We start from the raw sequence: 55974 nt of genomic DNA on the forward strand, positions 1-55974 counted from the left end.
GGCGACGAATTCGTTATCCTTCTCACCAATACCACCGACGAGGAGGCAGACCACTTCGTCCGGAGGCTGCAGAGCAGGGTCTTTGCCGATCTGACCCTCTCCCTGCAGGACGGCAGCTCCTTTCCGGTGACGGTGAGCCTCGGCAAGGCTGGCACGGACAAATGTCCTCCTGAGGCGCTGCTCAAGGAGGCGGATCGGGAAATGTACGCGGCAAAACAGAAATTTTACCAATCTGCCCCGCGGTACCGGTAGTTTTTCCGCTGCACGGCACGGAGCGGGAAACAGGAGAGAATCGCTCTTGCTTTATGGTGGGCCTCTCAGTACAATGACCGCAATATTGTGTTGCGTATCTTGTATCTTGTTGATATTAATATATTTTTTAGGCGCATATCTTCCCATGACCAAAAACAGCAACCCCCATTTTGAAAAAAGCATCGCCTCCCTGGTGGACATCACCGATGCCCTGTTGCGCGGGGAATTCAAGAAAGAACTGCCTGATTTTGACGCGGAAGGATTGATCTCCATCCTGGCCAAGAAGATCAATGCCATGCTGGTCAACATGAAGACCGTGCAGGTGCCTTTGGCCAGTGCCGGTGAGCAGACGCCCTTTGTGGTGAGTCGGGCCCAGGACGTGGTGGAACTCATGGATCATTCCACCAGCACGGTCCTGGACAAATCCGACAAGGTGATCATGCATGCCGAGGAGCTGGAAACCCTGCTCAGGCAGGCCGGTGGCAACCCCGCCCTGCAGAATGCCGTCACGGAAATGAAGGCGGCCATGTACGATATCATCGCCTCCCAGTCCTATCAGGATGTCGCCCGGCAGAAGATGGAAAAGATCATTGTTGATCTCAACCAGATCCGGGATTGGCTCATCGAGGTGCTGGTGATCCTCAACATCAAGAAGGATGGCTCCGTCGAAAACCTGGAAAAGAAAAAAGAGCTGCTCCGCGGCGTGCATGCGCCCAGCGCGCCCTCTTCCCTGAAACAGGATCTGGTCGACGATCTCCTGGCTGAATTCGGCTTCTGAATCCCCTTCCTCATTTTCCCCGTTTCATCGCTCCGCATCGTTCCGGTTTGTTTTTCCCCGCCTTTTTCCGCCGATACCCGCCCTGTTTCGAGCCGGTTCGGCCACGGTGCTTTGTCGCGCCCATTCCGCGAGAACAGCTTGACAGCCAGAGGGGGTTGGGATATTCTCCATGAAGAAAGTAATTGATTACTATCTTTATGGAGGATATCCATGGCATCCCATCCCAAGCATCTTCCCGCCGAGGAACGCCGCGCCGTTACGGTGAAGGCCGTGGTTGAACTTGCTGCCGAGCGCGACCCCGGCGAGATCACCACCGCGGCCATTGCCAAGCATATGAACCTGACCCAGGGCGCTCTGTTCCGGCATTTTCAGAGCAAGGATTCCCTCTTGCAGGCCGTGATGGAATGGGTGGCCGAGCAGTTGCTTTTCCGTGTCGACAAGGCGGCCGCGGCCGCCTTGTCGCCCCTTGCGGGTCTGGAGGCGGTCTTCATGGCGCATATCGATTTCGTGGCCCAGCATCCCGGGGTTCCGCGGATTCTGTTCGGTCAGCTGCCGCTCCAGCGTTCCGAGGAGACAATCTCCAAACGCATGGTGGCAACCCTCATCCGCCGTTACGGTGAGCGGCTCAAAGATCTGATCAGGCAGGGGAAGGAGTGCGGCGAGCTGGATCCCCTGCTTGACGCGGATGCGGCGGTCATCATGTTCATCGGCACCGTGCAGGGATTGGTGCTCCAGTCCCTGCTGGCCGGCGACGTGGGGCAGATCCGTCGGAACGCGCCTCGGATCTTCGCCATCTATCGGCGCGGGATCAGGAGAACGCCATGAAAAATCCGCCCATTCAGAAACGGACCCTGGCGCTGGCGGCCGTGCTCATTCCCCTTGTGGCGCTGTTTTTTTATGTCGCCGTCCGTTCCGGCCCCCTTGCCCCGGTGCCGGTGACCGTGGCGACGGTTGAAAACAAAAGCCTGTCGCCGGCACTGTTCGGCATTGGCGCCGTTGAAGCCCGCTACACCTATAAAATCGGGCCAACCTTTGCCGGCCGGGTTAAACGGCTTGATGTGCAGGTGGGGGACCGGGTCAGGGCGGGGCAAGTGCTCGGCGAAATGGCCCCGGTGGATCTTGATGAGCGGATTCGGGCCCAGGATGCCGCCCTGGGCCGGGCTCGCGCGCAACTGGTCGAGGCCGAGGTCCGGGAAAGCCATGCCCGGCTGGAGGCCCGTCGCTACGAACTGTTGCGGCGGGAACATTCCACCAGCGAGGAGATTGCCGCCGCCAGGCAACAGGAACTGCGGCTGGCCCAGGCCGGCCTGGAGGCGGCCCGGCAGGAGTTCAGGCGGGCCGGCGCCGAACGGGAGGCCATGGCGGCGCAGCGTGCTGATCTGCGATTGCTTTCCCCGGTCGATGGCCTGGTGGTGAAGCGGGATGCCGAACCGGGCAGCACGGTGGTGGCTGGGCAGACCGTGGTGGAATGCATCGATCCTGCCAGCCTCTGGCTCAATGTCCGTTTTGACCAGATCCGTGCCCAAGGGTTGGCCGCCGACTTGCCGGCCCGGATCGTGCTGCGTTCCCAGGCAGGAGAAGCAAGGAGCGGACGGGTGTTGCGGGTGGAACCATTGGCCGATCAGGTGACCGAGGAAACCATGGCCAAGGTGGTGTTCGATGTCCTGCCGTCGCCGCTGCCGCCGGTGGGCGAGCTGGCCGAGGTCACCGTCCTCTTGCCGGCCATGCCGGCAGGACCGGTTATCGCCAATGCCGCCGTGCATCGCAGGGGGGGCGGGCTCGGGGTCTGGAAGATCGTTGCCGGCGAGGCGCGCTTCAGCCCGGTCACACTCGGAATCGCCGACCTCGACGGCCAGGTGCGGGTGCTTGCCGGCCTTGTCCGCGGCGAGCAAGTGGTGGTGTACAGCGAAAAGGCGTTGAATGCACGTCTCCGCATCCGGATCGTTGACAACATTGCCGGAGGAGCCCGATGATCAGCCTGGCCGGCCGCGACATCCTGCATGCCTGGGGCAAGTTCGTCTTCACCGGCGTCGGCCTGGGACTGTTGATCGGTGTTACCCTTACCATGGCCGGAGTGTACCGGGGCATGGTGGAGGATGGCAGGGTGCTGCTCGACAACAGCGGTACCGATTTGTGGGTGGTGCAGAAGGATACCCTGGGCCCCTACGCGGAGTCGTCCAGCATCAACGCAGACCTGTATCGCGGCATCCGCGCCATGCCCGGCATTGAAGAGGCCGCCAACGTCACCTATCTCACCATGCAGGTGCGCAATGGCGATCGCGACGTGCGCGCCATGGTGGTGGGCATCGCGCCCGGGGCCGCCGGTACGCCCGGCTGGCCGCCGTATCTGGTGGCAGGGCGGCAGATCACCCGCAGCCATTACGAGGCAGTGGCTGATATCGCCACCGGCTTTACCCTGGGTGATCGCCTCGCCATCCGTCGCAACCACTATACCGTCGTGGGGCTGACCCGGCGCATGGTGTCGTCCAACGGCGATCCCATGGTGTTTATTCCGCTCAAGGATGGCCAGGAGGCGCAGTTTCTCAAGGATAACGACGCCATCCATCAGAACCGCCGGCGCACCGAGGCCAACCCGGCCTTCAACCGTCCCGGCGTCCCGGGCCTGCCCGCCGCCGTCAATGCCGCGCAGGAAGCAAGCCAATCCGTCAATGCCGTGCTGGTGCGGTTGCAACCCGGTCGGGCCCCGGAAGAGACGGCGGCAGCCATCGCCCGCTGGAAGCGGTTGACCGCCTATACCCGGGCGCAGATGGAAGGCATTCTCATCGGCAAGCTGATTGCGACCTCGGCCAAACAGATCGGCATGTTTCTGGTGATTCTGGCCGTTGTCAGCGCGGCCATCGTCGCTTTCATCATCTATACCCTGACCATGGACAAGATCCGCGAAATCGCGGTGCTGAAGCTGATCGGCACCAGGAATCGCACCATCGCCGCGATGATCATGCAGCAGTCCGTGGTCCTGGGCCTGATCGGCTTTGTGGTGGGCAAGATCAGCGCCACCTTTGCCGCCCCTTTTTTTCCCAAGTATGTGCTGCTTATGCCCCTTGATTCCGTGGCCGGTTTTTTCGCCGTGCTCCTGATTTGCGTGCTGGCCAGCCTCATCGCCATTCGCATGGCGCTCAAGGTCGATCCGGCCGAAGCCATAGGAGGTTGAGATGGACGGCCATGGCATTCGCATCGAGGGCATGAAAAAACGTTTCGGCAAGGGCGATACGGCCGTGGACGCCTTGAAAGAGGTGGACATGGTCGTATCGCCCGGTGAGGTGGTCGGCTTGATCGGCCCTTCCGGTTCCGGCAAGAGCACCCTGCTCAAATGTCTGGGCGCCGTCATCGACCCGAGCGCCGGGCGCATGAGTCTGGGCGGCGAGGTGATCTTCGCCGACGGCTGGCAGGTCCGTGATCTGCGCGCGCTGCGGCGCGACAAAATCGGTTTCGTATTCCAGGCCCCGTACCTGATTCCCTTTCTCGATGTCACCGATAACGTCGCCCTGCTGCCCATGCTGGCGGGTGTGCCCAATGGCGAGGCCCGCCGGCGGGCCCTGGAGCTGCTCAGCGCCCTCGACGTGCAGCACCGCGCCCGCGCCATGCCCTCGCAGCTTTCGGGCGGCGAACAGCAGCGGGTGGCCATTGCCCGCGGTCTGGTCAACCGGCCGCCGGTGATCCTGGCCGACGAGCCGACGGCACCCCTCGATTCCGTGCGGGCCATGGCCGTCATCCGCATCTTGAACGACATGGCGCGCAGGTTCGAGACCGCGATCATCGTCGTCACCCACGATGAAAAAATCATCCCCACCTTCAAGCGGATCTATCATATCCGCGACGGCGTGACCCATGAAGAAGCGGGGGAGGGACGCGGTTTCTCCTGAATCTGCACGGAGTGGCAAATGCGCCCGCCGTGTCCTGGAAAATCGTCTGGCGGCGGCAATCCCGCAAAGTACGGGCCTGGCCCGCCATCCGCGTTTCAGAAAGCCCTTGACGGAGAATATTTATGGGCAACAATACAAGCAGAACTCATCTGCTGGTCGCGGTTTTCCCGGTGATCCTGCTGACCGGCTGCGCGGTGGGGCCTGATTTCCGGCCTCCGGCGCCCCCTGAGGTGAGCGGGTATATTGCCGGGTCAACCTCCGCTGCATCCGCTGACTCGCAACGCATCGTCACCGGCCAGGAGAGCAACTGGGATTGGTGGCATGCCCTGGGCTCCGCCCAACTGAACGCCCTGATCGGCGAGGCCCTGGCCGGCCATCCCACCCTGGTCGAGGCGGAGGCGACCCTGCGCCGGGCGGAGGAGCTTTCCGCGGCAAGGGCAGGCTCGACGCGTTACCCGCGGGTTGAGGGCAGTATGGCCGGCCAGCGGCAACGCTTCAATCCTGCCGCCTCGGGCCTTGCCGGCGAGGCGCGGGAATTCAGTCTGTACAACGCCGAAGTGGGGGGCCGCTACGTCTTCGATCTTTTCGGCGGCAACCGGCGCGCCCTGGAGGCCCTGGCCGCCCGCGGCGACTATCAGCGGTGCCGGTTGGCGGGAGCGCGTCTGACCCTGGCGGCCAATATCGCCGCAACGGCCATTACCGAGGCCAGGCTTGCCGGGCAGATTGCCGCCATGGAGAACATCCTGCGCAGCCGGGAGGAGCAGCTGGAGTTGAGCCGGAAGCGGCTCCGGCTCGGGCAGGCGGCCCCGGATGAAGTGCTGGCCCTGCAAACGGTGCTGGAGCAGACGCGCGCCGGCATCCCCCCGCTGCGCGACCAGCATCAGCAGAACCGCCACCTTCTTGCCGTGCTGGTCGGGCGGGCGCCGGGCGCGAACGGGTTGCCCTCTTTTACTCTGGCGGATTTCAGCCTGCCGCCCGCGCTGCCGTTGCTGGTCCCTTCGGAGCTGGTGCGGGTCCGGCCCGACATCCGGGCGGCGGAAGCGCTGCTGCATGCCGCCAATGCGGAATATGGGGCAGCGGTGGCGAAACTGTATCCGCAACTTGATCTCAGCGCCGGCCTCGGCTCGCAGACCCTCTCAACCGGTGCCCTGTTCGGGGCCGGCTCCGCGGTCTGGAATCTGATGGCCCAGTTGAGCCAACCTCTGTTCAATCCCGGGCTGGCCGCGGAAAAACGGGCGGCCCTGGCGGCATTTGACGCGGCGTTGGCAAGCTATCAGGCCGTGGTGCTGGAAGCGTTGCGCACGGTCGCCGATGTCCTGCGGGCCCTGGAAAACGATTCGGAAAGGTTGGCGGCACTCGCGGCCGCCGAAAAGGCAGCCGGGCAATTCCTGGCTTCGGCGCAGCGCCGGTACGCACTGGGCGCGACCGGCTATTACGATCTGCTCACCGCCCAGCAGCAGGCAGAGCAGACACGTCTCGACGTGCTGGAGGGGCGGGCCAGGCGTCTGCTCAACAGTGTCGCCTTCTATCAGGCCATGGGTGGCGGTCGGCCGGCCGAGGGAACGGAAGGCGCGGGAATCACGGCCTCGCTTCCGCCCTGAAGGGGGGCCAGCCCAGACCAGGCGTTTTTTTTCATGAACCGCGGGGCGGAAGAGCGGAAGTCCGTGAGCCCCTGTTGTCGAGGAGCAAGCAGCCATGCGTGAAACAGCTTTGTCAGGAAGGATTGTGACGGTGCGGACCGTCATGCAATGGTGTTTTCTGATGTTCATTCTTGCCATGGGCATCCGTTTCGCCATGTTTGTCCGCTATATCGAAGGCGACGCCGCTGTCATGCCTCTGGCCTTCCGATCGCCGGGGCTTGAGGGGTTTTTGCCCATCGGCGCCCTGACCAGTCTCAAGTACTGGCTGGTCAGCGGCCAGATCCATCCGGTGCATCCCGCTGCGCCGGTCATCTTTCTCTCCATCTGCCTCATGAGCCTGCTGGCCAAGAAATCCTTCTGTTCCTGGCTTTGTCCGGTGGGGACCCTGTCCGAAGGAGGGCATAAACTGGGTCGGCGCCTCCTGGGCCGGAATTTCCGCATCTGGCCTTGGCTGGATGTGGGGCTGCGCGGCGGCAAATATCTGTTGCTGCTTTTTTTTGTCAAGATCATCTTGCTTGACATGCCCTACGAGGCCTTGGCCGGATTCCTCAATTCCCCCTACTGGGCGGTGAGCGACATCAAGATGCTCTATTTTTTCACCAGAATGTCGGCAACCACCATGGTGGTGTTGGGGGTATTGACCGTTCTCTCCCATTTGTACGCGAATTTCTGGTGTCGCTACCTCTGTCCCTATGGCGCGCTGCTGGGGCTGGCGAGCATGTTCAGTCCGTTTAAGATCCGGAGGGATACGGCAGGCTGCACCGGCTGCCGGCGTTGCAGCGCCGTCTGCCCTTCGCGGCTGCCGGTGCATGCCAGCAAAGTGGTCCATTCGCCCGAATGCACGGGTTGCCTTACCTGTGTGGCCGCTTGCCCTGAGAAGGATGTTCTCCAGATGGGGCTGCCTTTCCGGCGCAGACCGCTTCCTCTCGCGGTCTATCCGGCAGTCGCTCTTCTACTCTATGCGGCGGGGGTCGGCATGGGAATGGTCACCGGCCACTGGCATACCTCCCTGGAGATAGCAGATTACCGGAAACTCGTGCCGCTGATCATGTCCCTGGCACACTGAGCCGGCCGCGGTGGCGCGCCCGCTTTTCATGCCTGGGGATTGGTTTTTCTGCCCAGTTGCAGTTCCGCATCCGAGGCACGGACATAGATGGGAACACTGGCGACGGGATCGGAGAGGATTCCGGCTGCGAGGCGGCGCTGGGCGGCAAAGCCGATGGCCGCCGCCCTGGCGAAGCAGATTTCCGGCGGGGCCAGCAGGGCATGCGCCTGCAGCCTGGCCCGGAACAGTTCGCCGTAAAGGGGAACCGCATCGCCGACGAAGATGGTTGGGGTATGGATCTTTTCGACCAGCCGTTCCGGGCTCAGCACCAGGAAGTCGCCGGTCTGTTCCAGCGCCCCGGTCTGATTGCAGCGATAGAATCCGGCATATACCTCGTTTTTACGGGCATCGACCACCGGACAGATGGGCAGGCCGGCAAAGGGGAGCTGGCAGGCAAGGCCTTCCAGGGTAGGCACGCCGATGAGGGGTTTGCCGGTGGCGAAGCAGAGGCCCTTGGCGGTGGCGAGGCCGATGCGCAATCCGGTAAAACTGCCCGGCCCCAGGCTCACCGCGATGGCGGTGAGATCTCGCCAGCCAAGCTGCGTCTCCTGTAGAAGCCGATCAATCCCGGCAAGCAGTCGGCGGGAATGGCTGGGCCTGGTGGCGAGTGAAAATTCGGCCAGGCAGCGGCCGTCGTCGATCAGGGCGACGCTGCCGCAGGTGGTGGCGGTTTCCAGGGCAAGGAGCAGGGGAGGACCGGCGGAGTCTGCGTTCGGCATGCTCACCCTCAGCCGCTGTTCCTGATAAAGATCACGTCGTTATAGAAGACGAAGAGCATCAGGGAGACGAGGAGGATCAGGCCCAGGATCTGCAGCCGTTCCCGCGTTTCCATGCTCAAGGGCTTTCTGCGGATGGCCTCGACGGCGAAAAAGACCAGATGGCCGCCATCGAGAATGGGAATGGGGAAGAGGTTGAGGATGCCGAGGCTCACGCTGAGCAGGCCGGCGAAATGCACGAGATTCACCCAGCCCGCCTGCATCTGCTCGCCGGCGATCTGGGCTATGCGGATGGGACCGCCCAGTTCGCTGGCAGGCACCACTTTTTGGATGATCTTCACCACGCCCAGCAGGGTGACCTTGATCAGGCTCCAGGTGTGCAGGAAGCCGGTCTCGACCGCTTCCGCCAGCGAGATGTCGACGATCTCGTCGGCAACCCGGATGCCCAGCATGTAGCGGGTGTCGATGACCTCGCCGAAGATATTCTTGTCTTCCTCAAGGGTCGGCTGGCCGGAGAAGGTGAGGGTTTCCTCGCCCCGCTTGACCGTCAGCGTGATCTGCTTGCCTTCGCTGCGCCGGATGAGCCTGGAGATATCCTCCCAGGCCTGAACCGGATTGCCGTCGATGCCGAGGATGAGATCGTCGGCCTTGAGTCCTGCTTTTTCCGCCGGCGAACCGCTGGTCACATAGCCGATGCGCGCCTCCTGCACGGGCCGGGGAACCCCCATCACGGCGAAGATCAGGCAGAAGAGCAGCACCGCGAAGAGCAGATTGAAGAAAGGTCCGGCAAACACCACGATGAAACGCTGCCAGATCGGCTTGTGGGAAAAGGAATAGGCTTCCTCCTCCCTGGCCACCTCTTCGGTGGGGCTTTCGCCGTACATCTTCACGTAACCGCCGAGGGGGAAGGCGCTCAACAGGTATTCGGTCTCGCCGAGGGTGCGGCCGAAGACCTTGGGGCCGAAGCCCAGGGAAAACTTGAGAACCCGGATGCCGAAGAGCTTGGCAAAGAGGAAATGGCCGAATTCATGGATGAAGATGAGAGGGCCGAGGACGATGATGAAGGCGAGCACGGAGTTCATGGTGGTCTCAGATCGTTAAGTTTTTCTGGCCGGGCGGCAGGTCCGGGATCCGGGCCTCTTCGCCGAGCCGTTGTTTTGTCTTGATGTTCAAGGCTTCGATGATTGATTGCGCCTGCATGCGGGCGGCGAGGTCGGCGTCGAGGATGGCGGTGACGCTGGTCGCCTCCTCCCGGGGCAGGCGGTCGACGGTTTCCGCGACGACCATGGCGATTTCCGGAAAGCGGATTTCCTTGTTGAGAAAGGCTTCCACCGCAACCTCGTTGGCCGCGTTGAGCACGGCCGGCAGGGTGCCGCCCCGCTTGCACACCTGATAGGCGAGTTTCAGGGCGGGGAATTTATCAAAATCCGGGCGGGAAAAGCTGAGGTCGCTGGCCGTGGCCAGGTTCAGCCTGGGCAGATTGAGGCGAAGGCGTTCAGGGTAGGAGAGGGCATAGGCGATGGGGAGCCGCATGTCCGGAATACCCATCTGGGCGATCACCGAGCCGTCGATGAATTCCACCATGGAGTGCACGATGCTCTGCGGATGGATCAGCACTTCGATCTCTTCCACCTCAAGATCAAAGAGCCAGCGCGCCTCGATCACCTCCAGCCCCTTGTTCATCAGGGTGGCGGAATCGATGGAAATCTTCCGGCCCATGCTCCAGTTGGGATGGGCCAGAGCCTGTTCGCTGGTCACGTTCCACAGCTCGCGCACCGCCTTTTCCCGGAAAGGGCCGCCCGAGGCGGTGAGAATCAGCTTGCTGACATCGCGCCGTCTTCCGGCCTCCAATGCCTGGGCAATGGCGTTGTGTTCGCTGTCAATGGGCAGGAGCGCGACCTTGCGGCGTTTGACCGCGGCCATGACCAGATCGCCGGCCATGACCAGGGTTTCCTTGTTGGCGAGGGCGATGTTCTTCCCCGCTTCGATGGCGGCCAGGGTCGGGGTGAGTCCGGCGGCGCCGACTATGGAGGAGACCACCGTGTCGGCGGAAGCCAGGGTGGCGATCGCCACATTGCCCTCCTTGCCGACCAGGATCTTTTCCGACCAGCCGGTGGGCAGACTCTGGGCCAGATCCCGGGCAAGTTTGGCGTCGGCAATGGCCACCTTTTCCGGGTTGAAGGCCTCGATCTGCTCGCGCAGCAGTTTGCCGTTGCTGCCCGCTGCAAGGCCGACCACCCGGTAGCGGCCGGGAAACTGGCGCACCACTTCGAGGACATTGCGGCCGATGGAGCCTGTTGAGCCGAGCAGAGAGATGTTTTTCATGGGCGTTTTCTTCCCTGGCACGTTCTGGTTCAGGCCGAAGTTTCAGAGCCTGACAGGAGGTTATCAACTTAATACGAATTTGCCGGCTCTTTCAGGACCGACAAATTCCGGCGGCACATCCCCGTGCCGCCAACAGCCTGTTTTTCAACGGGCTAAGGAATCCGGGCATAAAAATGAAGCAGGTAATAGAGGGCCGGCGCCGTGAGGAGCAGGGAATCGATGCGGTCAAGCAGCCCCCCGTGCCCGGGCAGGATGGTGCCCGAGTCCTTTACGCCGAAAGCCCGTTTCAGCATTGATTCGGAAAGATCGCCGGCCACGCCGAGGCAGCTCAAGAGAAGCGCGAGGAAGCCGATCCACAGGTTGCTCTCCTCCGGGAGGAAGAAGAATTTGACCGCAAAGGAGGCGAGCAGGCTGCCGCAGAGGCCGCCGAAGAAGCCTTCCCAGGTTTTGCCCGGGCTGATGGCCGGACAGAGCTTGTTTTTCCCCAGCAGGCTGCCGGTGTAGTAGGCGGCGGTATCGGAGGCGGCGGTGATGGCGGTGAGGAAAAGCAGCCAGTACCGGCCCTGGGGCAACCCCATGAGCAGGATCAGGTGCGCGCTGGCAAGACCGATGTAGAGGGAGCCGAAACCGCTCCGGCTGATCAGGTCAAAGGGCTGCAGCAGCCGGGGGTAGCAAAAGAGGCCATAGAGCATGAGGCCGAGCAGGGAAAGAACAAGGCCGGCGAGCAGGATGCCCGGCTCGCCGGGGAATGCGGCGACGACCGGCAGGATGCCGAAAAGGCAGAGGGCAAAGGCGTGGCCGGAATTGCCGGCCGGCAGAGCCATGGCCAGGTATTCGGAAAAGGCCACCGCCGCGAGGGCGGTGATCGCCAGCCAGAAAACAGGATAAGGCCCCAGGAAGATCAGGAGCAGCCAGGCGATAACAGCCGCAACACCGGTGATGAGTCTCTTCATGCTGATCCTGTTCCGTCTCCGTTGAGCCGGACTCAAATAAGGTTAGCTGGCCTCGACCTGTTCGCCTGTTTTTCCGAACCGGCGCTGCCGTTTCTGATAGTCGCGGATGGCGGCGAGAAAATCATCTTTGCGGAAGTCCGGCCACAGGGTTTCCGTAAAGTAAAACTCCGCGTAGGAGGCTTGCCAGAGCAGGAAGTTGCTGAGGCGGGTTTCGCCGCCGGTGCGGATGAGCAGATCCGGATCGGGCAGCCCCGCTGTATAGAGGTGCTTTTCCAGATCCCCGTCGCTGATGGCGGCGGGTTGCAATTCGCCCCGCAGGCATTCCCTGGCCAAGGCCCGCACGGCCTGAATGATTTCGCCCCGCCCGCCGTAGCTCAAGGCCAGGTTCAGGGTCAGCCCGGTGTTGCCGGCGGTTTTCTCGATCACCCGTGCAAGCACTTCCTGGACCTCTGCCGGGATGCGCTCCTGTTCGCCGATGCACCTGAGGCTCACATTGTTTGCGACCATGGTGGAAAGCTCGCTTTCCAGAAAGGATTTGAGCAGTCCCATGAGAGACTGCACCTCCAGGGCGGGACGGTTCCAGTTCTCGGTGGAAAAGGCGTAGAGGGTGAGCACCGCGATGCCGAGTTCCCGCGCGCAACGGACGATCTCCTGCACGGACTCCACTCCGACCCGGTGGCCGAGAATTCTTGGCTTGCCGCGCTGTTGGGCCCAGCGGCCATTGCCATCCATGATGATGGCGACATGGCGGGGCAAGGTATTGGGGTCAGGCGTCGGCATGAAAAGGCTCCCGGCGACACAACCAGCAGGGAAAAGGGAGAGGGAACGGTTCTGGTCTTAAGGAATAGGGCGGCTTCAAACCTCCATGACCTCTTTTTCCTTTTCGGCCAGGATCTCGTCGATCTGTTTGATGAACTTGTCGGTGACGTGCTGGGTTTCGTCCTGCAGCTTGAAGAAATCGTCTTCCGGGATTTCCTTGTTGTTCTTCTGCTTCTTCAGGCCGTCGAGGGCGTCACGGCGGACGTTGCGCACGGCCACCCGGTACTCTTCGCTGATCTTCTTGACGTTTTTCACCAGATCCCTGCGGCGCTCCTCGGTGAGCTGCGGGATGGAGATCCGGATCACCTTGCCGTCGCCCGAGGGGTTGAGGCCCAGATCCGAGGCGAAGATAGCCTTTTCGATGGCGGGCAGCAGCTGGGTGTCCCAGGGTTGAATCACGATCATTCTGCTTTCGGGAATGGTGACGGTGGCAACCTGATTGAGGGGCATGGGCGAGCCATAGGCCTGTACCCTGACGCCGTCGAACAGGGAGATGGAGGCCCGGCCGGTTCTGATTTTGGCAAGGTCGCGTTTGTACGCTTCAATGCTGGCCGCCATTTTTTCCTTTACCGAGTCGATAACCTTACTCATTGTCATCTCCCTTGATCAGCGTGCCGATCTGCTCGCCGCAGATGGCTTTTTTCATGTTGCCGGGGATATTCATGTCAAAGACCATGATGGCTTTGTTGTTGTCCATGGCCAGGGAAATCGCCGCCGCATCCATCACCTTGAGGCGCCGGTGCAGAACCTCGCCGAAGCTGAGCTTGTCGAATTTCACCGCGCCGTCGTGCTTGAGGGGATCCTTGTCGTAGACGCCGTCCACTCTGGTCGCCTTGCAGACCAGATCAGCGTCTATTTCCAGCGCGCGCAGCACCGCAGCGGTGTCGGTGGTGAAATAGGGATTGGAGGTTCCCGCCCCGAAGATCACCACCCGGCCCTTGCGCAGGTGATGCAGCGCCTTTTGGCGGGAATAGGGCTCGCAGACCGTGAGCATGGGAATGGCCGAGAGAACCCGGGTGGGGATGCCCTTGCGCTCCAGGGCATCCTGCAGGGCCAGGGCGTTGATGACCGTGGCCAGCATGCCCATGTTGTCGGCGGCGGCCCGGTCCATGCCGGCTGAGGCCCCGGACACTCCGCGAAAGATATTGCCCGCGCCGATCACCAGGCTGGTCTCGACCTTGAGGGCCGTCAAGCCAAGGATTTCCTCGGCAACGTAATCAAGCACCGCGGTGCTGATGCCGAAAGCGGCGTCACCCATCAGGGCTTCGCCGCTCAGTTTCAAAAGAACTCTTTTGTATTTAGCTTTTGTCACGGTCTTGTCACACCATGGTGTTTGCTTGACTTGACCAGTGCCGGTTATGCGCCGACCTGGAAACGGGCAAAACGTTTGACCGAGATGTTCTCGCCCATCTTTGCCACCAGTTCATTGAGAAGATCCTGGATGGAAAGGTCCGGGTTCTTGACGAACTTCTGCTCCATCAGGCAGTTCTCGGCGTAGAAACGGTCCATCTTGCCGCCCACCATCTTTTCGGCGATATTGGCAGGCTTGCCGGAGTCGATGGCCTGCTGGATGTAGATGTTGCGCTCGCGCTCGGCCAGGTCGGCCGGGACGTCCTCGCGTTTGATGGAAACCGGGTTGGCGGCGGCCACGTGCATGGCCACGTTTTTCGCGAACTCGATAAAGGCGTCGCTCTTGGCGACAAAGTCGGTTTCGCAATTGACTTCGACCATGACGCCCAGCTTGCCGCCGGCATGGATGTAAGTCTCCACCACGCCTTCGCTGGTGGCGCGGCCCGCGCGCTTCTGGGCCACGGCCAGACCCTTCTGGCGAAGCAGGTCGATGGCCTTTTCCATGTTGCCCTGGGTTTCGCTCAGGGCCTTTTTGCAATCCATCATGCCCGCGTTGGTCTTGTCGCGGAGCTCTTTTACCATTTGACTTGTAATTTCCACGGTTCTACCTTCTTATCTTTCGTCTTGATTACTCTGGAAAGGAAAGCTCCCGGTCCGGGCTTGACGCGGACCGGGATACGGCTCGGTTCAATTGTCCCGCTCAGGCATCGCCCTTGGCCGCGATGGCTTCCGCTTCGCTGCCCTTGTCGGTCGCCGCCTGCTGGCTTGCCGAATGCTTCTCGCGGCCGCTGATGATTGCCTCCGCCATCTTGCCGGCGATCAGCTTGATGGAACGGATGGCGTCGTCGTTGCCGGGGATGATGTAATCAATGCCCCGCGGATCGCAGTTGGTGTCGATGAGGGCGACGACCGGAATGCCGAGGCGGTTGGCCTCTTCGATGGCGATCTTTTCCCGTTTCGGGTCGATGAGGAAGATGACCGAGGGCAGGCCCTTCATGTTCTTGATGCCGCCCAGGTTGCGCTCGAGTTTGACCGCTTCCTTGGAGATCTGCAGGGCTTCCTTCTTGGTGTAATGGTGGATGGTGCCGTCTTCCTGCATGGCCTCGAACTTCTTCAGGCGATCGACGCTGTTCTTGATGGTCTGGTGGTTGGTCAGCATGCCGCCCAGCCAGCGGTTGTTGATATAGTACATGCCGCAGCGTTCGGCCTCTTCCTTGATGATGTCCTGGCCCTGGCGCTTGGTGCCGACAAAGAGAACGCTGCCGCCCTTGGCGGCGATATTGGAGACAAACTCATAGGCCTTGTTGAACAGGGGAAGCGTCTTGTCCAGATTGATGATATAGATCTTGTTGCGGGCCCCGTAGATATACGGTTTCATCTTCGGGTTCCAGCGGCGGGTTTGGTGGCCGAAATGCATACCGGCCTCCAGCATCTCTTTCATGGTAATGTAAGCCATTGTCCGTAACTCCTTTGATTTTGGTTGGGCTTCCACCCCATTGTTCCAACCCGTTCGGGCACCAGAGGAACATTTTCAGGGGTGTGTTTGATGTTGTTGGCAGCGTAAAAGCCAAAATGTCGACAGCGAATTCGGCGTAACCGGTTGAGTTTACGTCTTATGACTGTGGGGCTCTGGATTTTTACGAAACCATCTCGATTTTGAACCCGAATCTTTTACCACCTGCTCTCGTATTTTGCAAGCAAAGAAGAAGCTGGTTCCAGTTTCTTTCCGCCCCGGCGGGCGGCGGGGTGGGGGGGGACGGGAGCCGGCCGTGGGCCGAGGCGAAAGCAAGTGGGGTTCTCCTGGTCTTCCCGACAAAAAAGCTTGACGCCCCGGGGAAAAAAAGCAAAGTTCTCTGCTGCGCTTACCGTGACAGACCCTTGAAAAAGGCTGTTGGCGGCACGGGGAGGTGGCGCCGGACCGTGCCGGCGCTCGAAAAAAAACAGGAAATTCGTGGGGTTGGCCAAAGCCTTCCCTGGTCAACCGGCAGCTGAAAAAGTCAGGGATGGTTTTTCAGCGGACTGTCAAGAGGACAACCAGGAGCCATATGCCGAAAACGATCAACAGCCATTCCCCCAAAAAACTTCTGATCCGTTCGACAAACTGGATCGGCGACGCCATCATGACCACGCCGGCGGTGCGGACCATCCGGGAGAATTTTCCCGATGCCGAGATCACCATCCTGGCCTATCCGTGGGTGGCGGATATCTTCACGGCAAGTCCCCATGTGGACAAGGTCATGCTCTATGACAGGAAGGGGAGGCATCGGGGGATAACCGGCATGTGGCGCTTAAGCAGGGAGCTGGCCGCCCAGCGCTTCGACATGGCGATCCTGCTGCAGAACGCTTTTTCCGCCGCCCTCATCGCCCTGCTGGCCGGCATACCGGTCCGCGCCGGATTCAGGCGGGACGGCCGCGGTCTGCTGCTCACCCACGGGGTCGCCATCCGCAAGATCCTGAGGGAACGCCATCAGGTCTATTACTACCAGGGGCTGCTGCAGGACCTTGGACTGGTCTGCGGGCCGCATGACCTTTTCCTTGCCCTGCCCGAGGCGGCCATGGCCTGGGCCCGGAATCTCCTCGCCGACAAGGCGGGCGGCCCGGTGGTCGGTCTTAATCCCGGGGCCGCTTATGGCCCGGCCAAGCGCTGGCCGGCGGATCGCTATGCCGGGCTTGCCGGGCGACTCGCCGCGGAGCTGGACGCTACTCTGCTGGTTTTCGGGACCGCTGCCGATGCCGAGGCCGCGGCGGTCATTGCCGCGGCAGCCCCTGGCCGGGTAGTCGATCTTGCCGGCAAGACCAGCCTGGCCCAGGCCATGGCCCTGATCGGTCTCTGTGACGGCTTTGTCACCAACGATTCCGGCCTGATGCATGTGGCCGCCGCCTTGAAGACGCCGCTGGTCGCCATCTTCGGTTCGACGGACTCGGTGGCCACCGGCCCCTTTTCCGAAAGGGTGCGAGTGGTCCGTAAAAACCTGCCCTGCAGCCCTTGCATGGCGACGCATTGCCGCAAGAACGATTTTGCCTGCATGCTGGCCATCGAGGTGGATGAGGTGTTCAGGGCGACCAGCGCCCTGCTTGCCAAGCGGACCGGAGAAGGGAGGGAGGAAGGATGAGCAGACCGGCGGTGTTTCTGGACAGGGACGGCACCATCAACGAGCAGATGGGCTATATCAACCATATCAGCCGATTCGTGCTGCTGCCCGGGGCTGCCGAGGCGATCCGGCGACTGAACGGGCAGGGTATTCCGGTGGTGGTGGTCACCAACCAGTCCGGGCTGGCCCGGGGCTATTTCCCGGAAAGCCTGCTTGCGGAGGTGCATGAAAAGATGCGGGTCCAGCTGGCCGCGGCCGGCGCCCACCTGGACGGCATCTATGTCTGTCCGCATCATCCGGAGGCCAAGGAGGAGCGCTTCCGGGCGGCCTGTGACTGCCGCAAGCCCAAGCCGGGGCTCTTTCTCAGGGCAGCCGCGGAGCTGGATCTCGATCTTGCCCGTTCCTATCTGGTGGGGGATCGCTGGTCGGATCTCAAGGCGGCGGCCGCCGTGCGCGCCAAGGGGGTGCTGGTCCTCACCGGATACGGCCGCGGCGACTATGAATATATCGGGCCTGGGCAGGCTGTTCAGCCCAGCTTTGTCGCCGAGGACCTGCCGGCGGCGGTGACCTGGATTCTGCGGGATCTCGGGCGGGAACGGTAGCAGCCTGCCCCGGACGCGGCGGCCGGGGCAGGGGCCGATTTTTTCAACGGCCGGTTATTCGTGCCGTTTTTTCTTTTCGGGAAAGTCGTAGATGACCTCATTTTTCTTGATGAGGCCGAACTGCTGGCGGGCTACCTCTTCGAGGTGGACCGGGTCTTTCTTGAGTTTGGTGATTTCCTTGCGGAGCGCCTCATTGCTGAGGCGCAACTCCTCATTATCGGCAAGAACCTTGTTGAGTTCCTTTGCAACCCGATAGTATTTCAGCGCGCCATAGGGGCCGAAAATGGCCCATGCCCCGAGCAGGACCAGGATCAGGATCGAGGAGATCAGGAGTTTTTTGCTGTCACTCTGTGAGCGGCTTGGTGGCATCTGTTCGTCGTGGGGTCATTGCCATGGCTGGGAATGAATCATTTCGGCCCGGAAAGGATTCATTGCCGCCTCGTTGGTTATGGGGGAGGACCGCCTCGCCGCGCCGGAATCGTTATGCAACGGCTTTTTTTGTGGGGTAAGCGCTGTCGGCCGAGGCTTGCCGCATCAATAACCAGTAGATAGCACAGAAGATTCTTTCCTGCAATCGCCGAATTGCGCGCAGGATGATTCGGCAGCGCTTCGTTCTCGTTTCCAGTCCCATATCGGACAAATGTCTTTCCCGCTCAGGGGATCCGCAGCATCTTCAAGGCGATGATGCCAAGTTCATAGAGCATGTAAAGGGGCACCCCCATGAGCAGCATGTTGACGATATCCGGGGTGGGGGTGAGAAGGGAGGCGACGATGCTGATGACCAGCAGGGCATAGCGGCGGTTTTTTGCAAAGGTGCCTCGGGAGAGCAGTGTTGTTTTGGCCAGGAAGATCATGAAGACGGGCAGTTCGAAGATCAGGCCGAAGGCGAGGATGAAGACGGCGACAAAGGTGACGAACTGGTCAATGGAGATCACTGCTTTTAACTGCTCGGTCTGGAATCCCAGGAGAAAATCGACCCCGTACGGCAGGGTCACGAAATAGCAGAAGGCGGCGCCGCTGTAAAAGAGCAGGCAGGTGAAGAGCACGAACCAGAAGATGTTGGCCGCGGAGAGCTTGAAAGGCTTGGCCAGGGCCCGCCAGAGGCAATAGATCAGCCAGGGCATGAAGGTGAAGAGCGCCATGGCCACCGAGATTTTGACATGGGCGAGGAAGGGGCCCGCCACGGTGAAAAAGGCCAGCTGCTGGTGAAGATGGTCCTGGATTACGGCCAGCAGGGTGGCGGAAATCGTGTAATAGCCCAGGGAGCCCAAAAAAAGGGTGAGCCCCAGGGAAAGCAGCGAGCGGCGGAGATCCTTGATGATGATGGCGAGGCGATTCGTCGTTTCCACGGCTGGTCTTGGCAAAGGTTATCGCGCGGGGACGCAAGGGGCGTCCTACCGCTGGTTCTCTTGGGGCTCGGGAACCGGGCTGCCGTGGATCTCTTTTTCCAGGCGCTTGAAAAAGATCTCCATGAACTCATGCCGCTCGGCGGCCAGCCGTTTCCCTTCCGGGGTGAGCATCTTGTCCTTGATCCTGCAAAGTTTCACGAGGAACTCGCGGTAGGCCGTGTCTTCGCTGCTGTAGGAAGAGGTCCTGGCGACATCCACCCCCTGGTTGTGGAGGCGGGCTCCGACCTGGCCGGCAAAGAGGAAGGCCCTGCCGATGCCGATGGCGCCGATGGAGTCGAGCTTGTCGGCATCAAAAAGTATTTTGGCCTCCAGGCTTTCCGGAACCATGTCGTTGCGGTAGCGGTGCGCTTCGATGCAGTGCAGGATCTCTTTCCGCATCGAAACGGAAAAACCGAGGCCGGCAAGGATCGCCTCGGCCATTTCCGCCCCCTTGCGGGCATGGCATACTCTGCCCTGGCTGCGGGTCTCGTGCTGACGGCCGATGTCGTGCAGGAGGGCGGCGGCGCCCAGGATATCGAGGCGGGCATGCATCAGCCGGCCGATGTGGAGGCAGAGATTGTATACCCGTTCGGTGTGGTCCGGGCCGTGGCAGCCACCTTCATTTTCGCAGTATTCCCGGGAGATGGCGAACAGCCGTTCGGTGAGCTTACGACCCAGGGGCGGCGGTTCGGGCTGGTTGCCTCTCTGTTCCTTGTTTTCCGGCATGGAGTTATCCGAAGAGCGCATATTCCAGCCAGGCGATGCCGAAGCGGAGGAGGGCCAGGTCGTCGCCGGCCAGGGCTTCTCTTTCCTCCGGAGAGAGAGGCAGGGACGGGGAAAGGGTCCCGGCCAGCAGGCGGGCGCGGAATTCATCGAGCCGGTAGAGGGCCAGGAGGTAGGCCTTGACCTCCTGCTCGCCGGGAGCGAAGCCGTCCTTGAGCCGCCGGTGCTGGAGGATGGCCATGATCTCGTCGTTCATGGCGTTGTAGGTCAGAAGATCCTGGTCGTTGTTCCAGGCGGCGACATCCTGATCCTCACTTTCGGAAAAGCCCTTGCAGTGCGGTTCGCTCAGGAGCACGTGGATCTCGTGCCGTTGGCCGTCCGGGGTCAGAAAGGCGCCGCGGCCCAAGGGGTAGGTCCGGCAGGCGCCGGGGCGGTCCGCATAGATCCGGCAGCCTTCCGGCCCGACAAAGGGGCAGCTTGCCCTGCCGTCATCCACCATGGCGAGGAAGACATGGGGAAAGGCAAAGCCGTCCTCTGTTTCGATGATGGCATGCCGGGCGAGAAAATCACTGGCGGCAAGGTTGAGCCGCCGGCTTATGCGAAGCACATCATAGGGCGTGAGGACCAGGTCAAGCTGCCGGCAGCAGTCGGTGAAGCAGGGAACGCCGGGGTGGCATTTGAAGCGGAATTTTTCGCCGTCGGCAAGCTTTCGGAAGTTTTCCGGCAGAACAGGGTTGGCCATTGCCTTAGAGTTCCATTTTTTTCTGCCAGAAGGTCAGGAGCGGCGCCGCCACGAAGATGGAGGAGTAGGTGCCGAAGATGATGCCGATGAGCAGGGTGAAGGAAAAGTCGTGGATCACCGAGCCGCCCAGGAAGAAGAGGGCCACCAGGGTCAGGGCCGTGGTCAGGGAGGCGATGATGCTCCGGCCCATCACCTCGTTGACGCTGAGGTTGATGGTGGCGAAGAGGCTGGTGTCCGGGGATTTTTTGATGTTTTCCCTGATCCGGTCAAAAACGACCACGGTGTCGTTCAGGGAATAGCCGGCCAGGGTGAGCAGCGAGGTGATGATGAGCAGGGTTACCTCGATGTCCATCAGCCAGCAGAGAGCAAGAACGGCGAGAACGTCGTGGAAGGTGGAGGCCGCCGCGGCAATGCCGAAGCGGAAATCGAAGCGAAAGGCCAGGTAGAGCATGACCCCCAGCATGGCCAGGGCGATGGCGAGCAGCGCCTTGTCCCTGAGGGCGGAACTCACCGAGGCGCCGATCTCCGACTGGCTTTCCATGGTAAACCGCGCATCCGGCAGGGCGGTGTTGAGCCGGCTGGTGATGGCCTCGGTGATGTGGCCCAGCACCTTTTCCGATTTCTTCATCTTGACGATGAGGCGGTTCTCCCCCTCGACCTTCTGAAGATCAAGGCTGCCCAGCTCGCTCCTGTCAAGGGCCTTGCGCACCTCGCCCAGGGCAAAAGGCTGGCTTGCCTGGTACTGGAGGATGACGCCGCCGGAAAAATCAACGCCCATGTTCGCCTGGCCGCGCAGGATCTGGACAAAGGCGATAAGGCCGATGAGGGTCACCACCGCGGAAAAGGCGAAAGTGTATTTGCGCACGCCCATGTAATCCAGATTGGGCTTGCTGAGGAGCTGCATGAACCTGAGCGGCTTCAGCGCCTTTTTCGCGTGCATGACGTCATAGACCAGCTTGGTGCCGAAGAGGGTGGTGAAGAGGTTGAAGATGATGCCCAGGCAGAGGGTGATGGCAAAGCCCTTGATGGGGCCGGTGCCGAAGAGGAAGAGGGCCAGCGAGGTGATCAGGGTGGTGACCTGGGCGTCGACGATGGTGGACAACGCCAGGCTGTAGCCGGCTTCAACGCCTGATTTCACCGATTTGCCCAGGGCGAACTCCTCCCGCATCCGTTCGAAAATGAGGACGTTGGCGTCCACCGCCATGCCGATGGAGAGGATGATGCCCGCGATGCCGGGCAGGGTGAGGGTGCCGCCCATCATGGCCAGGCCGGCAAAAAGCATGAGAATGTTGAGGATGACCGCGCTGTTGGCGATGACGCCGGAGAGGCGGTAGTAGACGAGCATGAAGGCGAAGACCAGGGCGGTGCCGAGCAGGCCGGCCATCAGCCCCTTCTGAATGGAGTCCTTGCCCAGGGAGGCGCCGACCGTGAGGTTCTGGACGATCTCAACCGGGGCGGGCAGGGCGCCGACCCTGAGGACGATGGCCAGGTCCGCGGCCTCCTCGTAGCTGAAGCTGCCGGAGATCTGGGCGCTGCCGCCGAGGATTTTTTCCCGGATCACCGGGGCGGAGCGCACCACCTCGTCAAGGACGATGGCCAGCCGCTGGCCCACGTTTCTCTCGGTCACCTGGCCGAAGATCTTGCCGCCGCGGCCGGTGAGGTCCAGGCTGACATAGGGTTCGTTGAAGCTGCCGCCCACCCGGACCTGGGCGTCCTTGACCATATCGCCAGTCATCAGGATCTGGTTTTTCAGGAGAATGGGGGTTTTGCTTTCCTTCTTGGTGGTCTTGTCCACCTCTTTTTCAAAATAAATCTCCGTGCCGGCCGGCAGCCTGCTCTGCAGGGCAAGGTTGAGCTGCTTGCGGCTGCCGCCCTCCTGCCACTGGCCCGCCTGAATGGCCTGACCGATCAGCTGGGGCAGGTTGAGGCCCGAAGCGTCTTCCACCATCTTGAATTCGAGCTGGGCGGTGCGGCCGATGAGATTCAAGGCGCGGCCGGGATCCTTGACCCCGGGCAGCTGGATGATGATCTCGTCGGCGCCCTGGCGGACGATGACCGGCTCGGCCACGCCGAACTGGTCGATGCGGTTGCGGAGAATCTCCAGGGATTGATCAACCGCTTTGTTGTTGATGAAATCGATCTTTTCCTGTTTCAGGGCAAGGGTAATGCGGGGAAAGGCGTCCTGCTCCGCCTGGATTTCGCTGGCAAGGTCGGGGAAGTCGTCCTTGATGGTCTGTTTCACCGTTTCCAGCGCCCCGGTGTTGGGCAGGGTCAGCATGGCCTTGTGGGTATCGGCGGTGGCGTTGCGCACCACGGTGATCTTTTTTTCCGCCAGGGCCTCTTTTAAATCCTGAACAGCGAGATCAAGGTTGTTTTCAATGGCCTTTTCAAGGTTGACCTTGAGGACCAGATGCATGCCGCCCTGCAGATCGAGGCCCAGGCGGAGGCCCGCCGGGGCAAGATATTTCTGCCACCAGGACGGCACCGGCTGGAAAGAGGGGAGAACGGTCATGCCGCAGAAAACGGTCAAAAAAAGCAGCAGTAAAACCTTCCAGCGCAGGGAACTTTGCATAACGACTCCTTGATACAGTTAATATCTGCGGAAAATCAGTGGATATTTCCCTTGTCACGAGAACAGCGTAATTGTCTGACTTTTACGAATTTATCATTGATTGGTGCGAGATTATACCCCACCTTGTTCAGAAGTCAAATTGCAAAAAAGTTAAGGGGCGGCCGCCAAGGGCGGCAGAGTCAGTCTGGAGTTTGCCCTGGCGCACGCTCCCCTGTCCGGTGATCTGGGGCAGCGAGGATACTGTTTCCCCTCCCGCGAACGCGGAACCGCTTTCCCGGAAAATCGCGGGCTGCCGCAAGCATGTCATCGAAGGGGCGCCCCATCCCTGCCATCTTGCCGAACCGAGGGACTGGCACGATGCTTTTCTTGGCTTTCTCAAACAAGAGTTCTGATTCCTTTTCCGGCTATGCTATACTTAACTCAGGTAAGGGTGCCGGCCTTGCGTGCCGGAGGTACAGCCCCCATGGCGGCCTGCCTGGCGATTCACCTTTTACGGCGTTGCAACCGGGACCAGGCGCGATTGTGGCGGGTATTGCTCGGTAACTTTTTGATTCGTCTTCTCGGGCCTCACTCCTTCGGAGGCTTTTCCGAGATCGTCACGGTTGGGGGGAAGAAGAATGGGCAAGAAGATACTGGTTGTCGATAACCAGCCCGTGGTGTTGAAGCTGGTGGCCAACCTGCTGGCAAAGGATGGCCATGAGGTGCGCATTGCCGAGGATGGGCTCCGGGCTCTTGACGTTCTCAAAGACTTTGTCCCCGATCTCATCTTCGTCGATCTGGTGATGCCCAATATCAGCGGGGAAAAACTCTGCCGCATCATCAGGAACATGCCGCATCTGCAAGGGGTTTTTCTCGTGATTCTCTCCGCCATCGCCGCGGAGGATGATCTCGATTTCGTCGCGCTGGGGGCTGATGCCTGCATTGCCAAAGGGAATATGGAGGGGCTTGCCAGGCATATCGTCCGCGTCCTTGAGATGGCCGAGCAAAACGAGGGGCGGGGGCCGGGTTCCCGGGATATCCTCGGGCTGCATGAGGTGGCGCGCCGTGAGATCACTCGGGAGCTTATCGCCTCCCGCAGGCATTTCGAGGTGATTCTCAACAACATGTCGGAAGGGATTCTGGAATATGCCCCCGACCTGAAGCTGATCTTCGTCAATCCCGCCGCCGCGAACATGATCGGAGTCGCCGAGGAAAACCTTCTGGGCGCCGACTTCTGTGAAATTTTCGCCGGCTATTCCCGGGATCTCGTCGAACGGGTGCTCCACTGCGGCACCGCCCTGTTCAAGAGCATTCCCGAGGAGACGCCCGTTCTGTTGAACGGCCGCCGGGTTTCCCTGCAATTTTTACCGGTCAGGGACGAAGGCGGCGACTCCACCATCGTCATCATCAATGATGTGACAAAGCGCAAACAGACCGAGGAGAAAGTCAACGAACAGAACAGGTTTCTGCAGGGTCTCATCGAGGCCCTGCCCCATCCCTTTTTCGTGGTGGATGCCCGGGAGTATGGCGTAGTTCTGGCCAATTCCGCGGCAAAGCGTTGTTTTCCGGGGATGAAGGGCTGCCCGCCCGGGTCGGAAGGCCCGATCTGCGCCTGCCTGACCCCTGACCCCCTCTATCCCTTCGAGGTGGTGCAGAGGGAAAGGAAGTCTTTTGTCCTTGCCCATGTCGATCGTGACGGCCGGGGAAGGGAAACCCACTACGAGATCCACGCGCATCCGATTTTCGATAAGCAGGGGATCCTGCGCCAGATCATTCAATATCGGCTCGATGTGACGGAAAGGAAAAATACGGAGCAGGAGCTGCAGGCGTCGAAGGCGGCGCTGGAAAAGGCGTTGGCCGAACTCAGGGCCGCCAGGTAGTTCCGTCCTGGCGGATGTTCCCCCATGAGCGGACTTTGCCGGGAGGGCCTTTGTTTTCGTGGAAAAGGTGACAGCGGATGCGTGTGATCGGAAAAAGAGGGAAAGTCCTTGTCCTGGCAACAGCCCTGGCTTATTTTTTGATCGGCGTGGAAATCATCATCATGATTTCGCCGTTCGCCCTCTATTTTTACTCCGTGTATGGTCCTATTCTCAATACCCTCGCCGCCCATCCCATAACCGGCTGGACAACCGAATTTTTTCTGCCGCATCTGGTCTTTCTTGACGACCCGCTTCTTGAGGCGGTTTCCTATCTGCAGGTACTCTTGTTTGTCGGTCTTTTTCTGTTTTTCGCCGCCGCGGTTCCGCTCTATTACGGCAGATTCACCGGGAAAGGGGTGGTGCGGCTGAGTTTTTACGCCAGGATCCGCCATCCCCAGTACCTCTTTCTCGCCATTTCCGGCTTCGGTCTGCTGCTTTACTGGCCGCGCTTCATCGTGCTGGTTCTCTATATAACCATGCTGTTTGTTTACTACCTGCTGGCCCGCCACGAGGAATGGCGGATGATGGGGGAGCATCCGGAGGTGTACGAGAGGTATATGGCGAATACGCCGATGTTTTTGCCAGGGGAACCAGGCGGGCGTTTTTTTCGGCTGGTGTTCGGTTGGATTCACCCGAAATGGCTTGCGCTCGTGGTGGCGTATCTTCTGAGCATTCTCCTCGCCGTCTTGCTGGCCCTGGGGGTCCGCGACCATGCGGTCGGCAGGGTGCGGGTGATTCAGGGCGTGGATGCCCCGCCGCTTGTTTCGGTATTTCCCCGGCCTGACGATGAAATCCGCGCCGTGTATCAGGCAGGCCTCGCCAATGCCGAGGTGCGGGAGATCTTGGCCGGTGTCGGGGCGAATGCCGTGTATCTCCTGCCCGGAGATTTTTTTCTCAATGCCCTGCTCACCGAGGAAGACAGGCGATTCTCCGACCAGATGATCGAACGGTTCCCCGAGATTCTTGAATGGCATCAGCATAAATTTCAGGGCGGGCTTGGCAGGTTTTTCCGAATTTTTTATAATTTCGTGCGGACCTGGGGAACGCTGGAGACCGATTACGATGTCGAACGCCTCATTTTCATTCGGGTCGAAGACAGGCGCGGGGAGATGGTTTCCGCGGAACATCTGTTCGACATCGGGTTGAGGCGGCGGCCTGTCCTGCTTGTTGATCTTGATGCCGCCTCACGAAAAATGGTATCTCTGGTAATCACCACGGACAACCACAAGTGGGGGACAGTCCCCATGCCCAGCTTTTGAAATATCTTCGAGGAGTTCCATGTCGCATCTTTCTGTGCCCGGAAAAAACAAGAGCCTTCTTTGGGGGTGGCTCCGTGCCAGGGGGCCGGGCCGGCGTTTTCTTTTCGGCTGGGGTTTTCGCCGCCGCGGGCTGGCGACGCTTCTTATCCTGCTCTGCGGCGTTTTGTCCGTGGCGACGCCGTTGGCCACGGCGGCGGAGGACGCATCGGCCAGGGAGCTGATCTTTCTCAACTGGAGCGACTACATGGATCAGGATCTGATCCGGAAATTCCAGGAGAAGCACGGGGTCACGGTCCGGCAGGTCTATTACGAAACAGAAGAGGAGCTGGGCCGCCTGCTTTCTCTCACCGGCGGCAAGGGTTATGATGTGGTCCTGGCCAGCATGCTGCCCGCCCAGGCGTATCTGCAACGGAAGTGGCTCGCCCCGGTCGACGAAAAACGTATTCCCAATCTCAGCCACATCGATCCGGTCTGGGCCAAGAGAAATCCCGAACTCATGCGCCATGCGGTTCCTTTCGCCTGGGGGACCATGGGGATTGCCTATCGGCGGGATCTGGTCCCGGGCGAGGTTGTCGGCTGGCGGCAGCTGCTTGCCCCGGCAGAGGCGTTGCGCGGCAAAATTCTCATGATCAAGGATCAGCGGGACGCCATTGTCCCGGCTCTGAAAATGCTCGGCTATTCCCTGAACAGCGACCGGCCCGAGGAACTCGACGCCGCGGAAAAGGTATTGCTGGCCCAGAAGCCGTTTGTGAAAAAATACAGCTATCCTTCCCTTGGCGAGGACTCCGAGCTGGTGAGCGGCGAAATCGCCATGGCGTTGGTCTACAGTGGTGACGCGGTGGCCCTGCGCGAGTTCAATGCCGATATCGCCTATGCCGCGCCGGTGGAAGGAACCTGTATCTGGCTTGATTCCCTGCTGGTCATGCGGCATTCCGCCAGACAGGAGCTTGCCATGGCGTTTATCAACTTCCTGAATGAACCGGAAAATGGAGCGCAACTGGCTGAGTATATATATCATGCCACGCCGAACCTGGCGGCCAAGGCAAAGCTGCCGGCCGGGCACCTGCGGAACCCGGCCATCTGGCCGGATGCCGAGACCCTTGCCAGATCGGAATTTTATCTGCCCCTGCCCGCCCGGGTGCAGAAACGTTATAACACCATTTATCTGCGCGCCTCCGAGGGATTACGTTGATGGCCGGACGCCATATCCTTGACGGTTCAGACCTGCCATGAAGCTACGAGCCAAAATCAGCTTAGTCCTTCTGCCCCTGATCGCCGTGCCTTTCCTGGCAACCGGCTGGTTTGCCTCGGCGCATCTGGCCGGCCATTCACGGGAAACCGCCTTTGCCCAGGCGGACTCCCTTCTCGGCCAGGTGGGGGACGGCGTGCGCGTCTATCTGGCCAACTGCCGGGCCAATCTTGAGCTGTTCGCCCGCGCGGAGCTGTTGCGCAGCTACCTGCTGGTGCCGGAGGAAGAAGCCCGCTACGCAATTTTTCAAACCCCGCTGCTCACCCAGTTCGCCAGATACATGGAGGCCTATCCGGAGTACTACGAGATGCGGGTGCTGCTGCCGGACGGGTACGAGGATGCGCGTTTTGCCCGGGAAGGACTGGGCAATCGCCACGAAGACGAGGGGCAGAGCCCGTGGTTTTCACGAATGCGGGATTCCTCCGCGCCGATCTTTCCGCAGCTTGAAATCAATGCCGACAACGACCGGCTGGCCTTCTACCTTGCCAAGAAGCTCTTCTTTACCGATAAAGCCCAGGAGGGTCCGCTGGCCGCGTCACGGCTCATGGGATACCTTGTTCTGACCATTGAGCCGACCTTTCTCTCCGAACCGGCGGCGGAGACGAAGATCGGCGCAAGCGGATCGATTTTTTTCTGTGATTCCACCGGAACCGTGTTTTTTGAAGGGCGGGAAAAGAGGTTGCCGGCCCGGCTTTCCGCTTCCCATTGGCAGACACTGCGGAATTCCGGCGGGGATTATGTTCTCCTCAAGGGGCTGACCGCGGAACCGGCCTATGTGAAACTGCGGCGGCTCGACGCGGATCTCTGGCTTGGCGCCATCATGCCGGAGCGGGACCTGCTGGAGGTGGGGCGGAATCTCCGGACCCTGATCTTCGCCGTCACCATGGCCACGGTGCTCTTCGTCTCTCTGCTGCTCTTTTTCGGCCTCAAGCGGCTCTTTCTCGACCCGCTTTCCCGCCTGATTGATTCCAGTCGTCTGGTGAGCAAGGGCGAAATGGACAAGGTCGTCCTTGCCCTGGATCGTGACGATGAAATCGGCGAGCTTCTGAAAACCTTCCATGGCATGGTTGCGGCCCTGCGTGTCTCGCGGCGCGAGATCATGGCCCATCAGGAGGAATTGGAGCGGCGGGTGCAGGAGCGGACCGAACATCTCATCGAGGTGAACAGGGAACTTGATGACGCCCGCCTCGAAGCGGAACGGGCCAACCGCCTGAAGAGCGAATTTTTGGCCAACATGAGCCATGAAATCCGCACCCCCATGAACGGCGTCATCGGCATGAGCCAGTTGTTGCGCAATACCCCGCTGAACAAAGAGCAGGCCGAATACGCGGAGATCATCAATTCTTCCGCGGAATCGCTCCTCCAGATCATCAACGACATTCTTGATTTTTCCAAGATAGAGTCCGGCAAGCTCACCATTGACCGCAAGGAATTTGCCATCCGCGATCTGGTGGAGGAGGTCGCCGGCATGCTTGCCCTGCCTGCGCAGGGCAAGCACCTTGATCTCGCTTCCCATGTTTCCCTGGATCTTCCTCCCCGACTGGTCGGCGATCCGGTCCGGTTGCGTCAGGTCATGGTCAACCTGCTCGGCAACGCCGTAAAGTTTACCCCGAAAGGGTCGGTGGGAATCAGCGTCAGCCGTGAACCGGAGCAGGGTTCCGGGCGGAACGGCGAAGAAATCCTGCTGCGCATCGAGGTCGAGGATACCGGCATCGGGATTCCGCGAGAGGCCCATGGGAAGCTGTTCAAGTCCTTCTCCCAGCTCGATGGCTCCTACAGTCGTCAGTATGGCGGCACCGGTCTTGGGCTCGCCATCTGCCGGCAGCTTGTGGAGATGATGGGCGGCCGCATCGAATTCACCAGCACTCCCGGGCAGGGGAGCTGTTTTCAATGCCTTGTCCCGATGGGAGTCGCGGCGGAACAACCGGCGTCGGGGCTGGCAAAGATCAAGGAGGCGGTGCGGGACAAAAGGGTCCTCCTCGTGGCCGAGGGCAGGGCCAGCAGACGGCTGCTGGCCAGAACCCTGGCGGATCTGGAGCTTTCCGTGATCAGCGCGGAAAGCGGCCCTGCCGGCATGGCCTTTTTCACGCAGGCGCAACAGGTTGGTCTGCCCTTCTCCTTTGTCCTGGTTGAGGCGGAAATGTCCGGCATGGACGGTTTCAGTTTCAGCGCCGGACTTCGGGCCCTGGAGGGCGGCGCGTTGCCTGTTGTTTTGCTGGTTTCATCCGGCCAGCAAAAGGATGAGCGGCGCAGCAGATTGAATGATTCCGCCCTTGTTGACCATTTCCTCGCCAAACCGGTGAAGCTCATCCAACTGGTCGGGGTTCTCGACAGGATAGCCGGCTTTTCCTCCGGGCCGCCCGTGGCGGGCGGGGCGGAGGAGGAGCCGGCCAGGGCCGCGGTAACGCCGCTCAGGATTCTGGTGGCGGAGGACAATCCCGCGAATCAGCGTCTGGTTGAACGGATGCTTGCCATAAACGGCCATAGGGTGACGGTGGCGGGCAACGGCCACGAGGCCATTGATGCCTTTGCGCGGGAATCGTTCGATCTCATTCTCATGGACATTCAGATGCCGGAAATGGACGGCTTTGCCGCAACCGCCGCAATCCGGGCACTGGAAAAGGAGCGTGGCGGGCATATCCCCATCATCGCCCTTACCGCCCATGCCATGCAGGGGTATCGGGAGCAGTGTCTGGATGCCGGCATGGATGAGTATTGCGCAAAGCCATTTGAGATGCAGAAGCTGACCGCCCTCATCGAAACCGTCTGGCAAAGACGCGGCGTCTGATCTTCTTCCGTTGGTTCCGCGGCCTGCTCCGTCTCCTCGTCAATGGCCCGGATATCAGCCGGTTCCCACGTAATTTTCTTCCCCTTGGGAAGAACTCTCTGGTTGCCAGATTTCGCCGTGCCATTTATGATAGGCCTCCCCTTTCCATTGCTTCCTGTTTTGTGGAGTGAGCGAAAAGGCAACAACCGTAAAGGGATTCCGGTCGCGCCATGGCCTTTCCGGCCTTGCGTTCGATCCGGCATCGGCGCCAGGAGTTATAATGAAAAAGGTTCATAAGAGTATCAGCGGGAAATCCGGGCAGGAGCTTGCGCAGATCGTGGCCAGGGCGGCTCTGGATAAGAAGGCCGAAGATCTGGTCATCCTCGACGTGCGGGGCATTTCCTCCTTTGCCGATTTTTTTGTCATCATGAGCGGCCGCTCCACCCGGCATGTGCAGGGTCTGGCCCAGGCGGTGGACGAGGCTCTGCGTCATAAGAAGATCAGCAACGAGAGCACGGAAGGGCTGAGCGAAGGCCATTGGGTGCTGCTCGATTACAACGACGTGGTGGTGCATATCTTTTACAGCGAGACCAGAGGGTTTTACGACCTGGAAGGCCTGTGGCACGATGCCCCCCGCCTGGTGGTTGCCGAGGAGAGCAAGGCATAATTTTCAAGACTAGGGAGAAGCCATGAAGAACGTCACGCCGGTGCTGCTTGCCATTCTGGACGGCTGGGGCCATCGCGAAGAGGTTGAAGGAAACGCCGTTGCCCAGGCCCACACCCCGAACATGGACCGCTGGCGGCGCGAGTTTCCCTTCACCACCCTGGTGGCGCACAACGGCGCGGTCGGCCTGCCAGAAGGCCAGATGGGGAACTCCGAGGTGGGACATCTCAACATCGGCGCCGGCAGAATCGTCTATCAGGATTTCACCCGGATCAACCGGGATATCGCCACCGGCGCCTTCCATGAAAACAGGGTGTTGAGCGGCGCCATGGACAGGGTTCTCGCCCGGGGGAGCGCCCTGCACCTTTTCGGCCTGGTTTCGGACGGCGGTGTGCACAGCCACCTGAATCATCTGTTTGCTCTCCTGGAGATGGCAAGAAAAAAAGGCCTTGCCAAGGTTTTTGTCCACGCCTTCATGGACGGCCGCGACACCCCGCCCAAGAGCGGGCAAGGCTACATCGGCGAGCTTGAGGCGGCCATCGCCCGTAACGGCGTGGGCCGTATCGCCACGGTCTGCGGCCGCTATTACGCCATGGATCGCGACAACCGCTGGGAGCGGCTTGCCCTGGCCTGGCAGGCCCTGGTGGACGGCAAGGGCGCTCATGCGGCGGAAAGCGCCGAGGCGGCGGTGGCGGCGGCTTACAGGCGCGGGGAAACCGACGAGTTCATCAAGCCGACGGTGATCAGCGAGGCTGGTTTGCCCATTGCCACGGTGGATGACGGCGACTCAGTAATCTTTTTCAACTTCCGGGCCGATCGGGCCCGTCAGTTGACCCATGCCTTCTGCGACCGGGAATTTTCCCGCTTTCCCGCGCAAAAAAGACCGCGGCTTGCGGAATTTGTCACCTTCACCATCTACGAGAAGGATTTCGGACTGCCCGCCGCCTTTCCGCCGGTTTCCCTGAGCCGGATCCTCGGCGAGGAGGTGAGCAGCCACGGCCTCAGGCAGCTGCGCATCGCGGAAACGGAGAAATACGCCCATGTCACCTATTTTTTCAACGGCGGCCGCGAGGAGCCCTTTCCTTTGGAGGACAGGGCCCTGATCCCCTCGCCCAAGGAAGTGGCCACCTATGATCTGAAGCCGGAAATGAGCGCCTTTCAGGTTACCGAGGAGCTGCTCGCGCGGCTCCATGACAATCCCTACAGCCTGGTGGTCCTGAACTTCGCCAACGGCGACATGGTCGGTCACAGCGGGATCATGGCCGCGGCCATCAAGGCCTGCGAGGCGGTGGATCAGTGCATCGGCCGGCTGGTCGCCAGATTCACCGAACTGGGCGGCGTGGCGTTGATCACCGCCGATCACGGCAATGCCGAATTGATGATCGACAAGGACACCGGCGGCCCGATCACCGCCCATTCCTCCAACCCCGTCCCCCTTCTCATGGTTGGAGCGGCGGAGCAGGGCCTTGGGCTTGCCGACGGCGGCACCCTGACCAACATCGCGCCCACCATCCTGGATCTGATGGGGCTGCCGATTCCAAGCGAGATGGAAAGCAAAAGCCTGCTTGTCCGCAGGTAAGCGTCCCGCCTGGCGAGCCCGGTAACACACTACACCTGGAAAACGAACAAGTGAGGAGAGTCATGAAATATATCAGCACCAGGGGCGGCATCGCCCCGGTATCGTTCACCGAGGCCGTGATGATGGGCCTGGCCACGGACGGCGGCCTGCTGCTGCCGGAGCGCATCGAGGCGGTGGCCGCCGAAACCCTGGAAAAGTGGCGGAGCCTCTCCTATCCGGATCTGGCCTTTGCCGTACTCAGCCGTTTTGTCGACGATATCCCGGCCGCCGACCTCAAGGAGCTGATCGACCGCTCCTACAGCACCTTCAGTCACAAGGAGGTCACCCCGCTGGTCAAGCACGGCGACTGCCATATCGTGGAGCTTTTCCATGGCCCGACCCTGGCCTTCAAGGACGTGGCCCTCCAGTTTCTCGGCAATGTCTTCGAGTATCTTCTCAAGAAGTCCGGCGGCAGGATGAACATCCTCGGCGCCACCTCCGGTGATACGGGCAGTGCCGCCATTTACGGCGTACGGGGCAAGGAGCGCATCAATATCTTCATCCTCCACCCCTACAAGCGGGTGAGCCCGATCCAGGAACTGCAGATGACCACGGTCACCGACGCCAACGTCTTCAATCTGGCGGTGCGCGGCACCTTTGACGACGGCCAGGCCATCGTCAAGGCGATCTTCAATGATATTCCCTTCAAGGAGAAGCTGAACCTCGGCGCGGTCAATTCCATCAACTGGGCCCGCATCCTCGCCCAGGTGGTCTATTATGTCTACGCAGCCTTGAAGATTGGCGGCGAGGAGAAGGTTCCCCAGGTTGATTTCGCCGTGCCCACCGGCAATTTCGGCGACATCTTCGCCGGTTATGTGGCAAGGCGCCTGCTGCCCGGTCGAATCCGCAACCTGATTCTGGCCACCAATGAAAACAATTTGCTCAGCCGCTTTGTCCTGAACGGCGACTATTCCCTCGGCAAGGTGGTGCAGACCGTGAGCCCCTCCATGGATATCCAGGTGGCAAGCAACTTTGAACGCTATCTCTATTACTTGAACGGTGAGGACGCCGACCGGACCCGCAGGGAGATGGAGGCCTTTGCCAGGAGCGGCAGCATGCAGTTCGACGATGCGGCCCAGGAACGGGTTCGCGCCGACTTTGCCTCGCGGAGCGTCAGCGAGGAGGAAACCATCGCCACCATCGGCTCCTTTTGCAAGGAGCATGGCTATATCCTCGACCCGCACACCGCGGTGGGGGTCAAGGCAGGCCTTGCCTGCCGCGAGGAGGGCGTGCCCCTGATCTGTCTTGCCACCGCCCATCCGGCCAAGTTCGGCGCGGCGGTGAAACAGGCCATCGGCAGGGAGCCGGAGCTGCCGCCGGCTCTTGCCGCGCTGGCCGGCAAGGAGAGCCGCTGCGAGGTGGTGGCGGCCGAGATCGCCACGGTGAAATCCTTTGTGGCGGCGCATGCCCTCTAATTTCTTGCGGATCTTGGGTTTGCCTGTGCTATAATGCCGGTGTGACGGACAATGGCCAATATTTTTAAAGCTTTGTGACTCTATGGGATAGGCCGGACTTGAAAGGATCAGAACTCGTTGAACCGCTGAAACAGATCGATCTCTTTCATTTTTTTTCCGAAGAGGAGTTGAACTCCTTTGCCAGAAAGGTCAAGAAGGTGCCGCTTGCCAGCGGAGAAGTGCTTTTCCGCGAGGGGGAGCAGGGCCAGGAGATGTACATTCTCCTCAGCGGCCTGCTGAAGATATTCCGGGGAAACAGGGTGATCGACATCATCCGGCCCGGCAATTACATCGGCGAGATGGCCATCATCGAAAAACAGCCACGTTCCGCCAGCGTCGCCGCCCTTGAAGACTCCGTGCTTCTCCGGGTTCCCTACACGGTTTTCGCCGAATACTTTGCCCAGCAGCCCAAGTCCCTGGTCGCCATGATGCAGACCCTGAGCAAACGGATCCGCCGCGACGGCGAGATTCTGGCCCAGGAATTCGAGCAGATCAACATCCTGGTCCATGACATGAAGAATCTGCTCACCCCCCTGCACCTCCTTGAGGTGCTTCAACGCCAGGAGCCGGCCCCGGGCGGAGACGCCTATCTCGCCTGCATGATCAAGGCCCGGGAGAATCTGCTCGCCCTCATGGAGCGGGCCCTGGCCCATGTCAAGCGCCAGCAGTGCATCACCCCCATTGTCAGGGATTCGTTGCCGGTCCTGCTTGCCGAGCTGCAGGAAACGGCCTGGCCGTTGCATCCCGACATCGGCGGCCGTGGAATCAAGGTGAAGGTCGCGGGCAGCCTGCCGGATTTCCCCTTTTCTTCCCTGGGCCTGCGCAGGGTCCTGGTCAATCTGGTGGTGAACGGCGCCCAGGCAAGCCAGCCGGCAAGCGAAATCATCATTGACCTCGGCCAGGAGAAGGGGATGGCGGTGATCCGGGTCATTGACCAGGGGCAGGGCATTGCCGAGGCGCTGCAGGGGAAGGTTTTTCAGCCCCATTTCACCACCAAGCCCGAAGGCAGCGGCCTGGGGCTCATCTCCTGCAAGCAGATCATCGAGGAAAGCCACCGCGGCAGCCTTACCTTTCAGTCGCAGGCGGGCAGGGGGACGACCTTCACCATCAGGCTGCCCATGGAAAGGATATAAGCGGTTGTATTCCTGATTTTCGCCGCGGGTGGGGAACAATGGAAGCGTTCAAGGCAAAAGTCGATGAAGCCGTAACCTTTTTGCGGCAAAGGATAACGGAAGCCCCGGAAGTCATTCTGGTCTTGGGCACGGGCCTGAGCGGGCTTGGGGAAAGGATCGAGGCGGATCTTGTTCTGCCCTACGAAATGATTCCCAACTTTCCGCGCTCCACGGTGACCAGCCATGCCGGCAATCTGCTTTTCGGCCGCCTGTGCGGAAAAGCCGTGGCCGTCCTGCAGGGGCGCTTCCATTATTACGAAGGCTATTCCACCCGGGAACTCACCTTTCCGATCCGGGTCCTGGCCCTGCTTGGCGCGAAGATCATGATCGTCTCCAACGCCGCCGGTGGTCTCAATCCGGACTTTGCGCCCGGCACCCTCATGATCCTTGAGGATCATCTCAACTTTATCCCGGACAATCCCCTGCGCGGCCCCAACATCGACGACTGGGGCCCGCGTTTCCCGGATCTTTCCGCGCCATACGACCGCCAATTGATAGCTTCCTCCCTGGCCTGCGCCGAACGGCTGGGATTAAAGCGGATCGCCACCGGCGTCTATGTGGCCATCCCGGGTCCCAGTCTGGAGACGCCGGCGGAAACAAGATACCTGCGTCGGTGCGGCGCCGACAGCGTGGGCATGTCCACGGTGCCCGAGGTGATCGTCGCCATCCATGCCGGACTCAGGGTGCTGGGCATTTCGGTGGTTTCAAACGTCAATGACCCGGACAACTTCAAGCCCATCATCCTCACGGAGATCATCGAAGAGACAAGGAAGGCAGAGGGGAGGCTCCTGCGCCTGCTGCTGGAGATTTTAGCGACTGTGACAAGCAACGAATAACAGGGGATGGCGATGGAGCCGACAAGTGAAGCGAATCTGCTGGTGACCGGAATCGTCCTCAGCATGGACGAAAATAACAGGGTGATCGAGGACGGCGCCGTGGCGGTTGCCGGCGATACCATTGTCGCGGTCGGCCCGCGCGCGGTGCTGGCCGGTCGTTATCCCGACGCCGAGCGGCTCGGGGCGGACTACGGCCTGGTGATGCCCGGGCTCGTCAACACGCACACCCATGCGGCCATGGCCTGCTTCAGGGGGCTGGCCGACGATCTGCCCTTGATGACCTGGCTGCACGACTATATCTTTCCGGTGGAGGGAAAACTCACCGCCGAGATGGTCTACCATTCCTCCCTCCTTTCCATGGCCGAGATGATCAAGTCCGGCACCACCTGTTTTTGCGACATGTACCTTTTTGCCAAGGAGGTGGCGCGCGCCACCGCGGATGCCGGGATGCGCGGCTGGCTCGGCGAGGTGCTCTATGATTTTCCCTCCCCCAACTATGGTGAATCAGGAAACGGTTTCGCCTATGTCGAGGAGCTTTTTGCCGAGTACCGCAACCACCCGCTCATCTCCATAACCGTTGATCCCCATGCCGTCTACACCTGTTCGCCGGATCTGCTCACCCGCCTGAAACGCCTGGCGGAAAGGCATAACGCCCCGTACGTGATCCATCTTGCCGAAACCAGGGACGAGGTGGCAGGCTGTCTCAGGCAGCACGGCAAAACGCCGGTCAGGCATCTGGACGCCCTGGGGCTTCTTGACGGCCAGGTTGTCGCGGACCATTGCGTGGTGCTCGACGAAGAGGAGATCGCTCTTCTCGCCGAGCGCGGGGTCAGGGTTGCCCATTGCCCGGAAAGCAACATGAAGCTCGCCTCCGGGGTGGCGCCGGTGCCGGAGCTGCTCGCGGCCGGGGTGACGGTGGGTCTGGGCACCGACGGGGCGGCCAGCAACAACGATGTGGACATGTTCGGCGAAATGGATACGGCGGCCAAACTGCACAAGGTGCATCGTCTCGATCCCACGGTGATGAGCGCCGAGACGACCCTTGCCCTGGCGACCCTGGGCGGAGCCGCGCTTCTTGGGGCCGGGGATAAAATAGGCAGCCTTGCGCCTGGCAAAAAGGCCGATCTCATCGTTCTCGATCTGGACAAGCCGCATCTGACGCCGATGTACAACATCCCCTCGCATCTGGTCTATGCGGCAAGGGGATCCGATGTGGTTCATTCGGTGATCAACGGCCGGGTGGTGATGAAGGAGAGAATCCTTCTCAGTCTGGACGAGGAGGCGGTTCTTGCCAAAATCAACGAGATCGGCAGGGGGATCAGGCGGCAGGTTGGGCGGTAGCAGGTATCAGCGGGCAAATGCTTTTTTGCCGGTCAGCACCGCCAGGTAGGCAAAACCGGCGATGACGATGATGACGGGACCGCTGGGCAAATCGTAGTTGTAGCTCACCGCAAGGCCCGTGCTGATGAAGATGAGGCAGCAGAGGCAGGCCAGGGCCATCATCTGCGCCAGGCCCTTGGCGAAGCTGCTCGCCACCGCCGCCGGCAGGGTGAGCAGGGCGATGACCATGACGATCCCCACCACCCGCACGAGCAGGACCACCGTGAGAGCGGTCAGACAGAGGAGCAGCAGGTAGTAGAGGTCGGTGCGGATGCCGCGCAGCCGGGCATACTCTTCGTCAAAGCAGACGGCCAGAAACTTGTGGTAAAAAAGGACGGCCGTCCCCACCACCAGCCCATCCAGGGCCAGAACCAGCCAGAGATCGGATTTGGCGATGAGCAGGATGTTGCCGAACAGGTAGCTCATCGGTTCGATGTAGCCGGGGGTTTTCGCGATGAAGAGCAGGCCCAGGGCCATGCCGATGGACCAGAGGGCGCCGATCACTGTGTCTTCACGCTGGTTGGCGTGCATGCTCACCAGGCCGATGATGATGGCGGCGAGCAGGGCGGCGATGACGGCGCCGGTCAAGGGGCCGAACCAGGAGATTCCCAGTTTGTGCTGCAGAAAGAGGCCGGCCCCGATGCCGCCAAGAACGCAATGGGCAATGGCGCCGGCGATGTAGGAGATGCGGCGGGCCACCACGTAGGTGCCGATGATGCCGAAGGCAATGCTGGCCAGGATGCCGGTGCAGAAGGCATAGCGGAAAAAGGGGATGGCCGGGTCCGTGAGGGCGTTAAGGAATTCCATGGCCGCAGTGCCCTCCTTCCGAACAACGGTGGTCATGCCGGATCATCCGGATGTCGCCGCCGTACATGTTGCGGATCAATTCGCCGGTCAGTTCGCTGGTGGGGTGGATCACCACCTGACGGTTGACGCAGGCGATGCTTTTGAAAAAGGACGAGGCGAAACCCACGTCGTGGGTCACCAGCAGGACGGTGAGCCGTTCGTTGAGTTTTTCCAGCACCTCAAAGAGATGTTTTTCCGAGGCTGCGTCGATATTGGCCGTCGGTTCGTCCAGAAGCAGGATTTTGCCCGTCGAGGCCAGGGCCCGGGCAATGAGCGCCCGTTGCCGTTGCCCACCGGAGATTTCGGCAAAAAGGCGGCCGGAAAGGTCGGCGAGGCCCATCTCGTCAAGGGCGGCGCGGGCGGCCTCCCGGTCGCTTTTCCGGTAGGAGAAGCAGCGGAGCCTGTCCAGGCGGCCCATGAGCACCACATCAAGCACCGTCACCGGAAACTGCGGGTCAAAGCGGGCATACTGGGGTACGTATCCCACCTGCAGGCGCGCCTTTTCGGGTGTAACACCCAAAACCTCAATCTCGCCGCGACTGGGGGCAATCAGGCCGAGGATCAATTTGATCAGCGTGGTTTTGCCGCCGCCGTTGGGGCCGACGATGCAGAGGGACTCCCCGTTCGGAATGTCCAGGGTGACGTTTTCAAGAACCGGGACTCCGTTGTATGCAAAAAAGAGATTCTTGATGGAGACGGCCTGGGCGGACATGGCGATTTTCCTTTCCGCTTCTTTATTGCAGCGCCTTGGCGATTTCGTCGGCCATGACGAGCAGATTGTCGAGGATATCCTCGGATAGAGGGTCGATGGCGACCACGGCGCCGTCGATGGCCTTGGCGATTACCTGGGCGTTGCGGGTCTCGAACTGGGGCTGGACAAAGATGATTTTCACCTCCTCGCTTTTCGCCTGGTGGATGAGGGCGGCTAGCTGCTTGGGCGACGGGGATTTTCCCCCGACCTCGACCGCCTTCTGGCGCAGGCCGTATTCCCTGGCGAAGTAGCCGAAGGCGGGATGAAAAACGTAGAAGGTCCGGCCTGCGTGGGGGGCGAGTAATTTTCTGATTCGGCTGTCGCAACGCGCGATTTCGGCGAGCAGGGACGCCAGATTTTCCCGGTAGACCGCCTGGTTGCCCGGATCCTTGTCGCAGAGGGCTTTGCCGATGTTTTCCGCCATGATCGCAAGGGCGCCGGGGGAAAGCCAGACATGGGGGTCTGTTTCCTCTTCGTGCCCGTGGTGGTGATCGTCTTCGATAGTGACCTTTGCGATGCCCGCCGTGGTGTCGACGATGACGAGATTTTTCCGGTCGCGGAGCTTGGCTCCGATCTGTGTTTCAAAGGGCAGTCCGCTGGTGAAGTAGAGGGAGGCCCCGGCCAGCTCCTGAACCTGGCGGGGTTTGGGCTCGAAGGTGTGCGGGTCCTGGCCGGCCTTGACCATGACGTGGCTGCGGACGTGCGGGCCGCCGATGCGGGAAACGATGGCCCCCTGGGGGGGCAGGCTGACGAAGACGTCGAGTCGGGCGTGGCAGGCGGGGGCGGAAAGATGGAGTATGCCGCAGGCGGCAGAGAGCAAAAACGGCAGGAGGAGCAAGATCCGCGCTGTCCGCCGTCCGCTGCCGGGTTGGTTCAGTGGATGCATTTGCCCTCCCCCGCCTCGCAGACCAGATGGATGGCGTTGCATTCCCTGCATTTTTCCAGGGAGTGGGTGGAGAGGAATTTTGCCCAGTGTTTTTGCTGTTCTTCACTGAGGATGCCGGTGCCCTGGCAAAGAGGGCAGCCGTTTTCCAGGGCATGGAGAATGGCGTTTCTGATGAATTCCGACCGGTTCGGCACCTGTTTCAATGCCTCGGCAAGGGTTTCGTCAACCTTGAAGGTTATGGTATCCTGTTTTTTCTGGCGCATCTGCTTCCTCTCCGTGGTCACCGATTCTGCCTGATTGTATTACAATGTGTTACCTGTGGCAATGGAAATGTGGGGGATTCCTTTGGATGGGGTGGGGCAAGGGAAAAATAAAAGAGGTTTGCTTCCCTGCTTTTTTTGTTGTACATATACGATTTGTTCCATCAATGTGTGATTGCGTCGCCTTCTGGCGCCGCGCGATTGCCCTACTATCTGAAGGAGTGCATCATGTTTGGACTTGGAATGCCTGAACTCATAGTTATCCTGGTGATCATCGTGATCATCTTCGGGGCGGGCAAGTTGCCGGAAATCGGCTCCGGAATCGGGCAGGGGATCAAAAATTTCAAGAAGGCCACGAAAGACGAGGCGAAGCAGGAAAAGATCGAAGAGAAAAAGGATGACGGGGCTTCCGGGGCCGCGTGATTTGGAATTCAGCTTTTATTCCGCCCATTGCGGCGCGGGCAAAGGAGGATGAGTTATGTTTGGCTTGGGGACTCCAGAGTTGATCGTGATTTTAGGCATCGCCTTCCTGGTCTTTGGCGGGAAAAAGCTTCCCGAGCTCGGCTCCGGTCTTGGCAAGGCGATCACCTCTTTTAAAAAGGGCCTGCGTGATGTGGAGGATGGCGGCAAGAGTCTGGTGGAAGAGAATATCCCCGGCGTGAAAGAGGTTGCTACCCTGAAACAGGAAGTGGACAAGGTGAAGGACCTGGGCAGCGCCTTCAGTAAATAATACGAGCGGATCAGAATGGGCAAGGCAGGCGGATTGATATAATCTGTCTGCCTTTTTTTGTGTATTTTTACTCTCTTGCTTGTCCCGGGCCTTAAAATGCAGGTAAACTATTCACAGTCTGCTGGCGGTTCGCCTTGCCGTCGCGGCTCAGGTTTCAGCCCGCGCCCGGGGTGTGGGCGAGGGAAGGGGGAATTCGTCATGAACCAGGGGGAGGAAGAATGACTTTGCAGGGTTCTGTTGTTTTCAGCCGTAATAGCATGGGTTTTCTGTTGGTTATGGTTTCGCTTCTGTTTGCCGTTTTCCCGCCGTTGGTGTCGGCGGCCACCTCGCCTGATCTGCTCAAAATCCTGCAAGGCCATCAGAGCAATACCATCAATGCCGTTGCCTGTTCCGCCGACGGCCAGAAAATCGCCTCCGGTGACGACGACGGCGGTATCCGGGTCTGGGATCTCGGCACCGGCAACCCTTTGCTGAGCCTTGGCGAGGATTTGCGCAGCGTCAGGGCACTGGCCTTCTCACCGGACGGGCAGTTTCTCGCCGCGGCTACGGTTGCCGGCCGCCGTGGCCATGCCGTGCAGATCTGGGATCTGGCAAACGGCCAACTTCTCCATGACATGCGGGAGCATACCCAGCTGATCAATGATCTTGCCTGGTCGCCGGACGGCAAGCGCATTGCTTCGGTGAGCAACGACAACACCCTCCGTATCTGGAATCTGAGGTATGGCACCCTGGAAACCACGGAAAAACAGACCGGAAACAATATCCTTTCCCTTGCCTGGTCGCCGGACGGCAGGAAAATCGTCGCCACCGAGAACTGGGACGGGATCATTGAGATGTGGGATGCGGTGAATGTCCGTTTGGCCAATTCCTTCAAGGGGCATGCCGATTGGGCCCTCTGCGTTGCCTATTCTCCGGACGGTACGCAGTTCGTCACCGGCAGCCGCGACGGGTCGGTACATGTCTGGGATGCCGAGACCGGCAAGCTGGTGAAGGTGTTGCGGGATCCGGAACTCGATGCCGTCAACGCCGTGGCCTATTCTCCGGACGGGCGCCATGTGACGGCAGCCACCCAGAGCCAGCGGATTCTGGTCTGGCAATCCGCCAGCGGCAAGCTGGTGAATTTTTACGAAGGACATCAACTGTCGGTCACCGACCTCTCTTTTGTCGTCTCCGGCCGTTATCTGGTTTCCGCCGGCCTGGACGGCACGGTCCGCATCTGGAACGGCCCCGGTCAGGGTGGCCCCGAGTCGCTTTATGCCCAGGCCTTCAAGTATGAAAACGGCGTCGATCCCATGGGCAAGGACGCCGCCGAGGCGGCGAAGCTCTACCGGCAGGCGGCGGAAAAAGGTAATGCCGAGGCGCAGTACCGGCTGGGGCTGATGTACAGCCTAGGAGACGGCGTGGCCCAGAGCCGGGAAGAGGCGAGAAAGTTGTGGGCCCTCGCTGCGGAGCAGGGCAATGCCGCTGCCAAGGCTGAGCTTGAGGGCGGCCAGCAGCCGGACAGGGTGTTGGCGTCTCCGCCGCCGGTGGTGGAGGAGGCGAAGGCGACACCGGTTGAGGTGAAAACCATCGAGCCGGAGGAGAAAAAGGCCAGGCCCGCCCAGACGCATGCTCCCGCCAGGCAGGCGCAGGTCGCCAAGGTTGCGGTGCCTTCGTCCCCTGCTTCGATGGGAAAAGACAAGGAGGCTCTCTATGACGACGGGATGAAGCTCTTCAAGGGGGAAGGGGTGGCCAAGGACCATGCCCGGGCCTTCAAGCTTTTTTCCCAGGCCGCGGAGATGGGGCATGCCAAGGCCCAGTACCGGCTCGGCTTCATGTACAGCCTTGGCCGGGGCGTCAGGAAGGATGACAAGCAGGCGGTGCACTGGTGGCGGAAGGCGGCCGGCCAGAATGACCCGGATGCCCAGTACTATCTGGGGTACATGCATGAGATCGGCGCCGGGGTGAAGCAGGATCTTGCCGAAGCCAAGCAGTGGTATCAGAAGGCAGCCGCCAACGGCAGCATCAATGCCGTGCAGAGCCTGAAGATGCTGCCCTGATATAGAACAACGCAGCCGGACCATAAAAAAAGGGGGAGCAATCGCTCCCCCTTTTTTTATGGTTTTCCTTGCCGGCGTTTCCTCAGTCGTCGAAATCTCCCTGCGGGCCCTTGTCGCTGTCAAGGGAGGCCGCTCTTTTGGCTATCATCGCGGCGCTCCAGTTTGCCGGATCTTCGAGGCGGTCGATCTTTGCCCCCATGTCGTAGGTGCCTTTTTGCAGAATGGCGGCAACGGCCAGGGGGGCGGTATCCTGCGCGTTGAACACATTGACGAGCAGGTTGTGGACAAACTCCTCGACCCGTTTTGCCATCCGTTCCCGGATCGCCCGCGGCTGGCCCATCAGCCTGGGTTCAAAGGGCAGGTTCAGGCTCTTGTAGTTGCCCTTTTTCCAGCCCTTGCCCTCGGCGTACTCCACCATCTGTTTCCACATGGCTTCCGTAACCCCGGCATCCTTGACCTTGATAAAGTTGCCTTCCGCATCCAGAATGGCGTTGCCGTAGTCGTTCACCTCAAGGCCCCAGGAGATCATCTGCAGAGCGGTGGCGACATTGGCTTTGGTGGTCGAGGTTTTCGCGGCGATTTCCCGCAGCCGCTCCGAGCTGTTGCCCGAGGTGCCATGCTGGGCTCCGGAAATTTTATAGGGGGCGAGTCTGGCGTGGATATCGGCGGTAAGACCCACCTGGATGCCCAGGCCGCTCTCCTCGATGCCGTGGGTGGTGCCGTTGTTCAGTGCGATCCAGTCCGGAAAGATATTGTGGGCGTTCAGGCCCTGGATCAGAAAGAGCGCTTCTTCCGCGGTGGAGAGGCCCTGGTCGCCCTTGATCTCGCCGATCTCCGTTTCCAGCCCGGCCCAGGCCGGCACGAACTGCGCCAGGGCCAGGTTGGTGAGCAGATTCTTGTCGTCGGGCAGATGGGAGGCATCGATGGCGATGGAGGTGATTCCCGCCTCGAAGATGGTGGGGATCTCCACCTTGGCGAAATCGATATCCGCTTCCTTCTTGATGCCGTAATGATCGGCATGGATGGCCACCGGGACGGTGATGCCAAGCTCGTTCATGGCCTGATCCACCTGGCGGGCGATGTTCCAGTAATTGACCGGACAGTAGGCATTGGCGCCGCCTTCGGAGCGGGCGATTTCGATGATGATCGCCGCATTGGCGCGCTGGGCGGCAAGCAGGGCGCCGCGGATGATGAAGTTGTTGCGGCCGTTGGCGGCAATGGTCATTGCCCTGCCCTTTGCCATGAGGGCGCGGTCGATCACCTTGCCGCTGACGATCAGGGCCTTGGAGTTGGGGAAAAGTTTGACCACGTTGGGTGGCCTGCCGACAGAGAGAGCCTTTGCAAAATCTGCCTGGGAGACAGACATGGGGAACCTCCTTTTCGTGCTGAGAAATTTTATACGGATGAGTCCATTATAGTGGAATCAGGGAATGCGTCAGCAAAAAAACCGGATGAAAAACGCTGTTTTTCCGGCGGCGCGGCCTTCTCCTCCTATTGGGCGAGAAGCTCTTCGATGACCCGCAGCTTGTTGCGGGTGATGGGCTTTTTCACCACCGCACCCACCAGGGATTTGTCGTTGAGCGGATGCATCTGGTCGATCTGCCGGGTTTCCAGCATGGAGCAGAGGACGATCTTGGGTTTTTTGACGATCTTGCCACAACGGTAACATTCATGCACCACATCAAGAACCGTCCTGCCGTCGACCAGGGGCATGAGCATGTCGAGAAACAGCAGGTCAGGGTTCTTCTTGAAAAAATAAAAGAGCCCCTGGGCGCCATTGGGCGCCTCGCTGATCTTGCAGTCCGGGTACATGGTTTTCAGGTGGTTTTTCAAGACGTTTCGCGCCACCGTATCATCGTCAATGATCAAAAAATGCATGGAGGATGCCTTGCCTTGCTTGTCGCGGGTTCAGGAATTTTCTTGGCTACTATATAACGGGAAGAAGGCGGGCTGCAAAGAGTTTTTAGGCGGCAGCCGCGCTTTGTCGGCCTTTGCCGGGAACCCGGAGCAAAAGCAGGGCGCCTGCCGCAAAAAAGAGAAGAACGGTGGCCATGCCGGCCCGCTGGCTTTGCCAGTACGTGGTTGCCCAGCCCAGGAGCAGGGGGCCCAGGAAGGAAGTGATCTTACCCGAGAGGGTGAAGAAGCCGAAAAACTCGGCGCGGTGCCTTTCCGGCGTCAGTCTGGCCATGAGCGAGCGGCTTGCCGACTGGTTGGGTCCGGTGAAAAAACCGATGACGCAGCCCGCGATCCAGAACATGAAGCGGTCGCGGGTGAGAACGGCAAGAAGGCTGCCGGCGGCGAGGGCGACAAGGCTGATGAGGATGACGGTCCTGCCACCGAGCCGATCGTCCAATCTGCCCATGAGCAGGGCGCCGAGCCCGGCGGCAATGTTCAAGGCGATTCCGAAGACAAGGACTTCGGAGAAGCGCATCTGGAAGGTGCCGGCCGCGTAAATGCCGCCGAAGGCGATGATGGTGACGAGCCCGTCATTATAAAGGAGATGGGCAAGAAGAAACTTCCGCACCTTCGGATAGCGATGCAGATCCTTGCAGGTTTGCCGGAGGGCGGAGTGCCGGCAGACCGGGGCGTCGTTGGCGCCAGCGGGGCTCTCCCGGGGAACGAGGCGGAACAGGGGCAGGCTGAAGAGGAGAAACCAGAGCGCCACCAGCAGGTTGCTTGCCCGGTACTGAAAGCCTGCCTCGGTGGGCACCGGCCAGATTGGGGTGTCCGTCACCAGGGTGAGACCGGCCAGACAGAGACAGAAGAGGCCGCCAAGATAGCCGAATCCCCAGCCATAGCCGGAGACGGCGCCCAGTTTGTCCGGGGTGGTCACGGCGGGCAGCATGGCGTTGTAGAAGACGATGCCCAGTTCAAAGGCGACATTGGCGATGATGAAAAGGGCAAGTGCCCAGGTCGCCGCATTGGGCAGCTCCGGGGAGACAAAGGTAAGGAGGGCGGTGGCGACCATACAGAGGAGGGAGGCGCGAATCAGGTAGGCGCGGCGCTTGCCGAGGCGGTCGGCCGCGGCCCCGAGAAAGGGGGAGAGGAGGGCGACCAGAAGCGCGCTGATGGTGATGCCCCGCGCCCAGAGAGTGGTGCCGGCGGTGGGATCGGCCGCCATATTCCGGATATAGTAAGCGGCATAGACAAAGGTAACCACCAGGGTGGTGAAGGCGGAGTTCGCCCAGTCGTAGAGGCACCAGGCAAAGATCAGCCGTTTTTCGGCGGGGATGGCGTGGGAGAGTTTCATGCCTGCGGCTCTTTCTTTTTTCTCTCCCGCTGTTGGCGGCGCAGATGCCAGAGGCTGGGAATGTTCGCCTGCCAGTGTTCGAGGCCCAGGGTGATTGCCATCTCTTCCAGTTCGGCCAGCAGAAACAGGAGGATGGCGGTCCGGAAGGGCCAGGCCGGACCGGCGAGGAGGAGCAGCGGAGTGGCGAGGCCCAGGAGGATCGCGGCGGTTTTTGCCGCCCAGGTGTGATAGCTGGTCAGGCTGCCGAATTTGAGAAAACCGAGGATGATCGGGATCAGAAAGCCGACCAGGCCCAGGAGGATGAAGGCCTGTTCGCGACGGACAAGCTCTGGCCAGAGCAGCCAGACGCCAAGGGGAGCGGCAAGGTAGGTGGCAAGATCGCCCAGGCTGTCGAGCCTCGCCCCCCATTCGGAAACCTGCCGAAGGCGCCGGGCAAGAAAGCCGTCCAGGGCGTCGCTTAACAGCGAGAGGATGAAAAGGAGGAGAAACGCCTGCCGGTTGCCAGCAAGAGCGGCCAGGACCAGCAGCGGCGCGATGAGAACGCGGAGAATGCTCAACAGATTCGGGATGGTGAACGCTCTTTCCGGCAAGGTGATCGCTATTCCCCGATGATTTTTACCAGCACCCTTTTTTTGCGGCCGCCGTCGAATTCGCCGTAAAAAATCTGCTCCCAGGGTCCGAAGTCGAGTTTGCCGTTTGTTACGGCCACCACCACTTCGCGGCCCATGACCTGCCTTTTGAGATGGGCGTCGGCATTGTCCTCATAACCGTTGTGGCGATATTGGGAAACCGGTTCGTGCGGGGCAAGCTTTTCAAGCCACACCTCGTAATCGTGGTGCAGGCCTGATTCATCGTCATTGATGAAAACCGAGGCGGTGATGTGCATGGCGTTCACCAGAATCAACCCCTCCTTGATTTTCGATTCGCGCAGGCACTCTTCCACCTGCGGGGTGATATTGATAAAGGCGCGGCGGCCCGGGACGTTGAAAAGAAGCTCCTTGCGAAAGCTTTTCATGGTTCGTGAATCCTTATTGCTGTTGGGATGCTGGCCTGCCTGGAAATAAATCATTCTTGCAGAGAATGGAAGGGCGGTAAAGGAGAACTTTCACTGCTCACGGCGCGGGACGGGTGGCGCGGTCAAGGAGGAGGCTGGCGCAGCCCTTCGGCCAGTTCCGGAAAGTAACCGGGCAGGATCATGGCTGCGTTCCAGCTTTGCCGGATCAGGGTTTTGCTGATGACAGGGACTTCCACTCCGGCGGCGCTCATCGCCGCCAGCACCCTTTCCATGGGCGTGCCGCTGAAGAGAACAAAGCGGAGGTCCCGGCGTTTTTCCGTGACGAGGAGTTTTGCCGCAAGGCTGATCCCGTCCAGCACATCCATCTCGTAATCGGAGAGAATGTTTTTTATCCCTTCCTGCTCAAGCAGCGCATAGGCTTCCCGGCCGTTTTCCGCCTCATGGATGTTCTTGGGCGGCACTCCGGCTGCTTCCAGGCGAAGCCGTACCACCATGCGGATGAATTCGGCATTGTCCGCGATAAGAATTTTTCCGTAACCAGGGTCCATGGCTTCCTTGCGCCGAAGTGTGCCCGCCGCCAAAAAAATGTTGGCGTATTCCCCTATGGCGCGGGACTCAGCGGGTTTTCTCAGCCATCCAGCCGCAGTTTTAGTTTTTGTTCCGTCAGGCGGCGCAGGGCGTTGTAGGCTTCCTGTATCTCCGGATGGAGGGTAAAAGCCTCGGTTTTCTTGCCAGCCCGGATGAGGAGAGTGAGTTTCTCCGCAAGCGCCGCCAGGGCGTCTGCCGTGAAGATGGTGGCGGAGCCCTTGATGCTGTGGCAACAGGCCAGGACCGCCGCGCTGTCCGTTCGGGACATTGCCTCGGCCAGACGGCGTATCTGCTTGCCGGTGTCGCTGAAAAAGGCCTTGGCGATGATCCGGACGGTCTCCTCGTCGCCATAGGTGCCCATCAGGACGGCGAGGTTCAGGACGGCCGGAACCGCCATCTCCTTCGGCAGGGCATTCGCCGGGGGCCGGCCCGTCCGGTTCAGGGTCAGTTTCTTTTCAACGGCGGCATAGAGCGCCTCCGGATCGAAGTTTTTTTCCACATAGCCGTCAAATCCAGCGGCAAGAAAGCGTTCCCGTTCCCCCGCGGGTTCGGCGGTCAGGGCGAGAACCGGGATCCGGTCGGTGCCGGCGGTTGCCTTGATCTTCCGCGTGGTTTCGATGCCATCCATGCCGGGCAGGCCGATGTCCATGAGAATGAGCTGAAAATCCGGTTGGGAGGAAAGCCTGGCCAAGGCCTCTTCCCCGCTTTTTGCGCCTACCGTTCGCCAGCCCCGTTCGGCCAGCATGGTGGTGAGTATTTCCAGGTTGAAGTCCACGTCTTCAACCACCAGAATGCGGATCTGGTTTGTCGTGCCATCGTCTGGAGAATGCATTCTCCCTCCCTCTCCACTGGTTTTCCCCCTCGCGGCCATGATACCCCATTAAAAATCAATCTGAAAGCTGTAAACATCTTCCTCCAGACTGCTTTTTACCTTGAACCCGCAGTGGAGAAAAATGGCCTGCATCCGCTTGTTGTCGCGCAATACCTCGGCGGAAAAGCCGGAAATGCCGTTTCTCTTGGCAATGGTGACCAGATGGCGGAAAAGAAAGGTGCCGATGTGCTTGTTCTGCCATTCGTCGCGGATCACAAAGGCCACCTCGGCCCGGTTGGTTTTGGCATCCAGATAGTAGCGGCCGATGGCGATGATCTCTTCGCCGTGCGCCTCGGGGACCGTGCCGACGATGGCCGCGTCCTTGCGGTGGTCGATGTAGACGAAGTTCTGGATCTGCTTGTGACCGAAGCGCTGGCTGTGGGTCATGAAGCGGTAGTAGAGGGTTTCCTGGGAGAGCGCGTAGAGGATGTCCCGCATGCGCGGTTCGTCGGTCAGATGTACCGGCCGGAAATTGATCTGGGTGCCGTCCTCCAGGAGCATGGTGGTGTTCATCTCCTGGGAGGCGATCATGAAGCGGCCCTCCACCTCGGCAAGATCCTGGCGAAGGTATTTTGCCTCCAGGGCTTCCCGGAAAAGCTTCTCCCGGAATTTCGGGTGGGCGATGCTGATCAGGGCCAGGGACCGCTCCTGCACGCTCTTGCCGTGCAGGTATGCGACCCCGTATTCCGTGGCCACGTAATGGACCTCGCCACGGGTGGTGACCACGCCGGCGCCGGGGGTAAGACAGGTGACGATCCGGGAGACGGTGCCGGCCCGGGCGGTGGATTCCATGGCGATGATCGCCTTGCCGGCCGTGGAGCGCGAGGCGCCCCTGTTGAAATCCACCTGGCCGCCGATTCCCGAGTAGAAGAGGGAGCCCAGGGAATCGGCGCAGACCTGGCCGGTGAGGTCGATTTCGAGGGCCATGTTGATGGCCACCATCTTGTGCTGCTTGCCGATGATGTAGGAGTCGTTGACGTATTCGGTGGGCCGGAAGCAGAAGAGAGGGTTGTTGTCGATGTAGTCGTAAAGCCTCTGGGTGCCCATGCAGAAACTGGCCACGATCCGGCCCTTGTCCGTGCTCTTCCGGTTGCCGGTGACCGCGCCCGATTCCACCAGATCGATGATGGAATCGGTGAGCATCTCCGTGTGGATGCCCAGGTCTTTTTTCTCGGTCAGGAACTCCACCAGGGCGTGGGGGATGCGGCCGATGCCGAATTCGATGGTGGAGCCGTCTTCGATCAGGGCGGCGATATGCTGACCGATGCGGCGGGTGTCTTCGGAAACGGGTTGGGTTTCCCGCTCAAGGATCTGCGCCTCGGCCGGCACCAGAAGATCGAGGTCGTAGATGTCAAGAAAGCTGTCGCCCAGGGTTTTCGGCATCAGCGGGTTTACCTGGGCAATGACCAGGGAGGCGTTTTCCGCCGCGCTCTTCACGATGTCCACCGAGACCCCCAGGCTCACCTTGCCGCGGGCGTCCGGCTGCGTCACCTGGATGAGGGCAACGTCGATGGGAAGCTGGCCGGAGCTGAAAAGGGTCGGAATATCGGAAAGAAGAATGGGCGTGTAGTTGCCCAGGCCCTGCTGGATGTGCTCGCGGATGTTGCTGCCGATGAAGAAGCTGTTCACCGAGAAGCAGTCGGCCAGCTTGCTGCTGGCGTAAGGGGCGTCGCCCTTGGTGAGAAGCTGGATGATCTCCACGTCGGCAAGTTCGCCGGCCCGTTCGGTGAGGGCGTTGACCAGCAGCACCGGTTCGGCGCAGGCCGTGCCGATGAAGACCCGCTGTCCCGGTTTGATCCGGGCCGCGGCCTGGGCGGGAGTGGCCAGCATGTCCTGATACTTCCGCTGCCAGTCGCTGTCGTAGCTGTTTGCGCTGTTCATGGCGTGATCTCCATGGCGTGCAGGGTCATGCGGGCGTCGGCCACCACCGGTTCGGTGCCGATCTCCCCGACAATGAAGGGGTTGATGTCAAGTTCCGCGATCTGGGGAAAATCGGTGGTGAGCTGGCTGATCCGCTGCAGGCCGGTGGCGATGGCGGCCAGGTCCACGCCGCGGTGGCCGCGCTTGCCCTTCAAAATCTCGTAGGAGCGGGTGCTCATCAGCATCTGGATGGCCTCCTCCCTGGTGATGGGAGCCAGGTGGAAGGTGACGTCCTTCATCACCTCGACGAAGATGCCGCCCAGGCCGAACATGAGCATGGGGCCGAACTGGGGGTCGCGGTTCATGCCGATGATCACCTCCAACCCCCGGGCCAGCATTTTTTCCACATAGATCCCCTCGATCCAGGCATCCGGCGCCCGCTGGGCGATGCGGAGCATCATGAGATCGTAGGCGTCCTCCACCGCTTCGCGGTTGGTCACGTTGAGCCGGACGCCGCCCAGGTCCGATTTGTGGATGATGTCCGGAGAGACGATCTTCATGGCCACCGGATAACCGATGCGTTCGGCGATTTCCACGGCTTCGCTGGCCTTGGTGGCCAGGTAGCCGTCCGGGATCTGGAAACCGTAGGCATCGAGAATGCTCTTGGCCTTGACCTCGCCGATCTGCAGGCGGTTGGTCCTGAGCCTTCTGGTGATGATGCGTTCCACCCTTCGCCGGTTCACGGGAAAACGGGTGACAATCCGAGGCGGCCTTCTACGCCAGGCCGCGTATTCCACCATGGCCTTCAGCGCGGCCACGGCCCGCTCCGGCGAGGGATAATCGGGCAATCCTGCCGCCACCAGCTCGTCGCGGCCGGGCATCACATCGGCGCCGCCCATGAAGGCGGCCACCACCGGCTTGTCACCGGAAAGGCAACCGGCGATGGCCCGGGCGGTTTCCGCCGGTTTGGTCATGGCCTGCGGGGTCAGGATCACCACGATGGCGTCCACGGCCGGATCATCCTGGGCGGCGGTGAGAGCGGCCACGTAGCGGGCCGGCTCGGCATCGCCGAGAACGTCGATGGGGTTGCCGACGCTGGCTGCGGCGGGCAACTTGGCGCGCAGGGAGGTGGTGGTATTGCGGTCGATGCTGGTTACGGTCATTCCGGCCTTTTCCACGGCGTCCGCCGCCATGGTGCCCGGGCCGCCTGCGTTGGTGATGATCAGGACCCGGTCGCCCTTGGGCAACGGCTGCATGGCCAGCAAGGTGGCGTAGTCGAACAGGGCTTCGAAGGTATCGGCCCGGATGACGCCGGAGCGTTTGAAGGCGGCGCCGTAGGCGATCTCCGCCCCGGACAGTACGCCGGTATGGGAGGAGGCTGCCCTCTGTCCGGCCGCGGTGGTGCCGGCCTTGAGGATGACCACCGGCTTGGCGGTGGCCGCTTCGGTGGCTGCCTTGACAAATTCGTCGCCGCAGGCGATGTCTTCGAGATAGGCGATGATAACCCGGCTCTGGTCGTCGGCGGCCAGGGCGACAAGGAGATCTCCTTCGCTGAGGAGCGCCTTGTTGCCCAGGCTCACCATCTTGCCGATGCCCAGGTGGCGGCCGGCGGCGAGATCCAGGATCGCGGTGCACAGGGCACCGGATTGGGAAATCACTGAAATGCCGCCAGGTTGCGGCATGCGGGCGGCAAAGGAGGCGTTCATCCTGTGCTCGGTGTTGATCAGACCAAGGCAGTTGGGGCCGAGGAGCGGCACCTTGCGGTTTCGGCACAGTTCCGCGATTCTTGCCTCGAGTTCCGCGCCCTCCTTGCCGGTTTCCTTGAATCCCGCGGTGATGATCACGATCGCTCCGGTCCGGGCGTCCAGCGCCTCCTGGACCGCGGTCAGCACCAAGGGGGCGGGCAGGACGACGATGCTGAGATCGATCTTTTTCCCGGCGGATTTCAGGTTTTTGAAACAGGGCAGGCCGGCAATCTCGTCAGCCCCGGGATTGATGGGGATGATCTCGCCTTCATACCCGCCGGTCTTGAGATTGGCGACGATGTCGTGGCCCACCTTGCCCGGGGTGCGCGAGGCGCCGATGACCGCAATGGTTTTGGGTGCAAAGAGTTGTGTGAGCATGGGGCGTCCTCGGGAAATCAAGAATGAAAATTTGCGAACGAGAAATGCAGGAGCCTCCTCCTTTGTTACTTTACCGAATTCTTCATTATTCCCCCTGCGTGGCTTTTCCTGCCCCGCAGGTGAAACCGGCCTCCCGCAGGGCGTTGTGTACGGCGCTGATGTTGAAGGTGTTGACCCGCAGGTAGATTTTTTCCGCTTTTCCCTCTCCCCCTTCGGTGCGGATCAGGCGGGTGAAGCGGATGTCGTGCTCTTCCAGCACCTTGGCGATGCGGGAAAGGGGTTTTCGTTTGCCATCGTGCGTGACCACCACCATGGCGCTGCCCCGTTCCCCCAGGCCGAAGATCCTGCGGTAGGCGGCCATCAAATCGCGGGTGGTGAAGATGCCGATCACCCGCTTTTCTTCGTCCACCACGGGCATGGCCCCGATTTTTTCCCGGTCGAGGAGGATGAGGGCGTCGTCCAGGGTGGACATCGCGGTGAGGGTGAAGGCGGCGCCGGTCATGATGGCGCTGACCGGAGTCCGGTCCAGCTCGACCAGGCAGGCCCTGGCCTTTTCCTCGGAAAGCACGGAAGAGGGGTAGGCGGAGCGCAGATCGCGGTCGGTGACGATGCCTTGCAGGCGGCCGTCCTGGTCCACCACCGGCAGGTGGCGGAATTTCCCGCTCCGGAGAAGCTCTCTTACCGCGGGTAACGGGGTCTCCGGGAGAACGGTGAGCGGATTTGGGGTCATGTATTTGGTGATGAACATGGTGAGTCCTCTTTTGGGCCATGGGTGCAGAGGGCGGTGAGGTAGGCGGTGACGCTCTCCGCCAGGCTCGTCAGGTGGTAGCCCCCTTCCAGGATGGAGAGCAGCTTGCCCTGGCAGAACTCGCCTGCCAGCGAAGACATCTCCGTGCCGAGGAGGGCAAAGAGTTCCGTGGAATAGGCAAGTCCGGACATGTCGTCATCCCTGTGCCCGTCAAAGCCCGCGGAAACGATGAGCCGTTCCGGCCGGAAGTCGGCCAGGGCCGGGCGGATTTTCTGTTCCAGCGCCTTGACGACCAGCTGGTCGGTGGCGCCGGGCGGCAGTGGGATGTTCAGGGTGAAGCCTTTCCCCTTGCCGGTGCCGGTCTCCTCGGAGTAACCGCTGCCCGGAAAGCTGTAGGTAGGGTGTTCGTGGATGCTGATGTACAAAACCTCGGGGTCTTCCTCAAAGGCGCTCTGGATGCCGTTGCCGTGGTGCGCGTCCCAGTCGATGATCGCGATTTTTCTCCGGCCGTGGCGCTGTTGCCAGTAGCGGGCCGCCAGGACGCTGTTGTTCAGGAAACAGAAGCCCAGGGCCATGTTGCGCTCGGCATGGTGCCCGGGGGGACGTACCGCGCAGAACACCTGCTCTCTGTCCTTTTCCAGCAGGTCGATGGCGGTGAGGCCGGCGCCGGCGGCCAGAAGGGCGACCTCATATGATTCGTAGCAGAGCTGATTGTCCGGATGGTCGATAAAGGTTTTTCCGGAAAGGGCGCTTTCTTCGAAGCGGAAGAGGTAGTTCTCCTCGTGAAAGTTGGTCAGCCAGTTGCGCTCGGCCTTTCTGGGCAGGGCGGTTTCCAGATGTTCCTTGAGGGAGGAAAGGGCAAGCCTCTCCCCGATGGTGCTGAGCCGTGCCGGCACCTCCGGATGTTCGCCACCGCCGGTCTGGTGGGCGGCGAAGTCGGGATGGGTGACAATGGTGAGTGGCTTCAGGTTCGGCACCGGAATTCCTCTGTCGGGGAAGGCGAAAAAACAGATTGCCATTGGCGGCGGGAAAAGGCTATCAACTATTTAGGTAGTATTGCCTATTTTGAAAAAAAATAACACCGGGAAATTTTCAGAAGGCGCGGTGCTGTTTTTCATTAAAACAGTACTGGAAAGGCAATGGGTTGTTATGGTGGACAGGCTGGGCTATAATGGCTCCTCTTATCCGGAACCGAAATAAGAAGAGAGCCCATGAATTATTCAACCGATCCGCAATTGCTTGCCATGAAAGAGCAGCTGGACCATCTGGAGGCCCAGCGTCTGTCCCCGCTTGCCGCCTTGAGCAGGCAGGCGCTTCGCCGCAAGTCCGAAGCCGGGGAAAAAGACCATCGGCAGGCCTTTTCCGCCGATGGCGACCGCATCCTCCATTCCCGTTCCTACACGCGCTACATCGACAAGACCCAGGTTTTTTACATGGTCAAGAACGATCATATCACCCATCGGGTTCTGCATGTGCAGCTTGTTTCCAAGATCGCCAGGACCATCGGCCGCTACCTGCGCTTGAACGAGGATCTCATCGAGGCCATCGCCCTGGGCCACGATATCGGTCACCCTCCCTTTGGCCACGACGGGGAAAAGGTGCTGGACGGGCTTTGCCGCGAGCATGGGCTGCCCTCCTTTCAGCACAACCTGCAGAGCGTCCAGTTCCTGGAGAAAATCGAACGTCGGGGCCGCGGCTGGAACCTGAGCCTGCAGACCCTGGACGGGATCATGTGCCATGACGGTGAGATCCACAACCGAACGCTCAGTCCCCAGCGTACCAAGACCTTTGCCGAATTCGACGCCCAGCTTGACGCCAAGGCCCACGACCGCGGTCTGGCCTTGATTCCCATGACCCTTGAGGGTTGCGTGGTGCGCTTTTCGGACACCATAGCCTATATCGGCCGCGACATCGAGGACGCCATCGAACTCAAGCTCATCAGGCGCGAGGATATCCCGGTCCGCTGCCAGGAGTCCTTTGGTAAAACCAACGGGGCCATCGTCTACCGCCTGGTCACCGACCTGATCACCAACGGCGCCGGCGATGACACCATCGCCTTCAGCGAAGAGGTTTCCGATCGGCTCCGGGAGCTGAAGGCCTTCAACTACGAGCGCATTTATATGAACCCGGCCATCAAGAAAGGATTCGGGAAAATAGGCAAATGCTATAGAGTGTTATTTGAATCCTGTCTTGAGGACCTTGGCGGGCGGCGGCGCGATTCCGCCATCTTCCGGAAGTTTCTTCTGGAGCAGGCGGAGGAATACAGCGCTGGCCAGGAACCGGCCGCCATTGTCCGTGATTTCATCGCCGGCATGACCGATGATTATTTTCTCTCCCAGGCCGCCTCGTTGGGCTGCGAGGTTCCCCAAAAGGCATGAATATAAAGATCAAGAATTTCCTGCCCGGCGAAAATTTTAGAATGGTGGCCATTGCCGTGGCCATCGGGCTTGCGGCCGGCGGAGCGAATATTCTTTTCCGCGCCTGCGTGCATTTCGTGCACCAGAATTTTTTTGTCCGCGGCTATGAGCTGTTCGGCATAGGAGCCGGTGGATTCTCCCTGCTTCTGCTGCCTCTTTTGCCTGTCTGCGGCATGCTGCTTCTTATCCCGCTTTCCCTGCTCTTTCCCGGCGAGATCAACGGGTACGGCTTTCCAAAATTTCTGCGCCAGGTGAATCTTGAGGGCGGTATCATCCGTTTCCGGACCATTGTCCTGAAGATTCTCTCCTGTTCGCTCACCATCGGTACCGGCGGCTCCGCCGGGGTTGAAGG

Annotated in this window: 55 protein-coding genes (2 of these 55 cut by a window edge); 26 read left to right on the forward strand and 29 right to left on the reverse strand. The window is 60.7% G+C overall.

Annotated elements, in window-relative coordinates:
- From ACUUL3_RS04310 to ACUUL3_RS04345, 8 genes are all read left to right on the forward strand, one after another.
- A protein-coding gene (locus ACUUL3_RS04310; protein WP_448554914.1) for a diguanylate cyclase crosses the window boundary here: on the forward strand, positions 1-252 show its 3' end. The gene continues 1428 nt to the left of window position 1, outside the view; 252 of the gene's 1680 nt are visible here — the last part of the coding sequence; its start codon lies beyond the left edge, outside the window; its stop codon occupies positions 250-252.
- Between the two features lie 145 nt (positions 253-397).
- Complete coding sequence (locus ACUUL3_RS04315; RefSeq protein WP_448554916.1) at positions 398-1030, forward strand: protein phosphatase CheZ; 633 nt, start codon at positions 398-400, stop codon at positions 1028-1030.
- Between the two features lie 210 nt (positions 1031-1240).
- Entirely contained in the window at positions 1241-1855 is a 615-nt protein-coding gene (locus ACUUL3_RS04320) for a TetR/AcrR family transcriptional regulator (protein ID WP_448554918.1), read from the forward strand.
- A complete protein-coding gene (locus ACUUL3_RS04325) occupies positions 1852-3003 on the forward strand; it encodes an efflux RND transporter periplasmic adaptor subunit (protein ID WP_448554920.1) in 1152 nt (383 codons plus the stop codon). Before ACUUL3_RS04320 ends, ACUUL3_RS04325 begins: the two co-directional genes overlap by 4 nt.
- On the forward strand, positions 3000-4202 hold the full coding sequence (locus ACUUL3_RS04330) for an ABC transporter permease (protein ID WP_448554922.1): 1203 nt from the start codon (positions 3000-3002) through the stop codon (positions 4200-4202). The genes ACUUL3_RS04325 and ACUUL3_RS04330 overlap by 4 nt, the downstream gene beginning before the upstream one ends.
- 1 nt (position 4203) lies before the next feature.
- On the forward strand, positions 4204-4914 hold the full coding sequence (locus ACUUL3_RS04335) for an ABC transporter ATP-binding protein (RefSeq protein ID WP_448554923.1): 711 nt from the start codon (positions 4204-4206) through the stop codon (positions 4912-4914).
- A gap of 122 nt (positions 4915-5036) precedes the next feature.
- On the forward strand, positions 5037-6515 hold the full coding sequence (locus ACUUL3_RS04340) for an efflux transporter outer membrane subunit (protein WP_448554925.1): 1479 nt from the start codon (positions 5037-5039) through the stop codon (positions 6513-6515).
- A 94-nt stretch (positions 6516-6609) separates the two neighbouring features.
- Positions 6610-7620: a 4Fe-4S binding protein gene (locus ACUUL3_RS04345; protein WP_448554927.1), complete on the forward strand. Its 1011-nt coding sequence runs from the start codon at positions 6610-6612 to the stop codon at positions 7618-7620.
- 26 nt (positions 7621-7646) lie between these two features.
- On the opposite strand, the gene tsaB is transcribed toward ACUUL3_RS04345, so the two are convergent.
- The 9 genes from tsaB to rpsB all read right to left on the reverse strand — a co-directional run bounded on the left by tsaB (position 7647) and on the right by rpsB (position 15278).
- Positions 7647-8378 (reverse strand): tRNA (adenosine(37)-N6)-threonylcarbamoyltransferase complex dimerization subunit type 1 TsaB, encoded by a 732-nt coding sequence (gene tsaB / locus ACUUL3_RS04350; RefSeq protein WP_448554929.1) that lies wholly within the window; start codon positions 8376-8378, stop codon positions 7647-7649.
- Between the two features lie 8 nt (positions 8379-8386).
- Entirely contained in the window at positions 8387-9457 is a 1071-nt protein-coding gene (rseP, locus tag ACUUL3_RS04355; protein ID WP_448554931.1) for an RIP metalloprotease RseP, read from the reverse strand.
- Between the two features lie 7 nt (positions 9458-9464).
- Positions 9465-10700 (reverse strand): 1-deoxy-D-xylulose-5-phosphate reductoisomerase, encoded by a 1236-nt coding sequence (locus ACUUL3_RS04360; RefSeq protein ID WP_448554933.1) that lies wholly within the window; start codon positions 10698-10700, stop codon positions 9465-9467.
- Positions 10701-10852: 152 nt separating this feature from the next.
- Positions 10853-11653 (reverse strand): phosphatidate cytidylyltransferase, encoded by an 801-nt coding sequence (locus tag ACUUL3_RS04365; RefSeq protein ID WP_448554935.1) that lies wholly within the window; start codon positions 11651-11653, stop codon positions 10853-10855.
- A gap of 42 nt (positions 11654-11695) precedes the next feature.
- Positions 11696-12433: an isoprenyl transferase gene (locus ACUUL3_RS04370; protein WP_448554937.1), complete on the reverse strand. Its 738-nt coding sequence runs from the start codon at positions 12431-12433 to the stop codon at positions 11696-11698.
- 75 nt (positions 12434-12508) lie between these two features.
- A complete protein-coding gene (frr, locus tag ACUUL3_RS04375; RefSeq protein ID WP_448554939.1) occupies positions 12509-13063 on the reverse strand; it encodes a ribosome recycling factor in 555 nt (184 codons plus the stop codon).
- Complete coding sequence (gene pyrH / locus ACUUL3_RS04380; RefSeq protein WP_448554941.1) at positions 13056-13784, reverse strand: UMP kinase; 729 nt, start codon at positions 13782-13784, stop codon at positions 13056-13058. Before pyrH ends, frr begins: the two co-directional genes overlap by 8 nt.
- A gap of 44 nt (positions 13785-13828) precedes the next feature.
- The gene (tsf, locus tag ACUUL3_RS04385) at positions 13829-14422 is read right to left on the reverse strand and encodes a translation elongation factor Ts (RefSeq protein WP_448554943.1); all 594 of its coding nucleotides are present in this window, start codon (positions 14420-14422) and stop codon (positions 13829-13831) included.
- Between the two features lie 100 nt (positions 14423-14522).
- A complete protein-coding gene (gene rpsB, locus ACUUL3_RS04390) occupies positions 14523-15278 on the reverse strand; it encodes a 30S ribosomal protein S2 (RefSeq protein ID WP_448554945.1) in 756 nt (251 codons plus the stop codon).
- Positions 15279-15867: 589 nt separating this feature from the next.
- Between rpsB and waaF the strand changes: the two genes are divergently transcribed.
- Complete coding sequence (waaF, locus tag ACUUL3_RS04395) at positions 15868-16935, forward strand: lipopolysaccharide heptosyltransferase II (RefSeq protein WP_448554947.1); 1068 nt, start codon at positions 15868-15870, stop codon at positions 16933-16935.
- Entirely contained in the window at positions 16932-17516 is a 585-nt protein-coding gene (gene gmhB, locus ACUUL3_RS04400; protein ID WP_448554949.1) for a D-glycero-beta-D-manno-heptose 1,7-bisphosphate 7-phosphatase, read from the forward strand. The genes waaF and gmhB overlap by 4 nt, the downstream gene beginning before the upstream one ends.
- Positions 17517-17570: 54 nt before the next feature.
- Here the strand turns inward: gmhB and ACUUL3_RS04405 are convergent, their stop codons facing one another.
- From ACUUL3_RS04405 to secD, 5 genes are all read right to left on the reverse strand, one after another.
- The gene (locus ACUUL3_RS04405) at positions 17571-17885 is read right to left on the reverse strand and encodes an FtsB family cell division protein (protein ID WP_448554951.1); all 315 of its coding nucleotides are present in this window, start codon (positions 17883-17885) and stop codon (positions 17571-17573) included.
- A gap of 284 nt (positions 17886-18169) precedes the next feature.
- Positions 18170-18865 carry a twin-arginine translocase subunit TatC gene (gene tatC / locus ACUUL3_RS04410; protein ID WP_448554953.1) on the reverse strand — a complete coding sequence of 232 codons (696 nt, stop codon included), beginning with the start codon at positions 18863-18865 and terminating at the stop codon, positions 18170-18172.
- A 45-nt stretch (positions 18866-18910) separates the two neighbouring features.
- A complete protein-coding gene (locus ACUUL3_RS04415; RefSeq protein ID WP_448554954.1) occupies positions 18911-19630 on the reverse strand; it encodes an HD domain-containing protein in 720 nt (239 codons plus the stop codon).
- A gap of 4 nt (positions 19631-19634) precedes the next feature.
- The gene (locus ACUUL3_RS04420; RefSeq protein ID WP_448554956.1) at positions 19635-20369 is read right to left on the reverse strand and encodes a YkgJ family cysteine cluster protein; all 735 of its coding nucleotides are present in this window, start codon (positions 20367-20369) and stop codon (positions 19635-19637) included.
- 4 nt (positions 20370-20373) lie between these two features.
- A complete protein-coding gene (gene secD / locus ACUUL3_RS04425; protein ID WP_448554958.1) occupies positions 20374-22941 on the reverse strand; it encodes a protein translocase subunit SecD in 2568 nt (855 codons plus the stop codon).
- Positions 22942-23132: 191 nt separating this feature from the next.
- On the opposite strand from secD, the gene ACUUL3_RS04430 reads away from it, so the two are divergent.
- From ACUUL3_RS04430 to ACUUL3_RS04480, 11 genes are all read left to right on the forward strand, one after another.
- Complete coding sequence (locus tag ACUUL3_RS04430; RefSeq protein ID WP_448554960.1) at positions 23133-23333, forward strand: alpha/beta fold hydrolase; 201 nt, start codon at positions 23133-23135, stop codon at positions 23331-23333.
- A gap of 225 nt (positions 23334-23558) precedes the next feature.
- The gene (locus ACUUL3_RS04435; protein ID WP_448554962.1) at positions 23559-24800 is read left to right on the forward strand and encodes a response regulator; all 1242 of its coding nucleotides are present in this window, start codon (positions 23559-23561) and stop codon (positions 24798-24800) included.
- A gap of 77 nt (positions 24801-24877) precedes the next feature.
- On the forward strand, positions 24878-26098 hold the full coding sequence (locus tag ACUUL3_RS04440) for a methyltransferase family protein (protein ID WP_448554964.1): 1221 nt from the start codon (positions 24878-24880) through the stop codon (positions 26096-26098).
- A gap of 19 nt (positions 26099-26117) precedes the next feature.
- Positions 26118-27290 (forward strand): ABC transporter substrate-binding protein, encoded by a 1173-nt coding sequence (locus ACUUL3_RS04445; protein ID WP_448554966.1) that lies wholly within the window; start codon positions 26118-26120, stop codon positions 27288-27290.
- 37 nt (positions 27291-27327) lie between these two features.
- Positions 27328-30135 carry a response regulator gene (locus ACUUL3_RS04450; RefSeq protein WP_448554968.1) on the forward strand — a complete coding sequence of 936 codons (2808 nt, stop codon included), beginning with the start codon at positions 27328-27330 and terminating at the stop codon, positions 30133-30135.
- A gap of 259 nt (positions 30136-30394) precedes the next feature.
- Positions 30395-30781, forward strand: coding sequence for a ribosome silencing factor (rsfS, locus tag ACUUL3_RS04455; RefSeq protein WP_448554970.1), 387 nt, complete (start codon positions 30395-30397; stop codon positions 30779-30781).
- A 22-nt stretch (positions 30782-30803) separates the two neighbouring features.
- Positions 30804-32357, forward strand: a complete 1554-nt coding sequence (gene gpmI, locus ACUUL3_RS04460; RefSeq protein WP_448554972.1) for a 2,3-bisphosphoglycerate-independent phosphoglycerate mutase — start codon at positions 30804-30806, stop codon at positions 32355-32357.
- 62 nt (positions 32358-32419) lie between these two features.
- Positions 32420-33811, forward strand: a complete 1392-nt coding sequence (gene thrC / locus ACUUL3_RS04465) for a threonine synthase (RefSeq protein WP_448554974.1) — start codon at positions 32420-32422, stop codon at positions 33809-33811.
- Positions 33812-33909: 98 nt separating this feature from the next.
- Entirely contained in the window at positions 33910-34983 is a 1074-nt protein-coding gene (locus ACUUL3_RS04470) for an ATP-binding protein (protein WP_448554976.1), read from the forward strand.
- Between the two features lie 38 nt (positions 34984-35021).
- Positions 35022-35858: a purine-nucleoside phosphorylase gene (locus tag ACUUL3_RS04475; RefSeq protein WP_448554978.1), complete on the forward strand. Its 837-nt coding sequence runs from the start codon at positions 35022-35024 to the stop codon at positions 35856-35858.
- Between the two features lie 12 nt (positions 35859-35870).
- The gene (locus ACUUL3_RS04480; protein ID WP_448554980.1) at positions 35871-37199 is read left to right on the forward strand and encodes an amidohydrolase; all 1329 of its coding nucleotides are present in this window, start codon (positions 35871-35873) and stop codon (positions 37197-37199) included.
- Positions 37200-37205: 6 nt separating this feature from the next.
- Here the strand turns inward: ACUUL3_RS04480 and ACUUL3_RS04485 are convergent, their stop codons facing one another.
- Genes ACUUL3_RS04485 through ACUUL3_RS04500 form a run of 4 tightly spaced genes read right to left on the reverse strand, consistent with a single transcriptional unit; the run spans position 37206 to position 39984 of the window.
- Positions 37206-38045: a metal ABC transporter permease gene (locus ACUUL3_RS04485; RefSeq protein WP_448554982.1), complete on the reverse strand. Its 840-nt coding sequence runs from the start codon at positions 38043-38045 to the stop codon at positions 37206-37208.
- A complete protein-coding gene (locus ACUUL3_RS04490; protein ID WP_448554984.1) occupies positions 38032-38796 on the reverse strand; it encodes a metal ABC transporter ATP-binding protein in 765 nt (254 codons plus the stop codon). Before ACUUL3_RS04490 ends, ACUUL3_RS04485 begins: the two co-directional genes overlap by 14 nt.
- A gap of 22 nt (positions 38797-38818) precedes the next feature.
- The gene (locus ACUUL3_RS04495; protein ID WP_448554986.1) at positions 38819-39721 is read right to left on the reverse strand and encodes a metal ABC transporter solute-binding protein, Zn/Mn family; all 903 of its coding nucleotides are present in this window, start codon (positions 39719-39721) and stop codon (positions 38819-38821) included.
- On the reverse strand, positions 39709-39984 hold the full coding sequence (locus tag ACUUL3_RS04500; RefSeq protein ID WP_448554988.1) for a CopG family transcriptional regulator: 276 nt from the start codon (positions 39982-39984) through the stop codon (positions 39709-39711). Before ACUUL3_RS04500 ends, ACUUL3_RS04495 begins: the two co-directional genes overlap by 13 nt.
- 225 nt (positions 39985-40209) lie before the next feature.
- Between ACUUL3_RS04500 and tatA the strand changes: the two genes are divergently transcribed.
- The 3 genes from tatA to ACUUL3_RS04515 all read left to right on the forward strand — a co-directional run bounded on the left by tatA (position 40210) and on the right by ACUUL3_RS04515 (position 42750).
- Complete coding sequence (gene tatA / locus ACUUL3_RS04505; RefSeq protein ID WP_448554990.1) at positions 40210-40404, forward strand: twin-arginine translocase TatA/TatE family subunit; 195 nt, start codon at positions 40210-40212, stop codon at positions 40402-40404.
- Between the two features lie 55 nt (positions 40405-40459).
- On the forward strand, positions 40460-40711 hold the full coding sequence (locus tag ACUUL3_RS04510; protein ID WP_448554992.1) for a Sec-independent protein translocase subunit TatA/TatB: 252 nt from the start codon (positions 40460-40462) through the stop codon (positions 40709-40711).
- Positions 40712-40968: 257 nt separating this feature from the next.
- Complete coding sequence (locus tag ACUUL3_RS04515; RefSeq protein ID WP_448554994.1) at positions 40969-42750, forward strand: eIF2A-related protein; 1782 nt, start codon at positions 40969-40971, stop codon at positions 42748-42750.
- An 82-nt stretch (positions 42751-42832) separates the two neighbouring features.
- Here the strand turns inward: ACUUL3_RS04515 and ACUUL3_RS04520 are convergent, their stop codons facing one another.
- The 11 genes from ACUUL3_RS04520 to ACUUL3_RS04570 form a co-directional block, all read right to left on the reverse strand.
- Positions 42833-44116: a class II fructose-bisphosphate aldolase gene (locus tag ACUUL3_RS04520; RefSeq protein ID WP_448554996.1), complete on the reverse strand. Its 1284-nt coding sequence runs from the start codon at positions 44114-44116 to the stop codon at positions 42833-42835.
- Positions 44117-44241: 125 nt separating this feature from the next.
- Entirely contained in the window at positions 44242-44628 is a 387-nt protein-coding gene (locus tag ACUUL3_RS04525; RefSeq protein WP_448554998.1) for a response regulator, read from the reverse strand.
- Between the two features lie 85 nt (positions 44629-44713).
- The gene (locus ACUUL3_RS04530) at positions 44714-46000 is read right to left on the reverse strand and encodes an MFS transporter (protein ID WP_448555000.1); all 1287 of its coding nucleotides are present in this window, start codon (positions 45998-46000) and stop codon (positions 44714-44716) included.
- Positions 45997-46590: a CDP-alcohol phosphatidyltransferase family protein gene (locus ACUUL3_RS04535; RefSeq protein WP_448555002.1), complete on the reverse strand. Its 594-nt coding sequence runs from the start codon at positions 46588-46590 to the stop codon at positions 45997-45999. The genes ACUUL3_RS04530 and ACUUL3_RS04535 overlap by 4 nt, the downstream gene beginning before the upstream one ends.
- 8 nt (positions 46591-46598) lie before the next feature.
- Positions 46599-47015, reverse strand: a complete 417-nt coding sequence (locus ACUUL3_RS04540; protein WP_448555004.1) for a secondary thiamine-phosphate synthase enzyme YjbQ — start codon at positions 47013-47015, stop codon at positions 46599-46601.
- Positions 47016-47137: 122 nt separating this feature from the next.
- Positions 47138-47563: a response regulator gene (locus ACUUL3_RS04545; RefSeq protein WP_448555006.1), complete on the reverse strand. Its 426-nt coding sequence runs from the start codon at positions 47561-47563 to the stop codon at positions 47138-47140.
- Positions 47564-47643: 80 nt separating this feature from the next.
- On the reverse strand, positions 47644-48435 hold the full coding sequence (locus ACUUL3_RS04550; RefSeq protein WP_448555008.1) for an Hpt domain-containing response regulator: 792 nt from the start codon (positions 48433-48435) through the stop codon (positions 47644-47646).
- 48 nt (positions 48436-48483) lie between these two features.
- Complete coding sequence (locus tag ACUUL3_RS04555; RefSeq protein ID WP_448555010.1) at positions 48484-50355, reverse strand: GNAT family N-acetyltransferase; 1872 nt, start codon at positions 50353-50355, stop codon at positions 48484-48486.
- On the reverse strand, positions 50352-52457 hold the full coding sequence (locus ACUUL3_RS04560; RefSeq protein ID WP_448555012.1) for an acetate--CoA ligase family protein: 2106 nt from the start codon (positions 52455-52457) through the stop codon (positions 50352-50354). The genes ACUUL3_RS04555 and ACUUL3_RS04560 overlap by 4 nt, the downstream gene beginning before the upstream one ends.
- Positions 52458-52542: 85 nt before the next feature.
- Positions 52543-53205: a CBS domain-containing protein gene (locus ACUUL3_RS04565; RefSeq protein ID WP_448555014.1), complete on the reverse strand. Its 663-nt coding sequence runs from the start codon at positions 53203-53205 to the stop codon at positions 52543-52545.
- On the reverse strand, positions 53184-54182 hold the full coding sequence (locus ACUUL3_RS04570) for a histone deacetylase family protein (protein WP_448555016.1): 999 nt from the start codon (positions 54180-54182) through the stop codon (positions 53184-53186). Before ACUUL3_RS04570 ends, ACUUL3_RS04565 begins: the two co-directional genes overlap by 22 nt.
- Before the next feature lie 234 nt (positions 54183-54416).
- Here ACUUL3_RS04570 and ACUUL3_RS04575 point away from each other — a divergent pair, with 234 nt between their 5' ends.
- Both ACUUL3_RS04575 and ACUUL3_RS04580 read left to right on the forward strand, forming a co-directional pair.
- The gene (locus tag ACUUL3_RS04575; protein WP_448555018.1) at positions 54417-55583 is read left to right on the forward strand and encodes a deoxyguanosinetriphosphate triphosphohydrolase family protein; all 1167 of its coding nucleotides are present in this window, start codon (positions 54417-54419) and stop codon (positions 55581-55583) included.
- Positions 55580-55974, forward strand: the 5' portion of a protein-coding gene (locus ACUUL3_RS04580) for a chloride channel protein (RefSeq protein WP_448555020.1). Its footprint extends 1375 nt past the window's final position; the window shows 395 of its 1770 coding nt (coding positions 1-395); its start codon is at positions 55580-55582; its stop codon lies off the right edge, out of view. The genes ACUUL3_RS04575 and ACUUL3_RS04580 overlap by 4 nt, the downstream gene beginning before the upstream one ends.

Source organism: Thiovibrio sp. JS02 (genome assembly GCF_053485635.1).

Excerpts from the sequence above, each read along its gene's own strand:
- secD (WP_448554958.1), bottom strand. The coding sequence starts at position 22,941 with ATGCAAAGTTCCCTGCGCTGGAAGGTTTTACTGCTGCTTTTTTTGACC.
- ACUUL3_RS04545 (WP_448555006.1), bottom strand. The coding sequence starts at position 47,563 with ATGGACCCTGGTTACGGAAAAATTCTTATCGCGGACAATGCCGAATTC.
- ACUUL3_RS04365 (WP_448554935.1), bottom strand. The coding sequence starts at position 11,653 with ATGAAGAGACTCATCACCGGTGTTGCGGCTGTTATCGCCTGGCTGCTC.
- ACUUL3_RS04345 (WP_448554927.1), top strand. The coding sequence starts at position 6,610 with ATGCGTGAAACAGCTTTGTCAGGAAGGATTGTGACGGTGCGGACCGTC.
- ACUUL3_RS04510 (WP_448554992.1), top strand. The coding sequence starts at position 40,460 with ATGTTTGGCTTGGGGACTCCAGAGTTGATCGTGATTTTAGGCATCGCC.
- ACUUL3_RS04555 (WP_448555010.1), bottom strand. The coding sequence starts at position 50,355 with ATGAACAGCGCAAACAGCTACGACAGCGACTGGCAGCGGAAGTATCAG.
- ACUUL3_RS04560 (WP_448555012.1), bottom strand. The coding sequence starts at position 52,457 with ATGCTCACACAACTCTTTGCACCCAAAACCATTGCGGTCATCGGCGCC.
- rpsB (WP_448554945.1), bottom strand. The coding sequence starts at position 15,278 with ATGGCTTACATTACCATGAAAGAGATGCTGGAGGCCGGTATGCATTTC.
- rsfS (WP_448554970.1), top strand. The coding sequence starts at position 30,395 with ATGAAAAAGGTTCATAAGAGTATCAGCGGGAAATCCGGGCAGGAGCTT.
- ACUUL3_RS04480 (WP_448554980.1), top strand. The coding sequence starts at position 35,871 with ATGGAGCCGACAAGTGAAGCGAATCTGCTGGTGACCGGAATCGTCCTC.
- ACUUL3_RS04530 (WP_448555000.1), bottom strand. The coding sequence starts at position 46,000 with ATGAAACTCTCCCACGCCATCCCCGCCGAAAAACGGCTGATCTTTGCC.
- ACUUL3_RS04315 (WP_448554916.1), top strand. The coding sequence starts at position 398 with ATGACCAAAAACAGCAACCCCCATTTTGAAAAAAGCATCGCCTCCCTG.
- ACUUL3_RS04415 (WP_448554954.1), bottom strand. The coding sequence starts at position 19,630 with ATGCCGGAAAACAAGGAACAGAGAGGCAACCAGCCCGAACCGCCGCCC.
- rseP (WP_448554931.1), bottom strand. The coding sequence starts at position 9,457 with ATGAACTCCGTGCTCGCCTTCATCATCGTCCTCGGCCCTCTCATCTTC.
- ACUUL3_RS04440 (WP_448554964.1), top strand. The coding sequence starts at position 24,878 with ATGCGTGTGATCGGAAAAAGAGGGAAAGTCCTTGTCCTGGCAACAGCC.
- ACUUL3_RS04525 (WP_448554998.1), bottom strand. The coding sequence starts at position 44,628 with ATGCATTTTTTGATCATTGACGATGATACGGTGGCGCGAAACGTCTTG.
- waaF (WP_448554947.1), top strand. The coding sequence starts at position 15,868 with ATGCCGAAAACGATCAACAGCCATTCCCCCAAAAAACTTCTGATCCGT.
- ACUUL3_RS04475 (WP_448554978.1), top strand. The coding sequence starts at position 35,022 with ATGGAAGCGTTCAAGGCAAAAGTCGATGAAGCCGTAACCTTTTTGCGG.
- thrC (WP_448554974.1), top strand. The coding sequence starts at position 32,420 with ATGAAATATATCAGCACCAGGGGCGGCATCGCCCCGGTATCGTTCACC.
- ACUUL3_RS04370 (WP_448554937.1), bottom strand. The coding sequence starts at position 12,433 with ATGCCGACGCCTGACCCCAATACCTTGCCCCGCCATGTCGCCATCATC.
- tatA (WP_448554990.1), top strand. The coding sequence starts at position 40,210 with ATGTTTGGACTTGGAATGCCTGAACTCATAGTTATCCTGGTGATCATC.
- ACUUL3_RS04450 (WP_448554968.1), top strand. The coding sequence starts at position 27,328 with ATGAAGCTACGAGCCAAAATCAGCTTAGTCCTTCTGCCCCTGATCGCC.
- ACUUL3_RS04485 (WP_448554982.1), bottom strand. The coding sequence starts at position 38,045 with ATGGAATTCCTTAACGCCCTCACGGACCCGGCCATCCCCTTTTTCCGC.
- ACUUL3_RS04490 (WP_448554984.1), bottom strand. The coding sequence starts at position 38,796 with ATGTCCGCCCAGGCCGTCTCCATCAAGAATCTCTTTTTTGCATACAAC.
- ACUUL3_RS04565 (WP_448555014.1), bottom strand. The coding sequence starts at position 53,205 with ATGTTCATCACCAAATACATGACCCCAAATCCGCTCACCGTTCTCCCG.
- ACUUL3_RS04360 (WP_448554933.1), bottom strand. The coding sequence starts at position 10,700 with ATGAAAAACATCTCTCTGCTCGGCTCAACAGGCTCCATCGGCCGCAAT.
- ACUUL3_RS04500 (WP_448554988.1), bottom strand. The coding sequence starts at position 39,984 with ATGCGCCAGAAAAAACAGGATACCATAACCTTCAAGGTTGACGAAACC.
- ACUUL3_RS04405 (WP_448554951.1), bottom strand. The coding sequence starts at position 17,885 with ATGCCACCAAGCCGCTCACAGAGTGACAGCAAAAAACTCCTGATCTCC.
- ACUUL3_RS04330 (WP_448554922.1), top strand. The coding sequence starts at position 3,000 with ATGATCAGCCTGGCCGGCCGCGACATCCTGCATGCCTGGGGCAAGTTC.
- ACUUL3_RS04445 (WP_448554966.1), top strand. The coding sequence starts at position 26,118 with ATGTCGCATCTTTCTGTGCCCGGAAAAAACAAGAGCCTTCTTTGGGGG.
- ACUUL3_RS04325 (WP_448554920.1), top strand. The coding sequence starts at position 1,852 with ATGAAAAATCCGCCCATTCAGAAACGGACCCTGGCGCTGGCGGCCGTG.
- ACUUL3_RS04420 (WP_448554956.1), bottom strand. The coding sequence starts at position 20,369 with ATGGCCAACCCTGTTCTGCCGGAAAACTTCCGAAAGCTTGCCGACGGC.
- ACUUL3_RS04495 (WP_448554986.1), bottom strand. The coding sequence starts at position 39,721 with ATGCATCCACTGAACCAACCCGGCAGCGGACGGCGGACAGCGCGGATC.
- gpmI (WP_448554972.1), top strand. The coding sequence starts at position 30,804 with ATGAAGAACGTCACGCCGGTGCTGCTTGCCATTCTGGACGGCTGGGGC.
- ACUUL3_RS04340 (WP_448554925.1), top strand. The coding sequence starts at position 5,037 with ATGGGCAACAATACAAGCAGAACTCATCTGCTGGTCGCGGTTTTCCCG.
- ACUUL3_RS04520 (WP_448554996.1), bottom strand. The coding sequence starts at position 44,116 with ATGTCTGTCTCCCAGGCAGATTTTGCAAAGGCTCTCTCTGTCGGCAGG.
- ACUUL3_RS04435 (WP_448554962.1), top strand. The coding sequence starts at position 23,559 with ATGGGCAAGAAGATACTGGTTGTCGATAACCAGCCCGTGGTGTTGAAG.
- ACUUL3_RS04320 (WP_448554918.1), top strand. The coding sequence starts at position 1,241 with ATGGCATCCCATCCCAAGCATCTTCCCGCCGAGGAACGCCGCGCCGTT.
- ACUUL3_RS04335 (WP_448554923.1), top strand. The coding sequence starts at position 4,204 with ATGGACGGCCATGGCATTCGCATCGAGGGCATGAAAAAACGTTTCGGC.
- gmhB (WP_448554949.1), top strand. The coding sequence starts at position 16,932 with ATGAGCAGACCGGCGGTGTTTCTGGACAGGGACGGCACCATCAACGAG.
- ACUUL3_RS04540 (WP_448555004.1), bottom strand. The coding sequence starts at position 47,015 with ATGAAAAGCTTTCGCAAGGAGCTTCTTTTCAACGTCCCGGGCCGCCGC.
- tsaB (WP_448554929.1), bottom strand. The coding sequence starts at position 8,378 with ATGCCGAACGCAGACTCCGCCGGTCCTCCCCTGCTCCTTGCCCTGGAA.
- ACUUL3_RS04550 (WP_448555008.1), bottom strand. The coding sequence starts at position 48,435 with ATGCATTCTCCAGACGATGGCACGACAAACCAGATCCGCATTCTGGTG.
- frr (WP_448554939.1), bottom strand. The coding sequence starts at position 13,063 with ATGAGTAAGGTTATCGACTCGGTAAAGGAAAAAATGGCGGCCAGCATT.
- ACUUL3_RS04515 (WP_448554994.1), top strand. The coding sequence starts at position 40,969 with ATGGGTTTTCTGTTGGTTATGGTTTCGCTTCTGTTTGCCGTTTTCCCG.
- ACUUL3_RS04575 (WP_448555018.1), top strand. The coding sequence starts at position 54,417 with ATGAATTATTCAACCGATCCGCAATTGCTTGCCATGAAAGAGCAGCTG.